We start from the raw sequence: 57,671 nt of genomic DNA, 5'->3' as shown, positions 1-57,671 counted from the left end.
CACCCGTCTCTACCTGCAGGTTCCCGCCGACGAGGACGCCGCGCGCTGGTCGGATGCGCGGATCTGGGACGAGCTGGGCGCGCGGCTGGCCGGTCTGGCGATCAACGAGGGCCCGTTCGTGGAGCGGCCGTCGGTCACCGGGATGCGCAGCATGGTCGCCGAACCCATGCGGCACGGCCGGCTGTTCCTCGCGGGCGACGCCGCCCACATCGTCCCGCCGACCGGCGCGAAGGGCATGAACCTCGCGGTCGCCGACGTCGCCGTCCTCGCCGACGCGCTCGAGGACCTGCTGCGCCGCGGGTCGACGACGGGTGTGGACGCCTACTCCGCGACCTGTCTGCGCCGGGTGTGGCGGGCGGAGCACTTCTCCTCCTTCATGACGACGATGCTGCACCGCTACGGCCCCGACACCGAGCACGGCGACGCGTTCGGCCGCGCCCTGCAGCTCTCGCAGCTGCGCTACACGGTGTCGTCGCGGGCCGCGGCCACCAGCCTCGCCGAGAACTACACCGGACTGCCGCACGGAGGTCCCGCATGAGCCGCCCCGCCCCCTTCTCCCTCCCGCCCGACGGGACGCATCCGCCGCTGGCGTACTCCGCGTACCGCAGCGCCGGGCTGCGCGCGCCGGCGCAGCCACCGGTCCTGCTGCCGCATCGGCTCACCGAGGTCACCGGCCCGCTGCTGGGTGCCGACCGCATCGGCCCGTCGGACCACGACCTCACCACCCAGCACGCCGGCGAGCCGATCGGGCAGCGCATCGTCGTCTCCGGGCGGGTTCTCGACTCCGACGGCCGCCCGGTGCCCGACACCCTCGTCGAGGTCTGGCAGGCCAACGCCGCGGGCCGCTACGCCCACGCCCGCGACAACTGGCCCGCCCCGCTCGACCCGAACTTCACCGGCGGCGGCCGGGTGCTCACCGACTCGACGGGCACCTGGTCGTTCACCACGATCCGCCCCGGCGCCTACCCGTGGGGCAACCACCACAACGCCTGGCGGCCCGCACACATCCACTTCTCGCTTTTCGGGACGTCGTTCGCCCAGCGCCTCGTCACGCAGATGTACTTCCCGGACGACCCGCTGTTCGGCCAGGACCCGATCTTCAACTCGGTGCCCGACGCCGACGCCCGGCAGCGGATGGTGTCGTCGTTCGACCTCGACGCGACCCGCGCCGAGTGGGCGCTCGCGTTCCGCTGGGACATCGTCCTGCGCGGCCGCGAGCAGACCCCGTTCGAGGAGCCCCACGATGACTGACCGGCCCGGCCTGACCCCGTCGCAGACCGTCGGCCCGTTCCTGTCGCTGGGCCTGCCCTGGCCCGACGGCCCCGACGTCGTGCCCGACGACACCCCCGGAGCGATCCACATCGGCGGCATCGTGTTCGACGGGGCCGGTGAGCCCGTGTTCGACGCGGTCGTCGAGACCTGGCAGGCCGACCCCGCTGGTCATTTCGACCATCCGGAGTCCTCGTCGCGCACGGGCTTCCGAGGGTTCGGCCGCTGCCCCACCGACGGAGACGGCCACTGGGAGATCCGCACGCTCAAACCCGGGCCCGTCGACGGGCAGGCGCCCCACGTCGACGTCAGCGTCTTCGCCCGTGGCCTCCTCGACCGCGTCGTCACGCGCATCTACTTCCCCGACGAGACCGCCGCCAACGCCGCCGACCCTGTCCTCGCCGCCGTCCCCGCCGCGCGGCGGGCGACCCTCGTCGCAGTCGACCACGGCCGCGGTGACCTGCGCTTCGACATCAGGTTGCAGGGCGACGGCGAGACGGTGTTCTTCACGGTCTGAGCCACCCGGACGGGTGTGATCCGACACCTCTCACAGGTGATCCACAGCTCGCACTGAGCGTGCCCCCGCCTGGGAATGGGAAAACTGTCATCGACGGTTGAACCGGGGGGAGGGCGACGATGGCGAACGGCGTGATCGAACAGGGCGGACGCGGACCGCGTCTGCACCTGCCGACGCCGCTGCCCGCCCTCACCCGCCGGATCGAGTGGCTGCGCCTGCAGCACCCGACGTTCGTCCAGCTCGCCCGGTTCGCGGTCGTCGGCGGCGCCGGGACGGGCCTCAACGCACTGATCTACCTCGCCATGCGGACGTGGATGTCGCCGGTCCCGGCCAACGTCGTCGCCCTGCTGCTGAGCACCGCACTCACGACGGAGCTCAACCGCCGCTTCACCTTCGACGGCGCCGATGCGCACCGCCTGCGGGCCTCGGTGCAGGACGTGGTCACCGTCGTCTTCTACGCGTTCTACTCCTCGGTGGTGCTCCTGCTGCTGGGGTGGCTGGCCCCGGGCGCCGGCGAGTGGGAGGAGGCCCTGACGGTCGCCGCCGCGAGCGTGCTCGGCGGCCTGCTGCGGTTCGTCGTGATGCGGTACTGGGTGTTCGCCCCCGTCTGTTCGGACGGGTCGGCGCACGCATGAGGTCGTCGGCGTCGGGAGCATGTCGAGGTACGTGATCGAGCGTGAGATCCCGGGTGCCGGGGACTGCTCCGCCGAGCAGCTGCAGGCCGTCGGCGCGAAGGGGCAACGAGGGCGACGTGGACGCGAGATCTACGCACGACCCCCTTTCCAGGGGCCGGGAAGGGTCGCGGAGAGACCCCGATCGCGGCGGGCGAGCAGGCCCGCGACCAGCGTCGCGAAGAGTGTCTGCAGTGTGTCGCCCAGCGGGAGCGCCAGCGCCGCGAGGGCGGGGTCGGCCTCGTAGGCGGACTTCATCGCCTCCGACGGGCAGGTGTGCGACCAGATCGCGCCCGCCGACATGACGACCGTCGCGGCCAGCGCGAGCGCGTCCTCCTCCAGCTCGGGCACGACCGCGCGCGCCACCTCGGCGAGCGCCATGACGTCGGCGAGTGCCTTCCTCTTGAAGTCGGCCGCGACCTCGGGCGACACGTTGTGCTCCAGGACCGAGGCCTGCGAGGCGAAGAGGTCGCACAGCACCGGCCGCTCCCGCAGTGAGGTCGCGAGCACCGCGGCGAGCCACTCGCCCCGGTCGGCGACGGTGGCGGGAGATTCCGCGCGGAGTGTGTCGAGCCATTCGGTGAACGCCGCGTGCAGCAGCTCCAGCAGGACCGCCTCGCGGGAGTCGAAGTAGCGCAACACGTTCGACTTCGCCAGGCCGACACGGCGGGCCAGCTCGTTGAGCGTCACGGCCGAGACCGGCATCTCGGTGAGCATCGCCGACGCCGCGTCGAGGATCGAGCGCCGGCGTTCCTCGCGCTGCTCGGCGCTGCGGGCCCGCTGGAACGTCATGCGTCACAGATTACAGACCGATGGTTCGTTGCGTGACGGACCGGCGGTCTGTTAGCGTCGGCCGCACTAAGAGACCGACGGTCTGAAAGAGGGTTCCTCATGTACGTCGTCCCCGACCAGAGCGGCCGGCGCATCGTCGTCACCGGCGCCAACAGCGGTACCGGTCGCGAGGCCATGGGAGCGGCGCCGGTGGAGCCCCGTGCGGTCCTACGCCCAGTCCAAGCTCGCCGACATGTTGATGTCCCAGCAGCTCGCCGACCTCGCCCGCCGCCGCGGCTGGGCACTGCGCAGCACCTGCGCGCACCCCGGCCACACCCGCACCAACCTGCAGGCTGCCGGCGCGAGCCTCGGCGACGGCAAGCCCTCCCGGCTCGCCACCGCTCCCGGGTTCGTGCCGTCGCAGGACGTCTCCATCGGTGCCGAGCCGCTGCTCTACGCCATCGCCGACCCTGCTGCGCACAACGGTGGCTACTGGGGACCCGGAGGCCTGTTCGGTCTCACCGGGGAGACCGGCCCCGCCAGGCTGCCCCGCCGCGGCTGCGACCTCGCCGTCGCCTCCCGGCTCTGGGACGAGGCGGAGCGCCTGACGAACGTGACCCTGCCCGTGGACGTGCCTGGTCCTCGAACAACGGTGCCGCTCACGGACCGGGCTCTGTGACGCGTCACCTGGATCTCGGGTGAGGGCCTCGCGACCCGGGCAGCGCGGTCGGCCGGTCCGGGAGGAGATGCCCGGCCAGACCGCAGGCCGCCGCCTCACCGAGGCTGACCAGCTCGTCCGGGTCGTCGCGCAGGGCCTGGACGAGGATGAGGGCGGCGAGGGAGCGGCTGTTGCGGCTGCGAACCAGCCGGGCCCGGTGCCCGTCGGCGGGCCCGACGAACGCCCGGGCCCCGGAGTCGTCGGCGCACCACCCGGCGCGGACGGTCCAGGGGCCGTTCGCGGGCGCGGGGCGGCGGGCGAGCACCACGTCGTCGTCGTCCGGGTCGGACCGGCAGTCCAGCCCGGCCCTGCGGACGATCTCGGCAACGAGCTCGAGCGCTCGCGTCGCGCGCAGATCCGTCGTCCCGGTTCCGGTCCGGGCGACACTCGTCGTCGTCACCTCACACCGCCCGGCCGGACGCGCTCCGGGCCCTGCGCAGGCCCCTCACGGTGGGCCGGTCTCGGACCGTCCCCGGCGCAGGCACGACGAGGACGGGGCAGCAGGCGTAGCGGACGCACCGACGGGGCGTGGGCGGCATGGCGCGGCGTCGAGGACGGCCGCCGCCGAGGACCAGCACGTCGGACTCCCGAAGGGTGAGGCCGGTCGACCGGCGCTCGGGTTGCCCTCGAGGACCAGGGGCCGCCAGTACCGGGGTGAGGTCCTCCACGGTTGCCCCGAGGTGCACCGCGTCGCGACCGCTGGTGAGGTCGACGGCGGAGCGCCGCGCGTGCAGACACCGCTGACACCGGCGACCACCCGTCTGTCCACGCCCGCCACCGTCACGGTCCTCTCGTCCTCGGAGCCCAGGCCGACATCGGCGGCAACCGTACGGCGGCCGGATACCGGCCCCTCGTCCCGAATGACTCCCACCTCGGCCTCGAGACCCACGATGCCCGGTCGCGGTGGCAGCGGCACCGGAGCCGCCCCGCCAACAACTCGTCGCCCACGTTGCCGGGCCCTGGCAATGTGTTCGGCCCGTCCCGAGGACGACTACGCGTCACTCCGGTGGTGCGGGGGCGGGCAGCTCGGACTGCGGCCAGCCCAGCAACCGGGCTCCCAGGACGGCGGCCTGCACCGTGAACCGCTGGGCGGGATCGGCCGGGTCGTAGCCGGTGAGCTCGGAGATCCGTTCGAGTCGGTAGGTGATCGCGCGCACGGACAGGTGCAGCCGGCGCGCCGTCTCGGTGACGACGCAGCCCGTGGCGAAGTACGCGTCCAGTGTGGCGAGCAGCGGAGCCGCGCCACCGCGTGCCCTGGCCAACGGGCTCACGACGGTGTGCACGAGGTCGGTGATTGCGGGCTGGTCGCGCAGCAGGACCCGGTAGATCAGCAGGTCCTCGGCCCGGACGACGGGGACGTCGAGCTGCAGCCGCATCGCCATTCCCAGCGCTTCGCGGGCCTCCTCGTAGGAGCGTGCGATGCCGTAGCTGCCGGGGTGCGGCCTGCCGACGGCGATCCGCCAGGGGCCGCCCCGCGGCGCCCGGCCCAGCTCGGCCCGCATCAGCTCGCCCAGCTCCCGCGGCGGGCCGGAGGCGTGCGCGGCGGCGACTGGGGCTGCCGGAGCGACGACGACGATGCTGCCGTCCTTGGTCGCGACCAGCACGTCGCGGTCGCCGATGCCCTGCACGACAGCGCGTTCGAGGCTGCTCAGGGCCATCTCGGTGTCCACGAGGCGGCCTGTCGGTGCGGCCAGGGCGACCTGGTGGGGCTGGGCCATGTCGAGCCCGAACGGCTCGGCCCGCTCGACCAGAGCCCCGACGTCGGCGTCCCCGCGAAGCAGGTCCTCGATGAGCTCACGGCGCAGGGTCTCCTCGCTGCGCATCATGTCGCGCCGCGCCGCGGTGTAGCCCTCCGCCAGGCTGGCGACGGCGCGGTCGACCGCGCGCATGACGGCCTCTGCTGCGGTCGCGGTGGTCGCGCTGTCGGGGAAGCGCACCACCCTGGGCAGTTCGCGCCACAACCGCCACGCCGCGGACAGGTACAGCTGCACGGCATGGCCCGCCGAGACACCGAGCTCGGCGGCCCGCCGCCCGTTGTGCCCGACGGCGTCGAGCTCGGCCCGCTCCGGGCGCCGCCCGCTCGTCGCGGCCTGGGCCAGCACGGAGAGGAACCCCCCGAGGAGCTCGACGGGCACGCCGCCGGCGTCGCGACCGGCTTCCTGGGCCACGCGCTGCAGCCACTCGTCGTCGGTGGGGCGGACGCGCCGGTCACGCGGGCCGGACCCCCGTCCGGATGGATTGGCCATCGGTCCTCACTCCTCGCCCCACGTGCCAGTGCGCCGGTCTGCGCCGGTCTGCCGGGACCCGGCAATGGTGGCGGGCCGGGGCCGCATCGCCATGGCGGGGTGGGCGAGTGGCGGACAGTGCCACGGCCGGCGCCGTCGGAGGACGACGCCGGCCGCAGCGGGCACGCGCGCACCCGTGCTGTGCCGTGGGTGGCGCGATGTGGTCAGCCGGGAAGCTGTCCGCCTCCGGACGACGTCTCCGGCTGGTACGGGACCGCGCGGAGCAGGGTGAGCTCCATCGGCTTCCCCTCGGGCAGCGAGTAGCCGACCGAGTCGCCCTGCTTCTTGCCGATCAGCGCGGCCCCGAGCGGGGAGTCGGGCGAGCAGGTCATCAGGCCGGCCCGGTAAGCACCCTCCTCGTTGTGGGCGAGCAGGAACGTCTCCACCTCCCGGTCGTCCTCGTAGCGGACGGTCAGCACCATCCCGGGCTCGGCGACACCGTCGTCGGGCGGGTTCTGGCCCACCACGGGGTTCTGCAGGAGCTCCTGCAGTTTGCGGATGCGGCTCTCGCGTTCCCGGCGTGCGGTCAGCTGCTCGTCGCTGTACTGATCGGTGCCCTCGCCCACGAACCCTTCTGCCGCCCGACCGCCCGAACCGTCGGCACGTTGCCGCAGCAGTTCCGTGAGCTCGGCCTTCAGCCGCTCGTAGGCGCTCTCGGCCAACCACACCTGGGTCTCGGTCATCGGTTTCCATTCCTCGAGAAGCGCGTCGGAAAAGGGTCCGTCGCGCGCCGACGCAGCAGCGTTGTCCGCGGGAGACGCGGACGAGCATGTCCTGGGGGTATGCCCCGGGTCGGCGATCGCGACCTGCGGACCCGGTGCCACGACCATTCCGTCCTTCTCGGCCGTCGGCGTCCGGGTAGCCCGCATCGCCGCGAACGTCGATGTGGCCACATGTACCACAATTGCGCGTGGGGGCCATGACATTGCCGATTCCCGGAAATGGACCGCACCCCTAGATTGCAGACCGCCGGCCTTTCCCGAAGCGCCAGTTGCCCGCTGTCACTGCATCCGCCCCACATTTCCGCGAGCATTCCGCGGGCGACCGCTGCGCGCTCCGCATCCCGGACCGGGGTCAGCCGACGTCGGAGAGATCACCCCAGAGATCGAGCAACGCCGCACGGCGCGAGCGTCGGTCGAGGCCGCGCAGGTCGGCGATGCCACGCTCGGTCACCACGATCTCGACGTCGTGCGAGGCCGTCGTGACCGGCCGGGACAGCCGCGACACCAGCGTCGGACGGTCGCGGTGCCGGCTGGCCAGCGCGATCACCGAGAGCCCGCCGACGCTGCGCGCACCGGCGGCGGCGAAGTCGGGGTGGCCGCCGATGAGCCCGGTGGTCCGGTCGCCGATTCCCTCGACGTTGATCTGGCCGTCGACGTCGATCTCCAGCGCCGCGTTGAGCGCGACGAGCGGCGGCAGGTCGGCGGAGGAGAGCCGCCCGACGTCGTGGGTGACCTCGACGGGATGCAGCAGCCGGCGGCCGTCGGCCCACTCGTGCAGGCGGCGGGTGCCGATGAGGTAGGCGCACACGGGATCGCCGAGGAGCAGGCCCGCGGCGTCGAGGTCGACGACGGGTTCGGGCAGCAGCCCGGAGTCGACCCGGACCGGGACGCGCAGCGCCGCCACCATCGCGGCCGCGAGACGCCCGGGCCCGACCTGCACGCGCGCCCCCTCCGGCACCAGCCCGGCGACGTGGGCGGCGATCGCGACGTCGTCGGCCGTCGGGGCGGGGGTGCGGATCTCGGCGGGGCCGGACGCCCGGTCCTGCGACTCCGCGACGACGGTGATCGCGGCGTCCGGGAGCGGGGGACCGGCGTCGGAGTGCGGGGCGGTGTGCGACACCAGCGCGGCGACGGGGACGCCCGCGTCGATCAGCCGCCGCGTCCAGCCGGCGTCACCGGCCATGCGGAATCCGTCGGGATCGCGCACGAGCGTCGCGACGACCAGGTCGGGCCGCAGCGGGCCCGCGAGCAGCGACGGCACCGCCGAGAGCCGCGACGGCGTGAAGCGGACGGTCCCGGCGTCGATCCCCGCCCGTAGGGCCGGCCCCCCGGCGATGCAGACGACGTCGGCGAACGCGGTGACGTCGAGATCCGGGGCGGGCGCGGGGTGCCAGCCCACGACGAGCCGGACGTCGCCCGCAGCGGCCGCGGCGCGCGACAGCTCGGCGTGCAACAGGTGCGGGGAGCTCGTGCCGTCGGCGAGCGCGATGCGCATCCCCGGACGGACGAGGTCGGTGAGGGCGACGTCGGCCACCACCCGATTCGATCACAGCGCAGGCGCGGATCGGGGCCTAGATTCGGAGACATGGCTGACACCGGCGCGTTCGTCCGCGCCCCGCTCGGAGTGCAGGAACGGATCACGGCGGACGGCTCGTCGCCGTGGCCGGTGGAGGCGGGCCGCTACCGGCTCGTCGCCGCGCGGGCGTGCCCCTGGGCGAACCGCACGGTGATCGTTCGGCGCCTCCTCGGGCTGGAGGACGCCTTCTCCATGGGGATCGCGGGCCCGCTGCACGACGAGCGCAGCTGGCGCTTCCACAACGACCCCGACGACAAGGACCCCGTGCTGGGCATCGAGTACCTGGGCGAGGCCTACCGCGCCGCCGATCCCGACTACTCCGCCGGCATCACCGTGCCCGCGATGGTGGAGGTCGCGAGCGGCAAGGTCGTCAGCAACGACTTCGCGAACATGACGCTCGACTTCTCCACCCAGTGGACGGCGCTGCACCGCGACGGCGCCCCCGACCTCTATCCGGAGCCGCTGCGCGCCGAGATCGACGAGGTCGACGAGGCCGTGTTCCACGACGTCAACAACGGCGTCTACAAATGCGGGTTCGCACGCAGCCAGGAGGCCTACGACGCGGCGTACACCGCCCTGTTCAGGCGGCTGGACCTGCTGGCCGACCGGCTCGCGGGGCAGCGCTACCTCGTCGGCGACACCATCACCGAGGCCGACGTCCGGCTGTGGGTCACGCTGGTGCGCTTCGACGCCGTCTACCACGGCCACTTCAAGTGCAACCGGCAGAAGCTCTCGGAGATGCCGGTGCTGTGGGCCTACGCCCGGGACCTGTTCCAGACGCCCGGCTTCGGCGACACGATCGACTTCGAGCAGATCAAGCAGCACTACTACGGCGTGCACCACACGGTGAACCCGTCGGGCGTCGTGCCCTTGGGGCCGGACGTGCGCAACTGGCTCGACCCCCACGACCGCGGCGAGCTCGGCGGCCGTCCGTTCGGCGACGGCACCCCGCCCGGCCCGGTCCGGGAGGGCGAGCGGGTGCCGCCGCTCTCGTAGCGGACACGCCCACGTCCGTGGCCCGGATCGCCGTCCGCCGACGCGCCTGGGACGATCGGTGACGATGTCCTCGCGCCGATCGCCCCGCAGCCTGCGCACCGTCGTCCCCGTGCTCGTCGGGCTGATCGCGGGCTCGGTGCTCGCCGGGGTCGGGGTGGCGGCCACGGGCGCCGGAGGCGGCCCGAGCCTGACGTCGCAGGTCGTGTCGACGACCCCGCAGCCGTCCACCGCCGCCGCGCCACCGGCCGAGGCACAGCCGGATGCCTCCTCGTGCGCGCCGACGGTCGCCGCGATGTCGACGCGCGACCGCCTCGCCCAGCGTGTGATGGTCGGGGTCGACGCGTCGAGCCCGGCCTCGGTCGTCGCAACCGTGAAGGCCTCCCACGTCGGCGGCATCTTCATCGGCGGCAACGCGAGCGCCCTGCTGCAGAACGACGCCCTCGCCGCCGTGCAGGAGGCGTCCCCGGTGTCGGTGGCCGTCGCGGTCGACGACGAGGGCGGCCGCGTCCAGCGCATCGACGCCCTCGACGGCTCGCTGCCCAGCGCCCGCACGATGGCGAGGACGAAGACGCCCGAGCAGGTCCGCGCCCTCGCGAAGACACGGGCCGAGCAGCTGAAGGCGCGCGGAGTGACGCTCGACTTCGCCCCTGACGCCGACGTCAGCGACCAGCCGGCGAACGCGGTGATCGGCGACCGCTCGTTCTCGAACGACCCCGCCGTCGTCGCCGAGTACGCGCAGGCGTTCGCCCAGGGCCTCGAGGACGGCGGTATCGGCGGCGTCCTCAAGCACTTCCCGGGGCACGGGCACTCGACGGGCGACTCGCACAAGGGCCGGGTCAGCGTCCCGCCGCTCGACCAGCTCCGCAAGGCCGACCTGCTCCCGTACGCCGACCTCGTCGGCCCCGGCAAGCCGTTGCACAGCACCCGGATCGGGGTGATGGTCGGTCACCTCGACGTCCCCGGCCTGGCCACCGACCTGCCCGCGACGCTGACCCCGGCCGTCTACCGGCTGCTGCGCGACGACTACGGGTTCGACGGCATGGTCGTCACCGACGACCTGGGCGCCATGAAGGCCATCTCCGCGCAGTTCACGGTGCCGCAGGCCACGGTGAAGGCGCTGGCGGCGGGCGCGGACATGGCGCTGTCGTCCAACGTCACCTCGCCCGGCCCGGTGATCGACGCGCTGGAGAAGGCCCTGGCCGACGGCACGATCAGCGCCGCCGACAACGACGCCGCCGTCGCCCGCATCCTGACGAACAAGGGCCTCTGCGGCTGACGCCCCCCGAGTTGCAGGAACGGCACTTTCCCGCAACCGGGCTGCGGGAAAGTGCCGTTCCTGCACTCGGCGGGGCAGGGCGCTACGAGCGCAACGCCTTCGCCATGCCGCGCTGGACGGCGTCGGCGAGGTAGGGGCGCAGCTGGGAGGGCGGGACGATCCGGTCGACCGAGCCGACCTGCTGGGCCCGCTCGATGCTGTGCTTCGCGTCGAACTCCTCGGCCACCTGCCCCAGCTTCACCGACCGGACCTGGCCCCGCAGCGTCGCGAGCTCCGCACGCAGCCGGGCGACCTCGGTCTGCACGCCGCTCTCGACGGCGTCGGCCAGCGTCGCCTCCAGTTCGGCGACGCCCGGGTCGGCGGCGGTGCGCCGGTTGACCTCCCCGGAGAAGACGACCGCGGCCGCGGGGGCGCCGCCGAGCACCGAAGCGTAGGAGCCCTCGATGGCGGCTACCTCCATGTTGTCGTTCAGCGTCTTGGAGAAGACGACGAACGCACCGCCGTGGTAGCGCGACACGACGCAGAACACGATGGGCCCGTCGAAGTTGACGACGGCCCGCCCGATCTCGGCGCCGTACTCCAGCTGCAGGCCGCGCAACGACTCGGGTGAGCCGTCGAAGCCCGACAGGTTGGCGAGCACCACGACGGGCCGGTTGCCGCTGGCGGCGTTGATGGCGCGGGCCATCTTCTTCGACGACCGCGGGAACAGGGTGCCCGCGGTCCACTGCGACGGGCCGTCGACGGGGGACAAGCCGCGCCGGGCGAGCGGCCGGGACTCGATGCCCAGCAGCGCGATCGGCTGGCCGCCGAGGTGGGCGTCGAGCGCGACGACCGACTCGGCGTCGTGCATGTCGACCCAGCGCTCCAGCGTGGGGTGGTCGGCGTCGGCGACCCCGTGCAGCAGCGAGCGGATGTCGAAGGGCTTCTTGCGTTCCCGGTTCGTCGCTGGTGAGAACACCTCGCCGAGGGTGGTGAAGTCGCAGCCGGCGCCGCTGTGCGGGGACCTGCTGATGTCGCGCTCCACCGGGTCGGCGGACGGGGCGGGCCGCGGGAACCGCTCGCCGGGTGCCTTGTAGGCGTGGGCGTAGTGGGCGAGCAGCACGTCGACGGCCCCGGACAGGTCGGGCGCCCAGTACTGCGCCTGCCCGTTGGGGCCCATGATCCGGTCGTAGCCGCCGATGCCGAAGTTGTCCTCGGCGGAGACGCCACCGGAGTAGTCGAGCGACTGCTTGCCGGTGAGCACCATCGCGGAGTCCGGTGTCATGACCAGGATGCCCTTGGTGTGCATGAGCATCGTGGCCTCGGCGTTCCAGTACGGCTGGGCGCCGACGTTGATGCCGGTGACGACGACGTTGATCTCCCCGCCGTCCTGGGTGAACTCGACGATCGCCCGCAGCGCGCGCGAGATCCAGTCCATGTTCTCGACGCCGGAGTCCATCGCGATCTTGGCGCCGGCCGAGACGGCGAACCACTCGACGGGGGCGTCGAGGCGCCGGGCCAGGTCGATCGCGGCGACGACGCGCGCGCACTCGGGTTCGGCGAGCGCGCCGAGGGCCTTGGTCGGGTCGCCGATGAGCACGACCCGGGTCATTCCCTCGGGGTAGCGGGCGGTCGCGGTGGTGACGACGCCGAGCACCAGGTTGGCGCTGTTGCCGCCGGGTGCGCGGTCGACGGGCACGGCGGCCGTGCCGGTGTCGTCGAGGTCGTACTCGACGAACCGGCCGGGGGTGCCGGCGGCGTCGGGGTTGCGGGTCACCAGCGGAACCAGCTCGTAGGGATACACCGCGCCGCGGCGCCGGGCCCGGATGACCTTCTGGGTGTAGGCGTCGAGCTCGCGCAGCGGCAGCGTCGGCGGCTCGGTGACGCGCAGCGTGAGGCCGGCGCCCGGCGGGCGCGACATCCGCAGCATGAGCTCGCGGGTGCCGCCGTCGGGCAGGCTCGTCCGGAACTGGACGAGGACCTGTTCGAGGCCGAGCCCGTCGGTGCGCGGCGCCAGCGACCGGACGACGGCGTCGAGCTCCTCGAACGGGACGTCGACGACCGGCCACACGTAGAGCAGCAGCCGGTTCCAGTCGAGCTTGGCCGCGCGGGGGTCCGACGAGCGGGCGGCGCGCATGCTGTCGAGGCAGGCGTCGAGGGTCCGCTCCAGCTCGGGGATGCCGGTGATGCGGCCGGCGTCGTCGCGGACCAGGGTGAGGGCGCGGACGTCGGCGAGCGCGATGAGGCGCTGGTCCTCGGGCATGGTGCGGCCCTGGGCGCGGAACAGGTGCACGTCGACGGCCGACGGGAGCCGGGTGAGCTCGAAGCCGGACAGCCGCCACAGCCCGAGCCGTTCGGCGACCATCGGGTGCAGGCCGCGGAGGGTGCGGTCCTCGACGGGCCGGCCCTCGGGGCCGCCGCGGAACGTGAACCACATGGTGGTGCCGTTGCCGTCGCCGTCCGCGCGCCGTACCGCGACGGCGACCCGGCCGACCGCGTGCGGGATGGTGCCGACCTTCTCGGCGATCCGGCTGGCGCGGGCGTCCGGGTCGACTCCCGCGGAGTCGTCGGAGGTGACGTAGAGGTCGATCAGGGCGGTCCGGCCGGGCGGCAGCGTCGCGACCATCTTGTTGAGGTCGGTGGAGACGGCCGCGGGCGCGTCGGAGCCCGGGTCGTCGGTGCCGGCGCGGCCGCTGGCGACGGTCGCGAGGATCGTGAAGTCGTGTCCGTCGGCGTCGTAGGCAGCGGTGAGCACGGGGCGTCCGCCGTGGTTGACGATCCGCACCGGGCCCGTCTGCCGGATCCGGTAGTAGCGGCGCGTCATCACCTCGAGCATCGCGCCGTGCTGGTCCTCGGTGAACACCTCGAGGATCGGCTCGCCCGCGGCGACGATGCGGTCGATCTCCGCGGCGCGCTCGGGTCCGTCGGCGGGCAGCGCCGCGAGCCGCTCCGCGACCTCGGCCTGCACCGCGTGGCGGGTCGCGGTGATGCGCGGGGCGTCGAACAGCCGGTGCCGGACCTGCCGCGCCACGTCACCGATCAGCGGGAACCGCAGCTGGGTGGCGGTGACGAGGTTGTCGAGCATCTGCCGGTAGGAGTCGCGGGCGTCGGCGGGCAGCGTGGCGTGCTGCAGCCGCCAGCGCAGCAGTTCCGCGAGCACCGAGGCCTGCGCCGCGGCGCGGCGGTGCGCCAGGAAGATTCGGTAGAGCGCCGGCCCGAGGTCGGACGAGGCCTCCAGGTCGGTGACGCCGTGGTGCGCGAGCGCGCGGCGCAGCCGGACCCGGAACGACTCGGGCAGGCCCTCGGCGTCGGCGTCGCGCGAGCGCAGGTAGGCGTAGAGGAACTCCTGCGGGTTGCGGGAGGCCTCGGCGTCGACGGTGGTGCCGTCGGGGGACGGCCCGTCGGCGACGCGGCGGTTGCGCGACAACGCCGACAGGTCGGCGAAGATCTGCAGGATGCCGGCCTCGGCGGCGAGGGCGCGCGGGTCGTCGTCGGGAAGCTCCTCGCGGGCGGCGGCGAGGCGCGCCAGCAGCGGGCGGGCCTCACGCTCGTCGACGTCGAAGCCCAGCACCAGCGAGCGCAGCGCGGCCAGGGCGTCGAGGGCACGGGTGGTGGCGTCGGCGGTGGCGATCGCGTCGCCGAACGCGGAGAGGTCGACGCGGTCGCTCGCCTCCCCGGCGCCGTCGCCGGACTCGTCGGGCTCCAGCCGGATCAGCTTGGTGCCGCCCTCGACCTGCGTGTTCGTGTCCACGAGGATCTCGGCGACGGTCCCGGACACGGGGGCGCGCAGCGCCGTCTCCAGCTTCATCGACTCGACGACGGCGAGCACGTCGCCCTCGGTCACGACGTCGCCCTCGGACACCGGGACGGCGACGACCATTGCGGGGGCGGGCGCGCGGACCATTCCGGCCTCGCCGCCGGAGATGCGGTGCACCGCACCGTCGACCTCGACGAGGTAGTCGGGTCCCTGTGCGACCGACAGCACCGAGTAGGTGCGCCCGGCCACGGTGAGCCGGCGCTCGAACCGGCCCGAGCGCTCGACGTCGACGTCGACGGCCTGCCGGTCGGTCATGCCGGGCGCGGCGGGCATGTCGAGCTCGACGCGGTAGCGCCGCGGCCGGGACCGGGCGACCCGCAGCCGGTAGGCCTCGCCGCCGGCGCGGACGTCGACCTGGTGCCAGGCCTCGTGCCCGACCTCCGGGCGGCCGCGCTCGGCCGAGAGGAACAACCGCTGCTGCTGCCGTTCGACGTGCGCGTCGTGCGCCTCGACCGCGGTGGCGAGCAGCGCGACGTCGAGGCGGCGCGGTGGGGTGTAGCCGTCGGCCATCATCGTGTCGAGCCACGTCGTGTCGAGCTCGCCGGTGATCACCTCGGGGCGCTCGAGCAGGTCGAGCAGGAACGCCTTGTTGGTGGTGCCGCCGTCGATCACCGCGGCGGTCTGGCGCAGCGCGCGGGAGAGCCGGGCGCGGGCCTCGCCGCGGTCGCGGCCCCAGGCGATGACCTTGGCGATCATGGAGTCGAACTGGGACGGGATGACGTCGCCGGTGGCGACACCGGTGTCGACGCGCACGCCCGGCCCGCTCGGCAGCGCCAGGTGCTCGATGCGCCCCGGCGCGGGGGCGAAACCGCGGTCGGGGTCCTCGGCGGTGAGCCGGGCCTCGATGGCGTGCCCGCGCGGCGGCGGCGCCGACGGGGCGACCTCGGCGAGCGTGCCGCCCGCGGCGACGTGCAGCTGCAGCTTCACGATGTCGACGCCGGTGGTGGCCTCGGTGACGCAGTGCTCGACCTGCAGGCGGGTGTTGACCTCGAGGAACGACAGCAGCCGCTCCTTGGGTTCGTAGAGGAACTCCACGGTGCCGGCGTTGACGTAGCCGGCGGCCCGCACCAGCTCGGCGGCGGAGGACCGCAGCAGCTCCTCCTGCTCGGCGTCCAGCGCCGTCGACGCGGACTCCTCCAGGACCTTCTGGTTGCGACGCTGCACCGAGCAGTCGCGCACCCCGAGCGTCCAGACGTCGCCGGTGGCGTCGGCGACGACCTGCACCTCGACGTGGCGCCCGCCGCGGATCGCGCGCTCCAGGAACACCGTCGCGTCACCGGCGGTCTTCGACGCCTCGGACGACGCGCGGGTGAACGCCTCGTCGAGCTCGTCGGGCGACGGGACGTACCGGATGCCCCGCCCGCCGCCACCCGCGGTGGCCTTGACCATCAGCGGGTAGCCGATCGTCTCGGCGTGCCGGCGGGCCTCGGCCACGTCGGCCACCGGGCCGCCGCTCCACGCCGCCATCGGGACGCCGACCCGCGCGGCCAGCAGCTTCGACTCGATCTTGTCGCCCAGGCGGTGCATGACGTCGGACGCCGGGCCCACGAACGTGATGCCCAGCCGCTCGCACATCGCGACGAAGTCGGACTTCTCGGAGACGAACCCCCATCCGGGCCACACGGCGTCGGCGCCGGTCACGCGCAGCGCCCGCTCCAGCTCGGCGTAGTCGAGATAGGGGCTCGGGCCCAGGTGGTCGGGGTCGTCGGGCCCGATCAGGACGGACTCGTCGGACTCCCGGACGAACATCGCGCGCGCGTCCACCGCCGTGTGCACGGCGATCGTCGTCAGCGGTGTGCGGCCCTCGGCATTCCACTCGCGCACCGCGTTGATCAGCCGCATCGCGGGTTCTCCGCGGTTCACGACGGCCAGGCGCGTGAAGGGTCTGGTCCCTGGGTTCATGCAGCGATCATCCTCGGGCTCGTCCTCGTGGTGGTCGTCGCGGTCGGCGCGACGGGCGACCCTCGATGGCGTCCGGACGTCGTCGTCGGACGTCGTCGTCGGTCGTCGTCGACCGTGATGCTGCTATGGATCGTCGTGCCGCGGCACCCCGGCCCACCTACCTCACGTCGCTACCGGCCGGTATCCCCGTTCGGGCACGCCCGCCGACCCAATCCGATGTGACGGGCCTCGCACAACCGGCCGTGTGGGGGACACCGGGGCCGCCTACGCTGCGCCGGTGGCCCGTGTCTCGTACGTGACCGCCGCCGACGCCCCGTCCGAGACGGCGTCCGTGCTGGCGAAGCTCCCCGACCTCAACGTGTTCGCCATGGTCGCCAACGCGCCGACCGTGCTGCGGCCGTGGCTGCGCCTGGGTGGCACGCTGCTCAACGACCTCGCGATCGACCCGCTGCTGCGTGAGCTGGTGATCATGCAGGTCGGCAGGCTCGCCGCCCGCTACGAGTGGGACCAGCACGTCGGGATCGCGCGGGCCGCGGGTGCGACGGAGGAGCAGATCGCGGCCCTCGACCGTGGTGACGACGACGCCGCGTGCTTCGACGACACGCAGCGCGCGACGCTCGGCGTGGTCGCCGACCTCGTCCGTGACGGCGACGTGCCCGACGACCGGTACGCGGCGCTGGCCGCACGGCTCGACGACCGCCGCGTCGTCGAGGTCATGGTGCTGGCGGGCCACTACCTCGGGCTGGCCCGGATGATGACGGCGCTGCGCATCGACCCCGACGACGCCGCCGCGCTCGGCGCGATCCGCGCGAGCACCTGAGCGCGGCGTCCGTCAGCTCGACGCCGCGACCGCACCGGCCGCGGCGGCACCGCCCGCGGCCGCGGCGGCCTGCGAGTCCCACATGCAGATCACCACGGCGACGACGAAGACCTGCAACGGTGCGTCGAGGCCGGGCAGCTCGGCGACGGCTCCGCCGCGCCACGCGCTGAGCCGGCGGATCTCGCCGACCGGCGTCCCGTCGGGCCCCAGCAGCTCCTGCTCGCTGCTCCACATCGACGTCCGCCGGAACCGCATCGCGCGGCCGCGGGCGTCGGTGATCGTCCAGTCCTTGCGCCCCACCCGGTCGGCGACGGCGAGCGGTCCGGAGACCGCGCCGTCGGAGGCGAGGACGCGGGTCAGCTCGTAGCGGCCGCCCATCGTGCGGGCCTTCACCTCGAACTTCTGGCCGTCGTGCAGCGTGAAGGTCCCACCGCCGCGCCAGGTGTGGCTGTCGAACGTCGCGACCTGCCGCCCGTCGACGCTCACCTCGTAGCCCGACTTCCAGAACCCGGTCTTCTCCGCGACGACTGTCATGTCGCTCACCCCCTGCCGGAGAACTCCACCAAAACGGTCACCTCCCCGCAACAGCAGACCGTCCGGTCGGTCGGGAGGGTGCGCACCGCAGGGCGGGCGTGCATCATCACGGCGTGGACTTCGCCGAGGACGACGATCACCGCGCCATCCGTGAGGGGGTGCGCACCGTCTGCCGTGACTTCGGGGACGAGTACTGGCGCGCCTGCGACGCCGAGCACCGCTTCCCGTGGGACTTCTACAAAGCCATGGCCGAGGGCGGCTGGATCGGCATCGCGATCCCCGAGGAGTACGGCGGCGGCGGCCGCGGCATCACCGAGGCCTCGATCGTGCTGGAGGAGGTGGCCGCCTCCGGCGCGGGCATGAACGGCGCCAGCTCGATGCACCTGTCCGTGTTCGGGATGAACCCCGTCGTCAAGTTCGGCAGCGAGGAGATGCGCTCCACGTACCTGCCGCGTGTCGCGTCCGGGGACCTGCATGTCGCGTTCGGCGTCACCGAGCCCGACTCGGGCACCGACACCGCCTCGATCACGACGCGGGCCCGCCTCGACGGCGACCACTACGTCGTGCGGGGCCAGAAGGTGTGGACGTCCAAGGCGGGCGACTGCGAGAAGGTCCTGCTGCTGGTGCGCACCACACCGATCCAGGAGTGCGCCAAGCGCACCGACGGCATGACGCTGCTGCTGGCCGACCTGCAGGTGCCCGAGGTCGACATCACGCCCATCGCCAAGCTGGGCCGCAACGCCGTCGCCTCCAACGAGACCCGCTACGACGACCTGCGCGTCCCCGTCGCCGACCGCGTCGGGGAGGAGGGCAAGGGCTTCCGCTACCTCCTCGACGGGCTCAACCCCGAACGCATCCTGATCGCCGCCGAGGCCCTCGGGATCGGCCGCGTCTCGGTGCGCCGCGCCGTGGAGTACGCCAACGGACGCCAGGTCTTCGGCCGTCCGATCGGCAAGAACCAGGGCATCGCGTTCCCGCTGGCCGAGGCGCACATGAAGCTGCGCGCCGCGGAGCTGGCGGTTCGTGAGGCGTCGTGGCGCTACGACTGCGGACTGCCGTGCGGCGAGCAGGCCAACACCGCCAAGTACCTGGCGTCGGAGGCCGGGCACTTCGCCGCCGACCGCGCGATGCAGACCCACGGCGGGTTCGGCTACGCCTCCGAGTACGACGTCGGCCGGTGGTGGACCGAGTCGCGGCTGATGAAGATCGCCCCGATCTCGCAGGAGATGGTGCTCAACTACATCTCCGAGCACGTGCTGGGGCTGCCGCGGTCCTACTGACCACTAGGGTCGGGCCACGTGGAGATCCTGAGCAGCCGCGCGATCCTGCGGCCCGCCGATCCCGACGCCGCGCTGCGCTTCTACCGCGACGTCCTCGGCCTCGCGATCTTCCGCGAGTTCCCCGGCGGCACGGTGTTCTTCCTCGGCACGGGGTTCCTCGAGGTGTCCGCGCACGCCGCCGGGCCCGGCGCCGAGGGCTTCACCGCCGGCGGCGAGGGCGCGGGGCTGCGGCTGTGGCTGCAGGTCCGCGACCTGGCCGGCACGCACGCCGAGCTCGTCGGCAAGGGGGTGCGGGTGCTGCGCGAACCGCGCCGCGAGCCCTGGGGCCTCGACGAGATGTGGGTCGCCGACCCCGACGGCACCCGGATCGTCGTCGTCGAGGTGCCGCCCGAGCACCCGATCCGCCGGGACGTCCGCGCCGCGCGGACCCTGTGAGCGACCCCGACCTGCGAGTTCAGCCGGTCGCAGGCGGGTCGATCCATGCCTGCAGGAGCGGGCCGAGGCGGTCGACCAGTGCCGACGGCGGCTCCGCAGCCGTGGCGGGCGACGCGAGCAGCAGCCGCACCACCCCCAGGCCGATCAGCTGGGCGCACACCATCTCCGCGCGCAGCCGGGCGTCCGGGCCGTCGAGACGGTCCGCGAGCCGCGCGACGAGCCGCCGGTCCAGCTCCTCGACGATGCGCTCCCCGCCGGGCCGCGGTCCCGTCAGTACCACCCGCAGCAGGGGGTCGGCCTCGGCGCGGTCGTGCAGGTCGAGCAGCGTTGCGACCAGGTGCCGCCCCAGCGTCTCGTTCGGGGCGTCGAGCAGCGCGCCGGTCTCGGCCTCCAGATCGGACGCCGCGGTGAGCAGGCCCTCCTTGCTACCGAAGTACTTCACCAGCAGGGCGGCACTGACCTGGGCCTCCGCTGCGATCCCGCGCAACGTCGCCCCGGCGTAGCCGTGCACGGAGAAGTGTCGGCGGGCCGCCCGCAGCAACGCGTCGCGGGTGTCGGCGGCGCAACGGCGCTCGGTGGGGGCGACGACTCCGGCGGCGGTCACGCGGCCTTCAGCCCCGCCGTGGCGAGCGCGTCGTCGTGCAGCGGCTCGTGCTCGACGTTCGAGGGGGACGGGGTGAGCGCGGCCATGACCGTCGCGACGAGCGCCGCGCCCGCCGCGGCGGCGAAGACGATCGTGTAGACCTGCGGCGGCACCACGGTCCCGCCCGCGTGCACCGCCATCGCCGAGGTGATCGCCGCGATGACCGCGGTGCACATCGAGGTCCCCAGCTGGCGCATCAGGGTGTTGAGGCTGTTCGCCGCCGCCGTCTCGCTCTGCGGCACCGCCTGGATGACCAGCAGCGGCAGGGCCGAGTAGGCCATCGCGCAGCCGATCGAGGAGATCGTCGTCGCCAGGATCAGCATGGCGAGCTCGCTGGGACGCAGCGCCGTCCCGAGGTTCCCGACGAGCAGCAGCACGCCGCCCAGGACGAGCGTCGTCCGCGGGCCGCGCCATGCGGAGAGCCGCGCGGAGACGGGGGAGAGCAGCGCCATCGCGCCACCCAGCGGGAGCATCGCGATGCCCGCGCCGACGAGCGAGAGCCCGAACCCGTAGCCGGAGCTGGGGGCGGCCTGCATGATCTGCGACGTCATCACGAAGGCCGCGAACATGGCGAAGCCGACGAGGACCGTCGTCAGGTTCGTGAGCAGGACCGCGGGACGCGCCGTGACGCGCAGGTCGACGAGCGGGCCGTCGGTCCGGAGCTGGTGCCGCCCCCAGAGCGGGAAGATCACCACGGCCGCCGCGACCAGGCCCAGGACGGTCGGGCTGTGCCAGCCCCACTCGGAGCCCTTGGAGATCGCGAGCAGCAGGCACACCAGGCCGACGGTGACTCCGGCCGCGCCGACGACGTCGAACCGGCCACCGGAGCGCACCGATGACTCGGGGACGACCCGGCGCACGCCGAACACCAGCGCGAACCCGATCACGCCGACGCCCAGGAACAGCCAGCGCCACGACACCAGCTGCGCGACGATGCCCGTCAGCGGCAGCCCGACCGCGGCGCCGATGCCCAGCGACGAGCTCATCAGCGCGATGCCGCCGCCGACCTTCCCCTCCGGCAGCTCGTCGCGCATGATGCTGATCCCCAGCGCGATCACGCCGAACGACGCGCCCTGCAGCACCCGCCCGACCAGCATCAACGTCGGGCCCGGGGCGGCGGCGCAGAGCACCGAGCCGATCGAGACCAGCGTCAGCGACAGCAGGAGCATCCGGCGCTTGCCGTACATGTCGCCGAGGCGGCCGAGCACCGGCGCGGACACCGCACCGGCCACCAGCGTCGAGGTGATGAACCACGAGACCGTCGACGGGGTCGTGTCGAGCAGGCGCGGGAACAGCGGCAGCAGCGGTACGGCGAGCGTCTGGACGAGCGAGACGGCGAGGCCGCTCAGACACAGCAGGGCGATCACGACACCGGGCCGTGACCGAGGGGAGGCGGCGATCGCCACGGATGCTCCATTTCGGGTGAACACGAGTTCACCTCTACGAGAGCACGGCCCTCGCATCCCGCACAAGCCGAACCGGCCGCATGCGAACAACCTCACGCCCGGCGCAGCCGGCCGCCCGTTCCGGGTCACGAGCGACGTGTGGGGGCGCAGACGTCCCGCAGGCGGTGATCACGACGCTGCGGCGGGTGCGTCCGGGCGTGGTTCGAGCCCCGCCCCGCCGCGGAGTTCGACCCCGGACTCGTCCCGGCCATGATCGAGGCAGTCCGACGTCGAGCTCGGGGTGGGGCCGGTGGTCGCGCCGATCAGGGTGCGGGCCGCCGAGGCGACCGCCAGCGCGCCGACCACGACCAGCAGGGCGACCATCGCGATCCCGCCGACGAAGGCCGCCCCGCCGGCCCGTTCGAGTGCCGCGGCCATCGCATCCCCGGCGGAGGTCAGGGAGCGGACGAGCGGGGGCGGTGCGGCGGCCGCGGTCAGCGGGAAGGTGGCGACGACGAGCGCGGCGGTCGTCGCGGCCTGGCGGAGCCGGTTCCGGGGCAGCACGATGAGCCCCCTTCTCGACGGTCGGTCGGGGTGAGTGGTGAGCCGGTGTGGTGGCGGAACGTTAACGCGGTAGGCCCGTGACCTGTGCAGACGTCACTCGATGGAGAGTCGCCCGATCTGATGGTCGACCTGGAGTCACGAACGGACCCGGATGTGCGCGGCGGGAGGGGGTGGGCGACGCTGGTCGGGTGATCGTCGACCCGTCGCCGGAGTTCCTGCAGTTCTGGACCGAACGCCACCTGTGTTTCCTGGTGACCCCGCGTCGTGACGGGACCCCGCACGTCGTGCCGGTGGGCGTGACGATCGACGTCGAGCAGGGGATCGCGCGCGTCATCTGCTCGGGGACGTCGCAGAAGGCGCGCAACGTCGAGGCCGGGGGCGTGGCGGGGGTGCGGGCGGTGGTGTCGCAGGTCGACGGCCGGCGCTGGTCGAGCCTGGAGGGCGTCGCGGTGCTGCGGTCCGACGCCGCGTCGGTCGCCGACGCCGAGACCCGCTACGCCGCGCGCTACCGGGTGCCGCGGGAGAACCCGCGGCGGGTGGTCGTCGAGATCACGATCGACCGACGTCTCGGCCTGAGCTGACCGCCGCGGCGGCGGCGCGAGGGGCGCGGTGAATGGTGTCGCGGCGTGCCCGACGCGATCTCGCCGCGGAGCATGCGGAACCCGAACGAACGGCCCTCTCGCGCAACCGAATGGCGCGACTGTGCCGTTCGTTCACCGGTCAGGATTCCGGCGCGTGCACCTCGCGGCGCAGGATCTTGCCGGTCGGGCCCTTCGGGAGGGCGTCGACGATCCAGACCTGCCGCGGGTACTTGTAGGCGGCGAGGCGTTCCTTGACGAAGTCGCGCAGCTCGTCGGGGTCGGCCTTCTCGCCGGCCTTGAGCGCGACGGCGGCGCCGATCTCCTCGCCCCACTCCGGGTGCGGGATGCCGACGACGGCGGCCTCGGCGACGGCGGGGTGCTCGTAGAGAGCCTCCTCGACCTCGCGCGGGTAGACGTTGTAGCCGCCGCGGATGATGAGGTCCTTCTTGCGGTCGACGATGAAGTAGTAGCCGTCGGCGTCCTTGGTGGCGATGTCGCCGCTGCGGAACCAGCCGTCAGGGATGGCCTCGGCGGTGGCGTCGGGGCGGCCCCAGTAGCCCTTCATGACGTTCTCGCCGCGGATGATGATCTCTCCGGGGGTGTCGACGCCGACGTCGGCACCGTCGTCGGCGACGACGCGCATCTCGCAGCCCGGGATCTCGAAGCCGATGGAGCCGGGCTTGCGGTCGCGGTGGGGCTGGTTGAAGGAGGCGACGGGGGAGGTCTCGGACAGCCCGTAGCCCTCCAGCACCATGCAGCCGAACTTCTCCTCGAAGGCGCGCATGATCTCCACCGGCATCGCGGAGCCGCCGGAGGCACAGGTGCGCAGCGTCGACATGTCGGCGCCGTCGGCGTCGGGGTGGTGCAGCATCGCCGCGTACATGGTGGGCACACCCTCGAACACCGTGACCTTGTCGCGCGCCACGACGGCGAGCGCCTTCGCCGGGTCGAACCGGGGGATCAGGGTCAACGTGGCGCCGACGCTGACGGCCGCGTTGAGCCCGCACGTGAGTCCGAAGACGTGGAACAGCGGCAGGCAGCCCATGATCACGTCGTCGGTGCCCAGCGACAGCACCGACGACGCGGTGGTGGCGGTGTTGGTGCGCAGGTTGGCGTGGGTGAGCTCGGCGCCCTTGGGCTGGCCGGTGGTGCCGGAGGTGTAGAGGATGACGGCGGTGTCGGAGTCGTCACGGTCGACGGCGTCGGGTGCGGGCGGCGCGTCACCGGTGTCGGGACCCATCGGGCCGACGAGCACCGCGGGGATGCCGACGGCCTCCGCCGCGGACGTCACCGCATCCCCGCCGGAGTCCCAGCCGAAGACGATCGACATGCCGGAGTCCCGCAGGTAGTACGCGACCTCGCGGGCCTTGAGCAGCGGGTTCATGGGCACGACGGTGGCGCCTGCGAGCAGGGCGCCGTGGAACAGGATCGGGAACGCGGGCAGGTTGGGCAGCACGATGCCGACCCGGTCGCCCGGCGAGATGCCCTGCGCGGTGAGCATCCCGGCGACGCGGGCGGCTGCGGCGTGCAGGTCGGCGTAGCTGAGCTCGACGTCGTCGAGGCGGATCGAGGTGCGGTCCGGATGGGCCGCGGCCGTGGCCACGAGGTTCTCGGCCAGGTTCGTCATCGTCGGCTCCCGTCGGTGTGGAGGCCCCCGGCGGGGGTGTTGCCGCCGAACCTACTGCCGGTAGCCCACCACGGCACGCGTTGACGAGCCGGACGAACCCGACCTAGCGTCGTGATCGAGCCGTTCCCCGGAGCTGCCCCCGATCGGTTCCCCCGAGTTGTTCCCCGTGCGACACAGGAGTCCACACACATGACCGCGCCCGCGTCGGTGCCGCCCGCCCTGCTCGAGTTCCAGACGACCCTGCGGGTGCCCGAGGGCGACGAGTCGCCGGTCGCCCTGTTCCGGTCGTTCGACGACTACATCAACGGCGGTGCGCCGGAGGTCGCGCGGGTGATCGAGGGGGTGCCCATCCGCGAGTCGGGCGGCTGGCGCCTCGGTGCGGACGTGCACGTCCCGTTCGGCGAGCCCCCGTTCCCGACGGTCGTGCACCTGCATGGTGGCGCGTGGGTGATGGGCGCCCCGTCGACGCACCGGCGCCTGTCGGCGGAGCTGGCGTCGCGGGGGCTGCTGGTGGTGTCGGTCGACTACCGGCGGGCGCCGAAGCACCGGTTCCCGGGCGCGGTCGACGACGTCTCGGCCGCGCTGGACTGGGTCCGCGCGCACGCTGCGGAGCTGGGCGGGGACCCGGAGCGGCTCGTCGTCTCGGGTGACTCGGCGGGGGCGAACCTGGCCGCGGTCGCCCTGGCCACCGGGGCAGGTGCCGACGTCCGTGCCGCCCTGCTGTTCTACGGCATCTACGACTACCACCGGGCGCTGCCGGTGCTGTCGGGGCTGCTGGGTGGGCAGGACGCGCGGTCGCAGCTGTACCTCCCGCCCGAGGAGTTCGACCTGCTGCGCGGCGACCCGCGGTGCGCCCCGGAGCGGCAGGTCCGCGACTTCCCACCGACGCTGCTGAGCGTCGGCGAGCTCGACCCGCTGCGGGGGGAGTCGGAGTCGATGGCGGCGCGGCTGGCCGTGGCGGGTGTGCCGCACGAGCTGCACGTCGCGAAGGGTGTGCCGCACGCGTTCCTGCAGCTGCCGTCGCTCCCGGCGCACGACGAGGGGTTCGACGTCGCTGCCGCGTTCCTGCGCACCCACGGCCTGCTCTGAGGGACCCGGACCGCCCCGGACGTGTCACCGGTGCGGCCCGGCTGCGCTGGTGACACATCGGGGTGCGGTACCCGAGCCCCAGCGTCCGCGGGAAGCAGCGGTTCCGGTCGCGGCTGGGTGCGGCGCTGGTCGTCGCCGGGATCGTCGTGGCGGTCCTGGCGCCGGTGCTCTGAGGGCGCCGCACGTCGACGTAGGGTCGGACCCGTGGGCGCGCCTGACGATCTCGACGGACCGACCGGGGGCCCGCTCGACGGGATCGTCGTCGCGGACTTCTCCCGGGTCCTCGCGGGCCCCTACGCGACGATGGTCCTGGGAGACCTGGGCGCGACCGTGGTCAAGGTCGAGGGGCCGCAGGGCGACGACACCCGCACCTGGCAGCCCCCGCTGCGCGACGGTGTCGCCACCTACTACCTGTCGACGAACCGCAACAAGCGCTCGGTCGTCCTGGACTTCGCCGACCCCGCCGACCTCGACGTGGCGCGGCGGCTGGCTGCGCGGGCCGACGTGGTGGTGGAGAACTTCAAACCGGGTGGCCTCGTCCGCTTCGGCCTCGACCACGAGACGGTGCGCGCGGCGAACCCGGACGTCGTGTACTGCTCGATCACCGGTTTCGGCGCGACCGGCGGGGCGCACCTGCCGGGCTACGACCTGCTGGTGCAGGCGACCTCGGGGTTCATGAGCGTGACCGGGGAGCCTGGCGGGACGCCGCTGCGGGCGGGTGCCGCGGTGTTCGACGTGATGACGGGCCTGCACGCGGGCGTCGCGATCCTGGCGGCGCTGCGCCACCGCGACGCCACCGGCGAGGGCCAGCACGTGGAGACGAACCTGCTGTCGGTGGCGATGTCGTGCCTGGTCAACCAGACGTCGGCGGTCGTCGCGGGTGGCGTGGTGCCGACCCGGATGGGCAACGAGCACCCCAGCGTCTACCCGTACGAGCCGATGCCGACCGGCGCCGGCGAGCTGATCGTGATCGCCGCCAACAACGGCCAGTTCCGCAAGCTGTGCGACGTCATCGGCCTGCCGGAGCTGCCGGACGACCCGCGGTTCGCGACGGCCGGCGCCCGCAGCGCGAACCGGGAGACGTTGCGGCCGTTGATGATCGGGAAGCTCGCGGCGCGTGGAGCGGCGGAGTGGTTCGACCTGATCACCGCGGCCGGGGTGCCGTGCGGCCCGATCAACGACGTGGCGCAGGGCGTCGCGCTGGCCGAGGACCTGGGGCTCGACCCGGTGGTGTGGCCGGGCGACCCGGCGACGGCGGTGCCGTCGATCCGCAATCCTGTCGGCTACTCGGCGACCCCGCCGACCTACCGACGCAGCCCGCCCGCCCTCGGCGCCGACTCGGCGGAGGTGCGGGCGTGGCTGGCGGATCCGTGACCGGGTGAACGACGGCGGCGGCCGTCCCCACGACCGCCGCCGTCGGAGTGCGGGTCAGTTGCCGCCGCGGCCGAAGGGGTTGCCGCCGAACGGGTTGAGCGGGTTCCCGGAGTCGCCGGATCCGCCCGAGCCGTTGCCGCCCGAGCGACCGGGGCCGCCGGGGTCGGAGCCGCCGGTGCTCGTGGTCGCGGCCTGGTCGACCTGGCTGCCGAGCGTGACGTCGACGGTCCTGGCAGAGTCGCCGGTGCCGATCGTCAGGGTCACCTTGTCGCCGGGGGCGTAGGCCCCGATGCGGGCGACGAGGTCGGAGAAGTCGCCGACGGTGGCGTTCCCGACCTTGGTCACGACGTCACCGGCCTTCAGCCCGGCGGCCGCGGCAGGCGAGCCGTCCTGCACGGCCGCGATGGTGGCACCGCCCTGGTCGGACGAGCTCGAGCCACCCGAGGTCGAGCCCTGCACACCGAGCACCGGCTTCGTCGCGTGCCCGGAGTCGATGATCTCCTGTGCGACCCGCTTGGCCTGGTCGACCGGGATCGCGAAGCCGAGGCCGACGCTGCCCGAGGAGCCCTGCGCGGTCGCGATGGCGGAGTTGATGCCGACGACCTGCCCGTCGAGGTTGACCAGCGGGCCACCGGAGTTGCCCTGGTTGATGGGGGCGTCGGTCTGCAGCCCGTTGTAGACGACGCCGGAGCCGTCCTCGCCCTGGACGGCGACGGTGCGGTTGAGCGCGCTCACGATGCCGGTGGTGACGGTGCCGGTGAGGCCCTGCGGCGACCCGATCGCGACGACCTGCTGGCCGACCTGCACGTCGCCGGTCCGGCCGAGCGTCGCGGGGGTGAGGCCGGAGACGCCGTCGAGCTTGATGACGGCGAGGTCGTAGCTCGGCGAGGTGCCGACCACCTTGGCGGTGTGCTGGGAGCCGTCGGCGAGGGTGACGGTGATCTGCCCGTTCGAGCCGGCGACGACGTGGTTGTTGGTGAGGACGTTGCCGTCGGCGGTGAGGACGACGCCGCTGCCCTCGGCGGTGCCCTGCGCGAGGGCCACCCGGATGTCGACGGTCGAGGGCATCGCTTTCGCGGCCGCCGCGGCGACGGTGCCGTTGGTGGCGGCGGCGTTGGACGCGCTGGCGGGGCTGCTGCTCAGGGTGACGCCGCTGCCGCCGTGGTCGAGCACCGCGTACGCGGCACCGAACCCGGCGCCGCCACCGACGAGGCCTGCGATGAGGGCGGCGGCGACGATGCCGACCATCGGACGCGACTTCTTGCGCTGGTCCTGGTGGGGTGCGAGGGCGGGTGCGGCCATCGTCGTGGTTCCGCCTGGGTGCTGGGCGTGGGCGCCGTGACCGGGCCCGCCCGCAGCGCCGGGCGCACCGGGGCCGGGGGTGCCGTAGTGGCCGCCCCACGCCGGGCGCTGCCAGGCACCGGTGTCGTGGCCGGGTCCGGTGGCGGGACCCGCGGTGGGGCCCTCGGTGGGGCGGGTGCCCCACGCGGCCGGGAACTGCGTGGTCGGCGGGTCGCCGGCGGGCCGGTCGGCGGTCCCCGATGTGTCGGTGGCGCCGGCGGCGGCCGGGGTGTCGGGCGTGGCCGGCTCGCCCGTGGGCGGCGCGGAGGTGTGCTCGGTCGGGGGTCGACCGGCCGGATCGGCGTCTCCGTCGGGACGGCCGTACCCCCGCTGCTCGTCGGTCATGGTGACGACTGTGGACGGCCAAGCTGAGACGTCCCTGTGCGGTCGCTGGGAAATGACGGGTGAATCCGTGCGGGTTCGGTGAGAACGCCCCATCTGTCAGGGATGGCTCGACACGAAGCGAGTGTCGGGTACGGCGCCGGAGAGGTCCCCGGCGGACTACTTTCCACTCCATGACCTCGCTCGACGCCGTCTGGGCGCTGGCCGCCACCGAGTCGTACCTCGCCGTCGTGTCGGTGACACGCGCCGACGGGACGGTCGCGTCCTCGCTGGTCAACGCCGGCCCGATCGCCCATCCGACGACGGGGGATCCCGTGGTCGGATACGTGACCTACGGCCGGGTGAAGCTCGCGAACCTCCGCGCCCGTCCGGCGTCGGCGCTGACGTTCCGGTCCGGCTGGCGCTACGCGACGATCGAGGGCGCCTGCCGGATCGTCGGCCCGGACGACCCCGCCGAGGGTGTCGACGACGAGCGGCTGCGGCTGCTGCTGCGCGAGGTTTTCGTCGGTGCGGGCGGGACCCACGACGACTGGGACGGCTATGACGCGACGATGCGCGCCGAGCGTCGCGCCGCCGTCCTGCTCACCCCCACCCGGGTGTACGGCAACGCGTGAGCGTGTCGCAGGCCACTGGCAGAGATCCACAGCACGGTCGGCCGGTATCGTGACGACCTGCGAAGGGGAGTAGCTCCCAACGTCGCGGTCGACATACTGATCACGCTGTAGTGGTCCGGCCGCACGGCCTGTTGGTCACAGGCGAGCGAGACCTTCGATCCGACAGAGTTATCGGATCGAAGAGTTCCTTTCCTCGGTCCGGTACGAGATCGAGGAGCTCTCGATGTACGACGTCCTGGTCGCGACCGCGATCAGCTTCGGTGTGATCTTCGTGGCCGAGCTGGGCGACAAGTCCCAGCTCATGGCCCTCACCTTCGCCACCCGCTTCAGGATGACGCCGGTCCTGATCGGCATCACGGTCGCCACGTCGGTCGTGCACCTCGTGTCGGTGGCCGTCGGCCACGGCCTCGGCGCGGCGATGCCGACCGGCTGGATCGCGCTCGTCGCCGCGATCGCCTTCCTCGGCTTCGGCGCGTGGACGCTGCGCGGCGACTCACTGAGCGCGGACGAGCAGAACAAGGCGTCCCGGGTGGGCCGGTCGGCCGTCATGGCCGTGACCGTCGCGTTCTTCCTCGCCGAGCTCGGCGACAAGACGATGCTGGCGACGATCACGCTCGCCACGCAGCACGGCTGGTTCGGGGTGTGGCTCGGCTCGACGCTGGGCATGGTCGTCGCCGACGCGCTGGCCATCGTCGTCGGCAGGCAGCTGGGCAAGCGGCTGCCCGAGCGGACGATCCGCTACGGCGCGGCCGGCCTGTTCGGCGTGTTCGGCGTGTGGCTCGCCGCCGACGCGGTCCAGGAGCTCACCGGTGAGCCGATCGGCGCGTTCTTCGACCACCACGCCGCGGGCTGGATCGCGCTGGTACTGGCCGTCGCCGGGATCGTCCTGGGGGTGCGCTACCGCCGTGCCGCGTCCGCGCGTCCGACGCTGGGGGCGTCGCGGCGCTTCGGGTCGGCGGCCTGGTGGGTGCGGGCGCTCTCGGCCGTCGCCGCGGTCCTCGGCCTCGCGGCGCCGCTGCTGGTGGCCGTCGACGTCATCCAGCCGCTCTCGCTGTTCAGCGACCCGGGCATCGCCGTCGCGGGCGCGGGTGTGTTCCTCGGCGGGTTCGCCCTGTGGCGGGCGGCGATGGCGTCACTCGTGGCGTGTGGCCGCCGGACCCAGGGTCGCCCCGGCTTCGCGGCGAAGGGCCTGCACGCCCGCATCCGCTACCCCGGTCTGACGGGCGTGGTGGTCGCGACGACGGGTCTGCTCCTGATGGTGCCCACCGTGATGGGCGTGCTGGCGATGGTGCTGATCGTCGTCGCGGTACAGATCCAGGCGCGGGCGGTGCGCGAGCCGCGGCTGGCGGCGCAGTTCGGCGCCGCGTACGCCGGATACGTGCTGCGGTCGGGGCGGTTCCTGCCGCGGCTGCGGCCCGCGGAGTCCCCGGGCCTGCGCGACCGCGTGCGGGTGGGCTGACAGCCCCGAACCCCGCCGAGTTCGGCACAGCCGACGTCGAACTCGGCGGAGCGCGGTGGCTCGTCAGCGGCCCGGCAGGGCCTGTCCGATCAGGAGTACCAGGTCGGCTCGGGCAGCTCGTCGCGCAGCAGGTGCGCCCCGACCTCGCGGCGCTTGTAGGCCACCGGGTCGTGCAGGGTGTGGGTGCGGACGTTGCGCCAGAAGCGGTCCAGGCCCAGCTCGGTGGTGGTCGACCGCGCTCCGGTGCCCTCCAGGATGCGGCTCGTCACCTCCAGCGCGACGTCGGTGGCCCGCGCCTTCACCGCCGCGACCCGCACCTCGTGCTCGCCACGCTGCTGCTCGGTGACGTTCCAGGCGTCGCGGTGGAGGGCCAGGCCCTCCTGCGCGACCTGGTCGGCCAGCGCCTCGACCGCCCACAGCTTCGACGCCAGGTCGCCGTAGAGGTCCAGCACGTAGGGCTCGTCGACGGCGCGGTCGTGCCCGCCGTGCAGCCACGACCGCGACTGCGTGCGGGTGTAGCCGGTGGCCGTCTCCAGCGCGCCGCGGGCGATGCCCAGGTAGAAGCTGACGAACACGAGCTGGATCGTCGGCACGTTCAGGGTGTTGTAGACCCGCGGCTGGAACGTCTTGCCGACGAACCCGGCCGCGGCCGCCCACGGCACGCCGACCTCGGAGATCGTGACGCCGCCGCTCTCGGTGAGCCGCTGGCCGATGTTGTCCCAGTCGTCGTGGAACGTGATGCCCGGCTGATCGCTGGGCACGATCGCGAAGACGTGGGTGTCGGTGCCCTCGAGGACGCCTTCGAGGACGGTGACGTCGGAGACCTTGCTGCCGGTGGAGAACGACTTGCGCCCGTTGAAGACGATGCGGTCGCCCTCGTCGCGGATGCGGACGTCGGAGTCCCGCGGGTTGACCGCGCCGCCGAAGAACCAGCGGTTGCGGGCGGCGTCGGCCTCGACGGCCTCGATCTGCTCGGGTGTGCCGACGAGCCGGGCGGCCCAGTTCCACAGGTAGTGGTAGCCGAGCAGCTGGCCGATGGAGCCGTCGGCGGCGGCGATCTCGCGGACGACCCGGTAGGCGGTCGGCCACTCCTGCCCGCCGCCGCCGTGGGCGGCCGGGCCGAGCAGCGTGACGAGGCCGGAGTCCTTGAGCAGGGCGATCTCGTCGTATGGCGTCTCGCCGGCGCGGTCGCGGGCGGCGGCGCCGACGGCGAGCACGTCGCGGACCTCGCGGGCGCGGGCGAGCCAGGCGTCGGGCGAGTCGGGGACGGGCCGGGTGGTCCAGTCGATCGTGGCGGGACGGTTGTCGAGCGTGGTCATGGCTGTTCCTTCGAGGATGTCGAACAGGGACGCGTGCCGGTGGCCCGCGCGGGAGCGGGGCGCTGGGGCGGCCGGGTCCGTGCCACCGGCGACCCGAGCAGGCGGGCTCGGCGCCGCGCGGGCACGCAGGCACGCGGAGTGGGTGGGGTGAGGGGAGTGCTCAGCGTCGACAGGACGTCGTCACGGCGCGGGCGAGGTCGATGTGCCGGCGCCGGGTGAGCAGCGCCGAGAGGGGCGAGGACATCTAGGACCCGGCGACGAGGGCGGGCTCGCGCGCGACGAGCTCCGCCTCCTTCTCCCGGATGATCGGCAGCACGTGGCGGCCGAAGTACTCGACCTCCTCGTGGAAGTGCAGGAAGCCCAGGAGCAGCAGGTTCGCGCCGCGGCGCTTGTACTCGACCGCACGGTCGGCGATCTGTTCCGGCGTGCCGATGAGCTGGGTGCGGAAGCCGTCGTTGTACTGGACGAGGTCCTCGAAGGAGGAGTCCGCCCACATCCCGCGCTTGTCGCCGGTCGACGCGCCGGCCTGCTGCACGGCGTTGCGGAAGCCCTCGACGGCCTCGACGTTCGCGCCCTCGATGATCTCGCGCAGCTGGTCGCGGGCCTCACGCTCGGTGTCGCGGGCGATGAGGAACCCGTTGAGCCCGAACCGGACCGCGCCGAGGCGCCCGGCGTCGGCGGCGTGTCCGGTGACCTCGGCGACCTGCTCGGTGAAGCCGTCGTAGTCCTTGCCGTTGGAGAAGTACCAGTCGGAGACGCGGCCGCCGTTGCGCCGGGCTGCCGTGGAGTTGCCGCCCTGGAAGATCTCCGGGTGCGGACGGCCGGGCACGTCGACGGGCTTGGGCTTGAGGTCGAAGTTGTGCAGCCGGTAGAAGTCGCCCGCGAAGTTCGCGTCGTCGGAGGTCCAGATCTCGCGCAGGACCTGGATGAACTCGGCGCTGCGGCGGTAGCGCTCGTCGTGTTCGAGCCAGGGCTCGCCGAGCGCGGTGAACTCGTCCTTGAACCAGCCGGACACCACGTTGACCGCGGCCCGCCCGCCGGAGAGGTGGTCGGCCGTCGCGACCCACTTGGCCAGCACGCCGGGCTGCCACAGGCCGGGGTGGACGGCGGCGATGACCTTGAGCCGCTCGGTGGCCAGCAGCAGGGCGAGGGAGAAGCTCGTCGACTCGTGCTGGTGGTCGGCGCCGTAACTGGCCATGTACCGGACCTGGCTCAGCGCGTAGTCGAAGCCGTTGTTCTCGGCGAGCCGGGCGAGTGTGCGGTTGTAGTCGAAACCCCAGTCGGTGCGCTGCTCGACGGTGCTGGTGACCAGCCCGCCGCTCACGTTGGGGACCCAGTAGGCGAACGACAGCGGGGTCGGGTCGAGGGGTGTGCCGGGCATGACTGTCTCCTGGTACAGGACGCGCGGGAACCACACGCGCGCAAGAGGAACGACGGTGTCGGGCAGGTCGGGTCAGCGACAGCCGCAGGAGACGACACGCTGGAGGTCCACATGACGCCGGCGCGTCAGGGAGGGCGTGGTCATGGCACCGACGACACCAGACGGCCGCTGCGGTGTCAACCGTCGTCCAGCCGTCGGGAAGTGCCACGGGTGTCCGGACGTTGTGACCGGCGAGCGGTGCGCGGCACCGCGGGGAGCCGGAGGATGATCATCGGATGACCACGACCGAGGACACGCTCGTCGCCGACTGGGACGCGTGGCACGCCGTCCGCGAGCGTCAGCTCGCGACCCCGCACGGCTGGCTCTCGCTGACCGGCCTGCACTGGCTGGACGAGACCGCGGCGTCGTACCAGGACCTGCCGGGGACGTGGCGGACCACGGGTGACGGCGGCGTCGAGCTCGTCGTGCCCGCGGATGTGGCGATGACCGTCGACGGCGCACCGGCCACGGGTAAGGTCCGTCTCGAACCGGTCGACGGGCAGCCCGGGATCCTGGTGGGGACGGGCGCGCGGCGCGTCGAGGTCGTCCGCCGCACCGACTCCTTCGGGCTGCGGGTGCGCGACCCGCAGGCGCCGACGCGCACCGGGTTCACCGGCGTCCCGCACTTCCCGGTCGAGCAGCGCTGGGTGCGCCCGGGCCGGTTCGAGGCCTACGCGCAGCCGCGCCCGCTGGTCGTCGGCGCGGTCGTCGAGGGGCTGACGCACCGCTTCGAGGCGCTCGGCGAGGTCGTCTTCGACGTCGACGGCGTGGAGCAGCGGCTCGTCGCGATGCCAGGGCAGACCGACGGGCTGGCGGTGCACTTCCGCGACGGCTCGTCGGGAGTGAGCACCTACGGCGGTGGCCGGAACCTGCAGATCGCCGCGCCGGCCGCCGACGGGTCGGTGATGGTCGACCTGAACCGGGCGGCGAACCTGCCGTGCGCGTTCACCGCCTTCGCGACGTGCCCGCTCCCGCCCTCCGGCAACGTGGTGACGGTCGCGGTCGAGGCAGGCGAGAAGACCCCGGGCACGTGAACGGACGTGAGTGGCGATGGTCGCAGCAGCGACCGTCGCCACTCACGGGTCACGGGTTGTAGAGGTCCGCGTGCTCGGCACGCAGCTTGTACTTGAGCACCTTGCCGCCGACGGTGTCGGGCAGCGTGTCGGCGAAGACGATCGCCTTCGGTGTCTCGAACCCGGCAAGGCGTTCGCGGCAGTGCGCGATGATCTCGTCGGCGTCGGGCGTGGAGCCCGCCCGCGGCACGACGACGGCGGTGACGGCCTCACCCCAGCGCGGGTGGCCGAGCCCGATCACCGCGGCCCGTTCGACGTCGGGATGGCCGTAGAGCACCGACTCGACGCGCATGCTGGACACGTTCTCCCCGCCGGACTTCACGATGTCCTTGTAGCGGTCGACCATGATCCGCAAGCCTGCCGGGTCGCTGTCGTCGATCTGGGCACTGTCGCCGGAGTGGAACCAGCCGCCGCGGAACGCCTCGCGCGTGGCCTCCTCGTTGCGGTAGTACCCGGCCATCACGACCGGCGACCGGTAGACGGCTTCGCCGGGCTCGCCACGCACCGGCAGCCCGGACTCGTCGACGACGTCGGAGGCGAGGATCGGGCTGGGCACGCCGACGTAGTTGACCGCGGGGGCGCTGCGCGCGTAGACGTCCGGCCACTTCGAGGGCCAGAAGCGGTGGCAGGCGATGGCCTCGGTCTGGCCGAAGATGCCGAGCGTGACGAAGCCGTCGGCGCAGCGCTCCTCCAGGTCCGCCACGACCTGCGGTTCGAGTGCGCCCCAGCCGTAGACGAGCGTCGTCAGGGTGGAGACGTCGAGCTCCGGGCGACGGCTCAGCTCGGCGGCGAGGTTCGCGGCGAACTGGGGGGAGCCGTTCCACAGCGCGGTGGCCCGCTCCTCGGCGATCGCGTCGGCCGTCGCGTCGGGAAGGGGCCTGCGCCCCAACACGATCGACCCCCCGGCGAGGAAGGCGCCGAACGGGAAGATCTGGTCGCCGATGTGGTAGATGATCGGCAGGAACACGACGAGCTTGAGGTCGCTCTCGTGGCGCAGCCCCCGCGACAGCGACACCGAGAAGTTCAGCGCCGCGAGGTGGGTCATCGTGTGGGAGAGCATGGCGCCCTTGGGCATCGACGTCGTGCCCGAGGTGAACAACAGCTGCCAGATGTCGTCGCCGTGGATCTCGACGTCCGGCTCGGTCTCGGGCTTGCCGTCGATGAACTCGGCGAACGTGGGGCTGCCTGCCACGGCGCCGCCGCCGACGGTGATCGTGGCGCCGACCGTCAGCCCGGTCGCACCGAACGCCGCCTCGACCTTGGGCCACACCTCGGCGTCGACGATCGTGAACCGGGGCTCCAGCACGCCGACGAGGTGGGCGACGACGTCGGGGGCGAGGCTCGGGTTGATGGGCGCGGCGACCATGCCCGCCTTCGCGATGCCGACCTTGGCCAGCAACGCCTCGACGGAGTTCTCGCAGACCATCAGGACACGGTCGCCGGGGACGAGCCCGGCGTCGGCGAGGGCGTGCGCGACCCGGCTCGCGACGGCGTCGGCCTGTCGGTGGGTGACCCGGGCGAACCGGTCGTCGCCGTAGGCGCCGGGCCGGCCGGAGATCGCCACCTCGTCGGGGTAGCTCCAGGTCAGGCGCTCGAAGACGTCGCCGACCGAGGTCCGTTCCCAGCGGTTGACGGCGCGCCTGCCACGCAGGGTCGTCACGTCGATGTGGGGCTGCTCGTTCACGTCCGGGCTCCTTCGCGCGGTGTGGAGAACCTCAGTCGGTCGTCTCAGTACTTAGTCATCAGCAGTTCACTCCGCTCGCGCGGAGCGGGGGTCACGCCGAGGCAGGCGTGGGCCATCTCGTCGAGCAGCGTGGCGAGCCTGGTCTCGGCCAGTCCGCTGCGGAAGAACAGGGTCGACTGGATCGCGCCGATCGCGGCGTGGACCGCGAGCCGTTGCTCGCCGTCCGCGAGGTCGCGGCGCAGCGGGGCGAGCACGTGCACCCAGTCCTCGAGGTAGTGCCGCTGGCGGTGCCGCAGCCGCCTGCGCTCGTCCTCGGGCAGGTTATGGACCTCGCGGTGGTAGACGGCGAGGACGCTGCGGTCCTGGATGGCCACCCGCACGTGGTCGCGGACCAGCGCGGACAGTGCCGTCGCGTCGTCGGGGGCGGCGCCGACGATCCGTGCGGCCCCGGACTGGAGCCGGTCCATCACCTGGTCGAGCAACGCGATGAGGATCGCGGCCTTGCTGTCGAAGTGACGGTAGATCCCGGAGCCGACGATGCCGGCCTCGGCGCCGATGTCGGCCATCCCGACGGTGTGGAAGCCCCGGCGCGCGACGAGCTGCGCCGCCGCGACGAGGATCCGCTCCCGGCGGTCGGGATCGCGCTGACTGCGCGGGCGTGGGGCGGCCATCTGGTCATCATGACAGCCGGTCGGTACGGTCGTCACCAGTGAACTGCTGATCACTTCCACTGAATCGGCAGCCGAACACGCCGGAGGTACCGCGTGGACTTCGCCGAGACCGTCGAACATCGCGACCTGCGGGCGGCCGTCGCGGCCGTCGCGGCCGACTTCGGTGGCACCTACTTCGCCGAACGCGCGCGGGCCGGGGAACCGACCACGGAGCTGTGGGACGCGCTCGGCAAGGCCGGGTTCGTCGGGGTCAACATCGGCGAGGAGTACGGCGGCGGGGGCGGCGGGCTGGTCGAACTGGCCCTGGTGTGCGAGGAGACCGCGGCGCAGGGCGCGCCGTTGCTGCTGCTCCTGGTCTCGTCGGCGATCTCCGCTGAGGTCATCGAGGAGTTCGGCTCCGACGAACTGAAGCAGCGCTGGCTGCCCGGGCTTGCCGACGGCTCGGGCAAGGTCGTCTTCGCCATCACCGAGCCCGACGCCGGGTCGAACACCCACAAGCTCTCGACCACCGCGGTGCGCCATGGCGACGAGTGGGTCCTCAACGGCACCAAGCACTACATCTCCGGGGTCGACGAGGCGGAGGCGATCGTCGTCGTCGCCCGCAGCGGCCGTGACGACGCCGGCAACGCCAGGCTCTCGCTGTTCGTCGTCGAGTCCGACGCGCCGGGCATCGTCCGCACACACCTGCCGGTCGACATCCAGGTCCCGGAGAAGCAGTTCGTCCTGCACTTCGACGACGTCCGCGTCCCGGCGGGCAACCTGATCGGCGAGGAGGGCACCGGGTTCCGCCAGGTCTTCCACGGCCTCAACCCGGAGCGGATCACCGGCGCCGCGGTGTGCGTCGGCGTCGCCCGCTACGCGCTGGCCCAGGCCGCCCGCTACGCGAACGACCGGAAGGTCTGGGACAGCCCGATCGGCGCGCACCAGGGCGTCTCGCACCCGCTGGCCAAGGCTGCCATCGAGACGGAGCTCGCCGCGCTGATGACCCGTAAGGCCGCCTGGTGCCACGACCGCGGGCTGCCGGCGGGCGAGGCGTCGAACATGGCGAAGTACGCCGCCGCCGAGGCCGCGCTCAACGCGCTCGACGCCGCGATCCAGACCCACGGCGGCAACGGTCTTGCGCGCGAGTACGGCCTCCTGCCCTACTGGGGAATGGCGAGGTTGCTCCGGATCGCCCCGGTCAACCGCGAGATGATCCTGAACTTCGTCGCCCAGCACACGCTCGGGCTGCCGAAGTCCTACTGACCCCCTCGACGAGGAGTGACGGTGTCGACCAACCTCATCCAGCGCGTCAACGTCGGCGACTCGCTGACCCGCTCGGCCGCCGCCCGGCCCGCGCAGCTCGCCGTCGTCGACGGCGACCGGCGCTGGACCTACGCCGAGCTCGATGCCTGGGTCAACCGCCTGACGCACGGGCTCGCGGCCAGGGGGTACACCCGCGGCGACGCGCTGGGCCTGGCCTCGGGCAACAGCGCGGAGTTCCTCGCCGTCTACTACGCGTGTGCCAGGCTCGGCGTCGTCTGCGTGCCGATCAACCTCGGCTGGAAGGCAGGCGAGGTCGCCTACGTGCTCGGCCACTCGGGTGCGCGCGGGCTCGTCGTGGAGTCGCAGCTGGTCGCGGGCGTGGCCGAGGCGATCGAGAAGGTGTCCGGCGTCGCCGACGTGATCGTCGCGCCCGGCCTGGGCGCCGCATGGGAGCCCGCCGTCCCCGACCGGAGCTGGACGACGCTGGCCGAGCTGGAGGCCGCCTCGTCCGACCCGGCGGAGTACCACGTCGAGGACCGCGACGGGCTGAGCTACCTCTACACGTCGGGGACGACATCGTTCCCGAAGGGCGTCGTCGGGTCGCAGCTCGCGATCTACATGGAGTCGATGTCGAGCGCGCTCGACTCCGGCTGGAACTCGTCCGACCGCTTCCTGTGCCTCATGCCGTTCTTCCACACCGCGCAGCTCAACGCCTTCTGCACGCCCGCGATCATGGTCGGCGCCACCATCCACGTGCAGCGTGGCTTCGACCCGGAGAACTTCCTCGCCGGCATCGAGCGCGAGTCGATCACCCAGGTCTTCGGGCTGCCGATGATGTACCGGGCGGCCCTGGAGCACGCGTCGTTCGCGTCCCGCGACGTGTCGAGCCTGCGCCGCGCCGTCTACGCCATGGCGCCCATGCCCGAGCCGCTGATCAAGGCGTGCCTCGACGGGTTCGGCTGCGAGTTCGCGCTGCTGTTCGGGCAGACCGAGATGAGCCCGGTGACGACGCTGTTCCGCCCCGAGCACCAGCTCACCCACGTCGGCGCCGTCGGAACCCCGATCACCGGCGTGCAGGTCGCGATCATGGCGCCCGACGGCGCGCTGCTGCCCGCCGGGGAGAAGGGCGAGATCGTCTACCGCGGCCCGTCGACGATGAACGGCTACCTGGACAACCAGGAGGCCACCGACGAGGCGTTCGCCCACGGCTGGTTCCACTCCGGGGACGTCGGCTGGTTCGGCGACGACGGTGTGCTCTGGTTCGCCGACCGCTACAAGGACGTCATCAAGACCGGTGGGGAGAACGTCGCGTCGCTGGAGGTGGAGCGGGCCGTCTACGCCGCCGACCCGCGGGTGGGCGAGGCCGTCGTCATCGGGCTGCCGCACGAGCGCTGGACCGAGGCGATCACCGCGGTCGTCGTCCCGAAGCCGGGGGAGACCATCGACCCCGACGAGCTGAGGACTGCCATGCGCGAGCACCTCGACGGGTACAAGATCCCCAAGGCGATCATCGTCGTCGACGAGCTGCCCAAGACCTCGACCGGCAAGATCCAGAAGAACGTCGTGCGCGACGGGCTGCAGGGCCACTACTCCTGAGCCCGTGGGTGGCGATGGTCGCCAAGGCGACCATCGCCACTCACGAGTCACCAGCCCATGAGGCGCACGATGTCCTGGCGCAGGCCGGGCACCGCGTAGCGGTTCCAGGCCATCCGCACGTCGGTGGTGCGGCCGTCGGCGTAGGTGCGGATGCCGGTCAGCAGGATGCAGATCAGCGCGAGCGCCCCGAGTACCGAGTAGCTGCGCACGACCTCGGGATCGACCGTGGTCGCGCGCAGCTTCTCGTAGGTGGCGAAGAACCAGTCCTTGTCGGCGACGGCACCCAGCAGCGACGACCCGGGCTCGATGAATTTGCCCGACAGGTAGTCGAGCGCGACATAGCCCAGGTCGTAGCGGGGATCGCCCAGGTAGGCCAGCTCCCAGTCGACGACGGCGGCGATCCGCCCGTCGTGCAGCATCGTGTTGCCGACCCGGTAGTCGCCGTGCACCAGCGCGGGCGGCACCGGATCGGGTTCGCGCTCGCGCAGCCAGGCGAAGGCGTCCTCGACGACGGGGTCGCGCACCAGCCGGTCCTGCTCGTAGGTGCGGGCCCAGACGTCGATCGCGTCGGCGTAGCTGCGCGGCGGGCCGAGGAAACCCAGTTCGGTGGCCGGGATCGCGTGGATGCCGGCGAGGGTTTCGACGAGGTCGCGCCCCACCTGCCCGCCCGCCGCCCAGTCGGCCTCGAGGGCCTCGCGGTCGCGGCGCAGCCACGTCACCGGCGCGGCCCCCGGCACCCAGTCCATGACGAACCACGACCCACCCAGCGGGGTGTCCGTCGCGTGCTCGATGCCGTACGGGGTCGGGACCGGGACACCGGCGGCGGCGACCGTCGCGTACAGGCGGTACTCGAGGTCGAGATCGGAGTCGAGCAGCGACGCGGGCGGCTTCACCCGGACGACGAACGCCTGCCCCCGTTCGGGATCGCCCGCCGACAGCAGCCAGGTGTGCCGTGACCAGCCCCCGGCGAGCTGGCGCAGCTCCCAGTTCCGGGACCGGTCCGCCTCGGCGAGGCGCCCGGCCCCGACCAGGACGTCGAGAACGGTGTCGGGTGCGGTCACGGGTTCTCGACGCGGCCCGCGAACTCGACGTTCGCCCACCCCGGGTGGCCGTCCACGGTCGTCGACAGCAGTGACCGGTCGTTCCAGGACCGCTGCAGGGTGCCGTCGGTGCGCCGGTCGAACAGCACCGGCAGCACCCGCACGACCGTGCCCTCCAGGTGGTGCACACCCGCCCCGGTGGTGATCTCCGCGGTCAGGCCGGTCGGGATCGGCTTGCCGGGGACGCCCGCGCGCGGGGTCGTCGTCACCGTCTCGGTGTAGCCGACGATCGCGCGCTCGTCACCGGCGGCGGGGGCGGTGAAGACCGCGCCGTCGCCGATCCAGCCGCCCAGGTCGGCACGCCACATCGCGACCTCCGGTCCGGTGTCGGACACCAGGTCGATCCAGCGCCAGTCGTCGGGAGCGAACCAGTTGCGCACGCCCCACGAGTGGTCCTTGCCCCCGCGGCCGTCGATCTCGATCGTCGTGCCGTCGATGGTGATCGTGCCGCTGACCAGGCCCACCTCGTCGACGTGCCCGGTGAACAGCTCCGACCAGCGCGAGTCCTCGCGGTACACGTACGGCGGGTGCGTCGGGGTGAACGTCAGGTCGTAGGAGACGTCGGCGGAGTCGGCCGCGCTCGTGGCGACGGGTCCCAGCGCCGCGTGGTCGCACTCGACGCCGGTGCCGCCGTCGTTGAGCCTGCCGTCGAACTGCAGCCGCCAGTCGCCGAACGCCTCGGTCGACGAGTACGTCATCCCCGCGACGTGGGTGTGGTTCTCCAGCTTCTCGAACGAGTCCCATTCCGACGCGACGAGGCTGTGCCGGTCCGGACCCCACAGCACGTTGACCGAGCCGGAGTGGCCCGTCGCGACGCGACGGCCGATCGAGGAGAAGCCGCCGATGCCGTGGCGGGTGTCGTAGAAGGAGAAGTAGTAGCTCTCCCGCCAGCGCCGGTCGTCGCCCGCAGGGTGCACGAGATCGTGCTGCGCGACGTCGGCGGGCAGGTCGGCGGGGGAGTAGGTGTCTGCGGTACGGGTCATCGGGATCCTCCGGTCGGGGGGACGGTGGCCGTCACCGGCCGGGACAGCAGATCGATCTCGGCGTCGACGAGGTCGCGCAGCAGGCCGCGGACGGCCGTGGCGAGGGTGTCGGAGCCGGTCGCGCGCGCGGCGGCGAGCAGGTCGCCGACGGGGGCGCCGAGCGCGGCGACGTCGCCGGCCGGGTCGGCGTCGATCGCGGCGACGACCGCCCGCGCGGCCTCGGCGACCGCGGTGCCGGTGACTGCGGTGCCGGTGACTGCGGTGCCGGTGACTGCGGTGCCGGCGACCCGGCCGGGAACGGGGCCTGCGCGGGCGACGGGGATCTTCGCGTCACCCCCCTGCCGTACATCGGCGCCGGAACGACCGTGGGGTTGCGCGCCGGGGGTGCGGGTCGAGCCGGCGCTGCCCGGAGTGGCGACGAGCAGGGCGCGCAGGTCGGCACGGAACCGGGCCGCGGCGGCGGGGCCACCGGCGAGCTCGGAGGCGAGGTGCCGGCCGATGCTGCTCGCCGACTTCAGCTGCCCGCGCTGGAACCCGTCGAGCGGGCGGGCCCAGTCGGCGCCTTCGCGCAGGACACCGGAGAGCACCGCGGTGAGCTGCGCGGGGGACATCGCGTTGAACACCGCTCGCCTCTCTGCGTGGGGGGTGTCGGCCGTTCCCGGCGGGGTCGCGCGACCGGTCCGTGGGCCCTCGTAGTGAACCATGATGTACCAGAAGTGCTGGTGTCAACGGGGACCCGGCGAGCCCGCCGCGAGGGGTGCTGCCGGCTGTGGGAGCCGCTACGGTCGGCGGCGGTGGATCGATCGCGCGCGAGCCCTAGGCAGAGCAGGGGTCCGTCGGTACAGTCCGCGGTTAGTGAATGGCTAGTTACTCCGGGAGTCGCCGTGGACAACTGTGGGAGCACCGCCGCGCAGAATGTGAGGTGTCGCCGATGCCGGTCCTGAGGTCGGCGGTCGACACCGCGTCGGAGACCTTCCAGGGCAACCGGAAGTTCCAGCTCGAGGTCATCGACCAGCTGAACGAGCAGCTCGAACTGGTCATCGCAGGCGGCGGCGAGCGTTACATGCAGCGCCACCGCGACCGCGGGAAGCTCCCCGTGCGCGAGCGCATCGCCCTGCTGCTCGACCCCGACAGCCCGTTCCTGGAGCTGGCTCCGCTGGCGGCGTGGGGCACCGGCTTCACCGTCGGCGCCTCTGTGCTCACCGGCATCGGCGTGATCGAGGGCGTCGAATGCATGGTCATCGGGCACGACCCGACCGTGCGCGGCGGCGCGATGAACCCGTACTCGCTCAAGAAGACGCTGCGCGCACTGGAGATCGCCCGGCTCAACCGGCTGCCGGTGATCAACCTCGTCGAGTCCGGCGGCGCGGACCTGCCCACGCAGGCCGACCTGTTCGTCCCGGCCGGACGAATCTTCCACGAGCTCACCGAGCTGTCGTCGATGGCGATCCCGACGGTCGCGCTGGTGTTCGGCAACTCGACGGCCGGCGGCGCCTACGTCCCCGGCATGTGCGACTACTCGGTGCTGGTCGACAACCGGGCCAAGGTGTTCCTCGGCGGTCCGCCGCTGGTGAAGATGGCCACGGGCGAGGATGCCGACGACGAGGCCCTCGGCGGCGCCGACATGCACAGCCGTGTGTCCGGCCTGTCGGACTACTTCGCCGTCGACGAGCAGGACGCGATCCGGCTGGGCCGCGAGATCGTGTCCCGGATCAACTGGCGCAAGCTCGGCCCCGCCCCGGCGCTGAACCCGGCCGAGCCACGGTACGACCCGGAGGAGATCCTCGGGATCGTCTCCTCTGACATCAAGGTCCCGTTCGACCCGCGCGAGATCCTCGCCCGCACCGTCGACGACTCGGACTTCGACGAGTACAAGCCGCTCTACGGGACGTCGCTCGTCACGGGCTGGGCGCAGATCCACGGCTATCCCGTCGGCGTGCTGGCCAACCACCGCGGCGTGCTGTTCAGCGAGGAGGCCAAGAAGGCCAGTGAGTTCATCCTGCTGGCCAACCAGACCGACACCCCGCTGGTCTTCCTGCAGAACACGACCGGCTACATGGTCGGAACCGACTACGAGCAGGGCGGGATCATCAAGGACGGCGCCAAGATGATCAACTCGGTCACCAACAGCGCCGTCCCGCACCTCACGATCAACATGAACTCGTCGTTCGGCGCGGGAAACTACGGCATGTCCGGGCGCGCCTACGACCCGCGGCTGATGTTCGCCTGGCCCGGCGCCAAGCTCGCCGTCATGGGCGCGGCGCAGCTCGCGGGCGTCATGTCGATCGTCGGCCGTGCCTCCGCGACGTCGCAGGGCAAGCCCTTCGACGAGGAGGCCGACGCGACGCGCACCGCGCAGATCGAGGCCCAGATCGAGGCCGAGTCGCACGCCTTCTACGTCACCGCCCGGCTCTACGACGACGGCATCGTCGACCCGCGCGACACCCGCACGGTGCTCGGCATGTCGCTGTCGGCCGTGCACTCCAACACGATCGCCGGCCGTCGTGGCTTCGGCGTCTTCCGGATGTGAGCGCGTCGATGTCAACGATCCAGAAGCTGCTCGTCGCCAACCGCGGGGAGATCGCCGCGCGGGTCATGCGCACCGCGCACCGCCTCGGCATCTCGACGGTCGCCGTCTTCTCCGACCCCGACGCCGACGCTCCCCACGTCCAGCTCGCCGACGAGGCGGTCCGGCTCCCCGGGGCCGCCCCGTCGGACACCTACCTGCGCGCCGACCTGGTCATCGCCGCCGCGCAGGCCACGGGTGCCGATGCCGTGCACCCCGGCTACGGGTTCCTCTCGGAGAACGCCCAGTTCGCCCGCGACTGCGCCGCGGCCGGGCTGACCTTCGTCGGGCCGACACCCGAGGCGATCGCGTCGATGGGCTCGAAGCTCGAGGCCAAGGCGCTCATGGAGTCCGCGGGCGTCCCGGTGCTGCCGGGCGCGACGGTCACCGACTCCACCGACCTGTCGGTCGAGGCCGACCGCATCGGGTTCCCGGTGCTGGTCAAGGCCGCGTTCGGTGGTGGCGGGCGCGGCATGCGCATTGTCCACGACGCCGCGTCGCTGACCGAGGCGGTCGACGGCGCGCGCCGGGAGGCGGCCTCGGCGTTCGGCGACGGAACGGTGTTCCTGGAGCGCTACGTCGTCGACCCCCGCCACGTCGAGGTTCAGATCCTCGGCGACACCCACGGGGACGTCGTGCACCTGTTCGAGCGCGAGTGCTCGATCCAGCGGCGCTACCAGAAGATCGTGGAGGAGTCGCCGTCCCCGGCGGTCGACGACGCGCTGCGCGCCGAGCTGGGTGCCGCCGCGGTCGCCGCGGGCAAGGCCATCGGCTACACCGGTGCGGGCACCGTCGAGTTCGTCCTCGACCAGAGCGGGAAGTTCTTCTTCCTGGAGGTCAACACACGGCTGCAGGTCGAGCACCCGGTCACCGAGCTGGTCACCGGCCTCGACCTGGTCGAGCAGCAGCTGCGCATCGCCGAGGGCGACCCGCTGCCCGCCGCGGTGACGGGGGCGTCGATCCACGGGCACGCCATCGAGGTGCGGCTCTACGCCGAGGACGTCGTCGCGGGCTTCCTGCCCGCGACCGGGACGCTGCACTCGTTCACGATCCCGGAGGGCGACGGCATCCGCGTCGACACCGGGTTCGTCGACGGCTCGGTCGTCTCCCCGCACTACGACCCCATGCTCGCCAAGGTGATCGCCCACGGCCCCACCCGGACCGATGCCGCCCGCGCGCTCGCCCGGGCCCTGGCGAACGCCCGCATCCACGGCGTCACGACGAACCGCGACCTGCTCGTCGGCATCCTGCGCGAGGAGGAGTTCCTGGCCGGCGGCACCGACACCGGCTACCTGACGCGCCACGACCCGGCCGCCCTCGCCGCCCCGGCGGGCGGCCCCGCCCGGCACGCCGCCGCGGCCGCCCTCGCCGCGCAGGCCGCCAACCGGGCCGGCGCCCGCGTCCTCGCGGCGGTCCCGTCGGGCTGGCGCAACGTCGGCGGCGAACCCCAGCGCGCCGCGTACACGGTGGGGGACACCGAGATCGAGGTCGCCTACCGCTACCGGCGAGGGGTGCTCGACGTCCACGTCGACGGCTCCGCGCTGGGCGGGGCGGTGACCGCGGTGGCGGGTCCCGACGCCGTCGTCCTCGAGATCGACGGCGTGCGCCGCCGCTACACCGTCACCCGTGCCGACGGGGTGTCCTACGTGGACGGCCCCGACGGCTCGGTCGCGCTGGCCGAGGTGCCCCGCTTCGCCGACCCCAACGCCGCCGCCGCGGCCGGCTCACTGCTGGCTCCGATGCCGGGCGGCGTGGTCCGGGTGCTCGCCGAGGCGGGCGCGACGGTGACCGCGGGGCAGCCGCTCGTGGTGCTGGAGGCCATGAAGATGGAGCACACCGTCGCCGCGCCCGTCGACGGTGTCGTCTCCGAGATCCATGTGGCGCAGGGCGACCAGGTCGACACGGGTCAGGTCCTCGCGGTCGTGGACGAGGTCGCGGAGGAGGCGGCGGCGGGATGACCGAGCGGGTCGGCCGACGACGTGAGGTCGTGAGCGGCGATCGTCGCCATGGCGACCATCGCCACCCACAGGGGGGTGCCCGATGACGGCCGGGCTCGTCGCCGCGGCGTCCGGGATCACCCTCGACGCGCTCTACCGGCGCTCGTTCCGGGTGTTCGCCGACCGAGTCGCCGTGACCACCGGAGATCCCGACGGTCCGGTGTGGACCTACCGTGAGCTGGGTGAACGGGCCGAACGCCTCGCCGCCGGGCTGTCGGCGAGCGGAGTCCGCCACGGCGACCGGGTCGCGGTGCTGTCGGAGACGCGGGCGGAGTTCGTCAAGATCTACGTGGCGCTCGCCCGGCTCGGCGTCACCGCGATCACGCTGAACATCCGCTGGCACGCCGAGGAGATCGCGCACGCCGTCGGCGTCGCGAAGCCGGTCGCGTTCGTGACGACGGCGCTCGGCGCGGACCGCGCCACCGCGGTCCGCGACCGGTGCCCGTCGGTCCGGCACTGGTACTGCGTGGACGGGACCGAGGGATTCGAGGCCTACTCGGCGCTGCCCACCGACGGCGACGTCCCGGACGACGCCCCGCAGCCCAGCGACGTGCACAACGTGCTCTACACGTCCGGCACCACCGGCCGGGCCAAGGGCGCCATGATCACCCAGGAAGCCGCCGCGATCCGCGCGCTGCGGCTCGCCCAGTGGTACACGCTCACTCCCGACGACGGGTTCGTCGGCTGGCTGCCGCTGTTCCACACCGGCGGCGACGAGTCGCTCAACGCCACCCTGCTCACCGGCGGCACCTTCTGCGCGCTCGCGACCGCGCACACCGAGACGATGTTCGCGGCCATCCAGCGCAACCGCCTGACGTGGACGCTGCTGCTGCCCGGCGTCATCACCGACGTCCTGCACCACGATCGCCGCGCCGACTACGACCTCTCGACACTCCGGTTCGTCATCGGGTACGCCAACATGATGCCGACGGTCGTCAAGGAGCTCACCGCGGCGCTCGACGTCGACTTCAACGACGCGTTCGGCCAGACCGAGACCAGCTACGTCCTGGCGCACGGCTGGAGCAGGCCCGGCGAGGACCCGCACCTGCGCAAGATGCCGACCCCGCTGATGGAGGTCCGCATCGTCGACGCGCAGCTGCGGGAGACGCCTGTCGGCGTCCCGGGGGAGTGCGTGGTGCGCGGGCCCAGCATGATGGCCGGCTACCTCGACGACCCCGAGGCCACCGCCGAGGTGTTCACCGGCGGCTGGCTGCACACCGGCGACGTCCTCGTCCGGCACGACGACGGCAGCCTCTCCTACGTCGACCGGGCCAAGTACCTGATCAAGACGGGTGGCGAGAACGTCTACCCCGCCGAGGTCGAACAGGCCGTCGCCGCCCATCCCGGGGTGCAGGAGGTGTGCGCCTACGGCGTGCCCGACCCGCGCTGGGGCGAGACGGTGAAGGTCGTCGTCGTCCGGGCGCCCGGGGGCACGGTGAGCGGCGAGGAGGTCGTGGCCTGGTGCCGTGAGCGGCTCGCCGCGTTCAAACGCCCGCACTTCGTGGAGTTCGTCGACGCTTCCGAGCTGCCGCGCAGCACCACCGGCAAGCTGCAACGCCATCTGCTCGCCGAGCGCGGCGCCGACGAGAAGGAGCGCGTATGACCTCGCACATCCGGGTGAAGGACGACGGCCGGGTCCGGATCGTGACGATCGACCGACCCGAGCGGCGCAACGCCCTGACCCCGCAGACGGTCGCCGAGATCGAGGCGAGCCTGCGCGAGGCGGCCGACGGCGCGGACATCGGCGCGGTCGTGCTCACCGGCTCCGGCGGGCACTTCTCCGCGGGCGGGGACGTCGACAACATCCTCGACATCGCCGGCGGTGACGACGACGCCGCGCTCCTGACGATGATGCGGGCCTACCACCGGCTCGTCGTCGAGATCTGGGAGTCGCGGCTGCCCGTGGTCGCGGCGGTGTCGGGCATCGCCTACGGCGGCGGGATCAACCTGGCCCTGGTGTGCGACCTCGTGATCATGTCCGCCGACGCCCGCATCTGCGAGGTGTTCGTCAAGCGGGGCATCGTCCCCGACGTCGCCGGGGCTTACCTGCTGCCGCGGATCGTCGGGATGCACCGGGCACGGGAGCTGATGCTGCTGGCCCCCGAGATCGGTGCCGAGCGGGCGCTGGAGCTGGGCATCGCGAACGTCGTCGAGCCCGACGCGGACGCCGCGCTCGCGACGGCGGTGGCGAAGGCCCACGAGCTGGCCGCGATGCCCGACTACACGGTCGCCCTGACGAAGAAGCTGGTGAACCGCAGCCTCGACGCCGACCTGCGGGGGTCCCTGGAGCTGGAGGCCGTCACCCAGGCCGCCGCGCTGCGGTCCAAGGCCGCGGTCGACGGGTTCGAGGCGTTCCGGCAGAGCAGAGGGAAGGATCGTCGATGAACATTGCGATGCTCTTGCGCCGCAGCGCGTCCGACCATGCGGAGCGGGTCGCGCTCGGCCGTGACGACACCCTGGTCACGTACGCGCAGTACGCCGACACCGGGGCCCGGTTCGCCGCGCACCTGTCGGCGCACGGGCTCGCACCGGGGGAGCGCGTCGGGTTCTTCCTGCCCAACACCCTCGACTACCTGCCCGGCCTGCTCGGTGTGTGGCAGGCCGGTGGCGTCGGCGTCCCGCTGAACGTGCTGTTCCCCGACGCCCCGCTGCGCCACGCCGTCCTCGACTCCGGCGCGACCGCGGTCGTCTGCCTGCCCGACGACGTCGAGCGGCTGCAACGCCTCCTCGGCGACGCGCCGGTGCGGCTGCTCACCACCGGCCCGGGCGGCGGCTTCACCGAGGCCGTCGCGGGCAACGAGCCCGCCACCGAGGTCGTCCCGCGCCACGACGACGACGATGCGCTGATCATGTACACCTCGGGCTCGACGGGCGTGCCCAAGGGGGTGCGCCAGACGCACCGCAACGTCACCGCGCAGGTCGACGCGGTGATCGACTGGTACGGCATCACCGGCGACGACCACGCGCTCAACTGCATGCCGCTGTTCCACGTCGGCGGCCTGCACCTGGTCAGCCTGCCGACGCTGCTGCGCGGCGGGCGCATCACGTTCATGGGCAAGTGGGACCCGCTGGTGTGGCTGGACCTGGCGACGACGCTGCGTCCCACCTACGGCGGCCTGATCTCGACGATGCTGATCGACGTCGGCAACCGCACCGCCGGCTCGCCGATCGTGCTCGACTCGTTCCGCATCTGCATGTTCGGCGGGTCCCGCACCCCGAACACCCCGATCGAGCGGCTCGCGGCCGGCACCGGCATCCAGGGTGTGGAGATCTACGGCCAGACCGAGCAGAACGGGCTGGCGATCAGCTACCGGCCCGACGAGGCGCGCCGAACCGGGTCGATGGGCCGGCCGTTGACACAGGTCGTCGAGACCCGGCTGGTGCCGCCCACCGGCGGGCCTGACGTCGAGCCCGGCTCCGACGGTGTCGGCGAGCTGTGGGTCCGCGGCGACGCCGTGACCCCCGGCTACTGGAACCGGCCCGATCTCGAACCGGGCGCCGGCTCGGAGAAGTGGTCCGACGACGGCTGGTTCCGCACCGGCGACCTCATGTCCGCCGACGCCGACGGCTACCTGTACTACGTCGACCGCATCGACGACATGATCGTCTCCGGCGGGGAGAACGTGTTCCCGCAGATGGTCGAGGAGCACCTCGCGGCGTGCCCCGACATCGCCGAGGTCGCCGTCATCGGCACGGCCCACGAACGCTGGGTCGAGCAGGTCACCGCGATCGTCGTGCCCGCCAAGGACGGCGTGACCGCGGAGTCGATCGCGGAGTGGGCCTCCACCCACCCCGACCTGCGAGGGATCTCCCGGCCACGGCGCATCGAGATCGTCGACGCCCTGCCCCGCACCGGCTCCGGCAAGCTGAACCGCCCCGAACTGCGCAAGGAGTACCCGTGACCGGACCTGTCCGCTACGAGGTCGAGGAGGGCATCGCCTGGCTGACGATCGACCGTCCCGAGGCCCGCAACGCGCTGTCGAAGGCAGTACGTGACGGCCTGTGGGACGGCATCCGCGCCTTCAACGACGACGACGCCGCGAAGGTCCTGATCCTCACCGCCACCGGCGAGCGGGCGTTCTGCGCGGGCGGTGACCTCAAGGAGATGGCCGAGACGTCCCTGCAGGTCCCGCCGCCGGACTTCCTGCCGCAGTTCGGTCGCAACATCGACGTCCCCAAGCCGACGATCGCCGCCGTCAACGGTGTCGCGTTCGCCGGCGGGTTCCTGCTGGCCCAGCAGTGCGACCTCGTCGTCGCCGCCGCGCACGCCACGTTCGCGGTGAGCGAGGTGAAGGTCGGCCGCGGGTCGCCGTGGGCGGCGCCGCTGTCATGGCTGGTGCCGCCGCGACTGGCGATGGAGATCCTGCTGACCGGCGACCCGATCGACGCCGGCCGGGCTCGCGAACTGGGCCTGGTCAACCACGTCGTCGATGCTGCGGACCTGCGCGACCACGCCCGCAACCTCGCCCGGCGCATCGCCGCCAACGCGCCTCTGTCGGTGCTCGCGAGCAAGCGCACCGCCTACCTCTCCGCGCACCTGCCGATGGAGCAGGCCTACGCGAAGGCCGAGGAGATCTGGGAGCCGGTGTACATGTCGGCCGACGCCCAGGAGGGCCCGGCCGCGTTCCGTGAGAAGCGCACCCCCGAATGGAAGGGACGGTAGCCGTGCCGGTTTCGATGGATGCTCTCGCCGACGACGTCGCCGCCGAGACGGACGTGCTCCGCGACATCCTGGTGGGCCTGTCGGAGGAAGACTGGCGTCGTGCCACCCCCGCCGCGGGCTGGACGATCGCCGACCAGGTCAGCCACCTCGCGCACTTCGACGCGACCGCCGTGAAGTCGGCCGTCGATCCCGACGGGTTCCGCGCCGACGTCGAGAACTCGCCGCCGATCGACCCCGACGCCGTCGCCCTGCAGTACCGCGACCTCACCGGCGAGGAGATGCTGCGCTGGTTCGACGGTGAGCGCGGGAGGCTGCTCGACACGTTCCGCGCGCTCGACCCCGGGACCCGGCTGCCCTGGTACGGGCCGGCGATGAGCGCCGCGTCGTCGCTGACGGCCCGGTTGATGGAGACCTGGGCACACGGCCAGGACGTCGCCGACACGGTCGGCGTCACCCGGGAGCCGACCGGGCGGCTGCGCAACGTGGCGCACATCGGCATCGGTGCCCGGACCTACAGCTACGCCGTCAACGGCGTCGGCATGCCCGACACCCCCATCCGCGTCGAGCTCGTCGCACCCGACGGCACGGCCTGGACGTGGGGACCCGAGCAGGCCGTGGACCGCGTCACCGGGCCGGCCCTGGACTTCTGCCTCGCCGTCACCCAGCGCCGCCACCGCGACGACACCGCACTCGAGATCACCGGACCGGTCGCGAACGAGTGGATGTCGTTCGCGCAGGCGTTCGCCGGCCCGGCGGGGCCCGGCAGGAAGGCAGGACAGTTCTCGTGAGCGATGCACGGCGGCCCGTGATCATCGGAAACTGTTCGGGGTTCTACGGCGACCGCATCGGTGCCGCCCGCGAGATCGTCGACGGTGGTCCGATCGACGTGATGTGCGGTGACTACCTCGCCGAGCTCACGATGCTGATCCTCGCGAAGGCCCAGGCGAAGGACCCGTCGACCGGGTACGCGAAGACCTTCCTCACGCAGGTCGAGCAGGTGCTCGGGACGTGCCTCGAACGCGGCGTCAAGATCGTGTCGAACGCCGGCGGGCTGAACCCCGCCGGACTCGCCGCGGCCATCCGCGCCGTCGGCGAGAAGCTCGGCCTCCAGGTCGCCGTCGCCCACGTCGAGGGGGACGACCTGCGTGGCGACCTCGGCGCGATCCTCCCTCCCGTCGCCGGGAAGCCGGTGTCGGCCAACGCCTACCTGGGTGGCTGGGGCATCGCGGCTGCGCTCGGCGCGGGTGCCGACGTCGTCGTCACCGGCCGGGTCACCGACGCCTCGCTGGTGGTCGGGCCCGCGGCGTGGTGGCACGGCTGGGGCCCGACGGACTGGGACGAGCTGGCCGGCGCCGTCGTCGCCGGGCACGTGATCGAGTGCGGCCCGCAGGCCACCGGAGGCAACTACGCGTTCTTCTCCGAGGTGAAGGACCGCCGCTACCCGGGCTTCCCGATCGCGGAGGTGGCCGCCGACGGCTCCACCGTGATCACCAAGCACCCGGACACCGGGGGCCTGGTGTCGACCGGGACCGTGACCGCCCAGCTGCTCTACGAGATCCAGGGCCCGGCCTATCTCGGGCCCGACGTCACGACCCATTTCGACTCGATCGTCCTCGAGCAGGAGGGCGAGCACCGCACCCGCATCTCCGGGGTCCGCGGCAGCGCGCCGCCCGACACCCTCAAGGTGGCCCTCAACGACAACGGCGGCTACCGCAACTCGATGACCATGGTGCTCACCGGCCTGGACATCGAGGAGAAGGCCGCCTTCGCCGAGGACATGTTGTTCGGCATCCTGGGCGGGCGCGACCGGTTCGCCGAGGCGGACGTCAGGCTGCTGCGCTTCGACCAGCCCGACGCGGGGGCGAACGAGCAGGCGACGGCGCACCTGCGCGTGACCGTCAAGGACCAGGACCCACGGCTGGTCGGCCGCGTGTTCTCCAACGCGACGATGGAGCTCGCGCTGGCCGGCTACCCCGGTTTCCACACCACGACCCCGCCCTCGGCCGAGTCGGCCTTCGGCATCTACCGGCCCGCCGCCGTGCCGCGCACCGCCGTCACCCAGACCGTGGTGCTGCCCGACGGGACGCGTCAGGTCGTCGCCGACCCGCCGACCGGGCCCGCGGACCTCCCGGCGACCGCCGGGACCACGACCGGCTCCGGCCCTGCTGCCACTGCGGCCGGCGCTGCCGCGCCCGCCGGGCCCACCCGCCGGGCGCCGCTCGGGGCGGTGTGCGCGGCCCGCTCCGGGGACAAGGGGGGCAACGCCAACATCGGGGTCTGGACCCGCGACGACGCCGGTTACGCGTGGATGGCCGCGACCCTCGACATCGAGACCGTCAGGGGCCTGCTGGGCCCGGAGGCGGCCGATCTGGAGATCGAACGGTTCGACCTGCCCAACCTCCGTGCCGTCAACTTCGTGGTGCACGGGCTCCTGGGCGAGGGCGTGGCCTCGACGACGCGGCCGGACCCGCAGGCGAAGGGCCTGGGCGAGTACCTGCGCAGCCGCCTGGTGGATGTGCCGGAGGAGCTGCTCCAGGGCTGAGCCACGGGTAGCCGGGAGCCGGACCGCACGCATCGACTCGAACATGCGTTCGATCGTAGCGCGCTCCTCCGACGGAAACGGGTGTCAGTCGCCCGCCGACCGGGTGAGCGGTCCGGCCACCCAGAGGTCCGTCTCGGCGCGCGAGCGCAGCCGCACCACCGGGAGGCCAGGGCGCCGGTGGCGCAGCAGCTCGACCCGCTCCGCGGTCGCGTAGCGGGTCCGCCACGCCCACCGCACGATGTGGTCGCGGTCGGTCAGTATCGCGCGCAGCGGCGGCTCGAGGTTGCCGTTCCAGAGGATCTCGCGCCGTGCCCGGCGGCGCAGGGTGCGCGCGGTGACCTGCCGCATCACCGTGGCGTGCGGCGGGTCCAGCCACACCATCAGGTCGCAACGCTGCGCCAGCAGGTCGCGCACCGCCGAGTACTGCCACTCGGTGGTCCACGCCTGCCGCGCGCTGAACTCCTCGACGTCCGCGACGAACGAGGGCCGGGGCGTCCAGCCGGGACCGTGGAACAGCGCGTCGATCTCGACGTGCTCCACTCCGAGCAGCCGCCCGATCCGGGCGGCGAGCGTCGTCTTCCCCGAGCCCGAGGTACCGGCGATCAGCACCCGCTGCGGCCGGCCGGGCAGGGGATCGTCGCAGCGCAGCAGCGCACCCACGTCCGGGCGCACGTCAGCGCCCGACGGCGCCCGTGTGCACCAGCAGGACCTCGGCCAGCTCGGGCACGACGGCGACCGGCAACGCGTGGCCCAGGCCGGGCACGGTGACGAGCGTGGCGCCCCCGATGGCGGCGGCCAGGTGCTCCCCGTGCGGCGGTGGGTTCACCGGGTCCTCGGGCGCCTCGACGACGAGCACCGGCACCGTGACCCGGGCCAGCTCCGCGCCGCGGTCCAGCCCGTCCTGGTCGGCCCTGGCGTGCGCGCTGGGGCTGTCGGGCCGCCCGGTGTGGCTGATGACCCGCGACTCGAGCTCACGGAACTCGTCGGCGTCGAAGGGGATCCCGGCGCCGTTGAGCAGCCGCCAGTGCTCGACGCGCCAGGCGAGCTCGCTCACGTCGTCACGCGGGTCGTCGAACTCCTGCCACATCCGCAGCAGCGCCGTGCCCGGGCCCGGCATGTCCGGGACCTCCCAGGCGCTCAGAGCGGCCGTGCAGAACACCGTCGCCGACAACAGCCGGTCGGGGTGGTCGAGCAGCAGCAGCTGCACCAGCGTCCCGCCCAGGGACATCCCGACGACGTGCGCCCGCTCGACGCCCCAGGCGTCCAGGACGGCGACGGCGTCGGCGGCCAGGTCGGTCACGGCATAGGGGGCGTCGTCGAACGCCCAGGTCGACCGGCCGGTGTCGCGGTGGTCGTACCGGATCACCGGGTGCCGGGTGGTGAGCCGGGCGAGCAGCTCCTCGGGCCAGACGATGCCGGAGGCGTTCGCACCCATCACGAGCAGGACCGGGTCGGCGTCGGCAGGCCCGTCGAGCCACTGCGACCACAGCAGCACGTCGGGCGCCACCTCGACGAAACGGTCCTCGACGAACGGGTCGGCTACGGCGTCCACGCGGCAAGCGTGCCAACGTCGGCCCGCGCGCCCGCACGCGGGGACCCCGACACGGGGCCCGACGTGCGAGCTGCCCGGCGCGGCGGACGGAGCCGCCGTGCCGGGCCGGGGCTCACTTGAGCGCGTCGAGCAGCGCCTGGCGCTGGCGGTCGCCGAGGCCGGCGGCGCGCCGGGAGACGTCGATGCCGGTCTTCTCCAGCAGTGCGGTGACCTTCGCGGGGCCGTAGCCGGGAAGGCTCTTGAGCAGGTCCGCGACCTTCGTCTTGCCGACGATGGCGTCGGACTTCGCGCGGTCGAGGACCGCGGGGATCGTCTCGTCGCCCCGGGCGATCGCGTCGCGCAGCTCCTTGCGGGCCGTCCGCGCGGCAGCGGCCTTCTTCAGCGCCTCCGCGCGCTGTTCGGGAGTCAGCGTGGGCAGTGCCATGTGTCGAACTCCTCTACTCGGTGAAGTGCCCGTCCTGGTCGAACGGACCCGTCTTCGCCGCACAGCGTGGCAGAAGCCGCGAACGACTCTTCGAGAACCCCCTGCTCAGCAGCGATATGTGGGCCTCCGGATGCGCTCAACGGGCCTCCGGAGACGCCGACGGGCCGGCTGCGGCGTTCGGGTCCGTCGGCGTGCGGTGGGCGGCGCGGTGCGCTCGTCGCGGAGTCCGCGGCACGGCCGGGCGTGATCACCGCTGCGACCGGTCGATCCGGGATTCGCGCAGGTCAGCGGTCTGCGATGGTCGTCGGCACCGTCGGCACCGGGCTGTCGCTCGCGGAGCAGGACGACGCCAGCGACACGGGCGCGTTGGGCGGCGCGGTCGTCGTCGGGGTCGCCGTGCCCTGCCCGGTGCGGCTGCGCGACGCCGTCGTGCTCGGCGTCGGCAACGCCCTGCCGTCCAGCGACGACTGCACGACCTGCTGCATGAAGCGCACGTCGGGGTCGCCGGGGTTGAACCGGCCGTCACGCTCGCTCGGGTCGGGCAGCGACGGGTCGAACGTCACGCTGTTCAGGTCGACGCCGTTGTCGGTGAGCAGCTCCACCAGTGGCGGCAGCAGGTCCTGCGGCATGTTCGTATGGATGTTCTGCGTCGCCACCCGGGCGACCGACTGGAAGTTCGACAGCAGCGACGCCGGGCTCTTCTGGTCGAGCACCGCCTGGATCAGGCAGCGCTGGCGGCCCATCCGGTCGTAGTCGCTGGAGTCACGACGCGAACGCGCGAACCACAGCGCCTGCTCGCCGTCGAGCTTCTGCACACCCGGCGGGATGTAGCCGTCGGGCTTGACGTGCGCGCCGTTGGGCAGCACGCCGCCGATCGGCAACGGGACGGGCCCGACGTCGAGGGTGACGCCGCCGAGGGCGTCGATCAGCGCCGAGAAGCCCTCCATGTCGACCTCGAGGAAGTAGTCCAGCGGGAGGCCGAGCATGTAGGTGACCGACTGCATCAGCAGGTTGATGCCGGGGTCGTCGGTGGGGCCCGGCGGCGCGACGCCCGGGGTCTGGTGTGCGTAGGCGTACACGGCGTTCAGCAGGTAGTTCCCCGACAGCGGTTCGCGCAGGTCGCGGAAGCCCGTCGGGAACTTCTCGGCCATCGGCGAGCCGGGCGGGAACTGGGCGCGCTGGATGTTGCGGGGCAGGCCGAACAGGATGGTCTCGGCCGTCCGGGTGTCGATGCTCGCGACCATCATCGTGTCGGTGCGCGTGCCGGTGCGGTCGGGCCCGGCGTCGCTGCCGATCATCAGGACGTTGATCCGCGGCTTGTTGAACGCCTCCGCCGCACTCGTCCCGCCGCCTTTGAACAGCTCGTTGAGCAGGTTGCGCTGCGAGTTGGCCAGGTTGGCCGCGAACCCGAAGGGGGCGGCCACGACCAGGCACAACGCGATGACGACGACCGTCCCCAGCGCCTTGCGTCCCGTCGCGAGACCGGGTGGGCGGGCGAGGACCCACGTGCGCACGATGACGACGATCCAGCCCAGCGCCGCGGCCAGCACGACGACGGCGACCGCGGCCAGGACGTGCGCCGACAGCGCCGTCACGATCAGCGCCGATCGGCCCAGGAAGGCGAGCAGGACCAGCGCGACGATCACGAGGACGTAGCCGACGAGGATCGGCAGCCCGGTGCGGCGCCGGCCGAGGATCAGGTGGCCCGAGCCGGGCGCGATCGTCGACGCCGCGGTGATGCCCAGCGCCGCCGCGAGGCTGCGCCGCCGGGGCGGCGGACCGCCGTTTCGAGGGCCGCCCGCCGACGCCGCACGGGTGGACGTCTCCGCGCCGACGACACGGGTCGGCCGGGCGGTCGCGGACTCGGACACCGGTTCCGTCGGCGGCGAGTCGGCGCGCGCTCCCGCGGGCGTGCGCCGGATCTCCTCGGTCGCCGCGGTCTGCTCGGTCGACCGGCCCGTGCGCGGGATGGCGACGGTGGGGCGCGCGTCGGTGGTCCCGGGCGGGCGTTGCGGCCCGGGCCGGCGGCCGCGTCGCTCGCCGGTGCCGACGGGGCGCAGCTCACCGGGCTCGTCGGCGCGGGGTGCGCCGTCGGGCGCCGGCCGGGGCGGGCGGGCGGGGCGGTCCGGGGGCCTGCGTTCACGGCCGGCCGCGGGCCTCGGCCTGTCGCCGGGGCGGGCTCCGTCGCCGGGTCCGGGACCGTCGGAAGGCCTGGGACCGTCGGAAGGCCTGGGACCGTCGGAAGGCCT

Annotated in this window: 49 protein-coding genes (1 of these 49 running past the window's edge); 26 read left to right on the top strand and 23 right to left on the bottom strand. The window is 73.0% G+C overall.

Annotation, left to right across the window (positions count from 1 at the left end; translation table 11 throughout):
* From TOK_RS05820 to TOK_RS05805, 4 genes are all read left to right on the top strand, one after another.
* Nucleotides 1-538 carry the final stretch of a 4-hydroxybenzoate 3-monooxygenase gene (locus TOK_RS05820; protein ID WP_098956756.1) on the top strand. Its footprint begins 644 nt before the window's first position, so the window shows 538 of its 1,182 coding nt (coding positions 645-1,182); its start codon lies beyond the left edge, outside the window; its stop codon occupies nt 536-538.
* Nucleotides 535-1,251 carry a protocatechuate 3,4-dioxygenase subunit beta gene (gene pcaH / locus TOK_RS05815; protein ID WP_098956755.1) on the top strand — a complete coding sequence of 239 codons (717 nt, stop codon included), beginning with the start codon at nt 535-537 and terminating at the stop codon, nt 1,249-1,251. Before TOK_RS05820 ends, pcaH begins: the two co-directional genes overlap by 4 nt.
* Nucleotides 1,244-1,786, top strand: coding sequence for a protocatechuate 3,4-dioxygenase subunit alpha (gene pcaG, locus TOK_RS05810; protein ID WP_098956754.1), 543 nt, complete (start codon nt 1,244-1,246; stop codon nt 1,784-1,786). The genes pcaH and pcaG overlap by 8 nt, the downstream gene beginning before the upstream one ends.
* A gap of 119 nt (nt 1,787-1,905) precedes the next feature.
* Entirely contained in the window at nt 1,906-2,421 is a 516-nt protein-coding gene (locus tag TOK_RS05805; RefSeq protein ID WP_098956753.1) for a GtrA family protein, read from the top strand.
* 129 nt (nt 2,422-2,550) lie between these two features.
* Here TOK_RS05805 and TOK_RS05800 read toward each other — a convergent pair whose 3' ends face one another.
* On the bottom strand, nt 2,551-3,249 hold the full coding sequence (locus TOK_RS05800; RefSeq protein ID WP_098956752.1) for a TetR/AcrR family transcriptional regulator: 699 nt from the start codon (nt 3,247-3,249) through the stop codon (nt 2,551-2,553).
* A 199-nt stretch (nt 3,250-3,448) separates the two neighbouring features.
* Between TOK_RS05800 and TOK_RS05795 the strand changes: the two genes are divergently transcribed.
* Entirely contained in the window at nt 3,449-3,907 is a 459-nt protein-coding gene (locus TOK_RS05795) for a hypothetical protein (protein ID WP_216361867.1), read from the top strand.
* A 4-nt stretch (nt 3,908-3,911) separates the two neighbouring features.
* Here TOK_RS05795 and TOK_RS05790 read toward each other — a convergent pair whose 3' ends face one another.
* The 4 genes from TOK_RS05790 to TOK_RS05775 all read right to left on the bottom strand — a co-directional run bounded on the left by TOK_RS05790 (nt 3,912) and on the right by TOK_RS05775 (nt 8,487).
* A complete protein-coding gene (locus tag TOK_RS05790) occupies nt 3,912-4,346 on the bottom strand; it encodes a hypothetical protein (protein ID WP_098956751.1) in 435 nt (144 codons plus the stop codon).
* 598 nt (nt 4,347-4,944) lie between these two features.
* Entirely contained in the window at nt 4,945-6,192 is a 1,248-nt protein-coding gene (locus TOK_RS05785) for a CdaR family transcriptional regulator (RefSeq protein ID WP_098956750.1), read from the bottom strand.
* 203 nt (nt 6,193-6,395) lie between these two features.
* Nucleotides 6,396-6,914 carry a GreA/GreB family elongation factor gene (locus TOK_RS05780; protein WP_098956749.1) on the bottom strand — a complete coding sequence of 173 codons (519 nt, stop codon included), beginning with the start codon at nt 6,912-6,914 and terminating at the stop codon, nt 6,396-6,398.
* A gap of 391 nt (nt 6,915-7,305) precedes the next feature.
* Complete coding sequence (locus tag TOK_RS05775) at nt 7,306-8,487, bottom strand: acetyl-CoA hydrolase/transferase C-terminal domain-containing protein (protein ID WP_253258201.1); 1,182 nt, start codon at nt 8,485-8,487, stop codon at nt 7,306-7,308.
* A 51-nt stretch (nt 8,488-8,538) separates the two neighbouring features.
* On the opposite strand from TOK_RS05775, the gene TOK_RS05770 reads away from it, so the two are divergent.
* Both TOK_RS05770 and TOK_RS05765 read left to right on the top strand, forming a co-directional pair.
* Nucleotides 8,539-9,525 carry a glutathione S-transferase family protein gene (locus TOK_RS05770; protein ID WP_098956748.1) on the top strand — a complete coding sequence of 329 codons (987 nt, stop codon included), beginning with the start codon at nt 8,539-8,541 and terminating at the stop codon, nt 9,523-9,525.
* Nucleotides 9,526-9,589: 64 nt separating this feature from the next.
* Nucleotides 9,590-10,801 (top strand): glycoside hydrolase family 3 N-terminal domain-containing protein, encoded by a 1,212-nt coding sequence (locus TOK_RS05765; RefSeq protein WP_098956772.1) that lies wholly within the window; start codon nt 9,590-9,592, stop codon nt 10,799-10,801.
* A gap of 82 nt (nt 10,802-10,883) precedes the next feature.
* Here TOK_RS05765 and TOK_RS05760 read toward each other — a convergent pair whose 3' ends face one another.
* Entirely contained in the window at nt 10,884-16,499 is a 5,616-nt protein-coding gene (locus TOK_RS05760; RefSeq protein ID WP_098956747.1) for a carboxyl transferase domain-containing protein, read from the bottom strand.
* A gap of 277 nt (nt 16,500-16,776) precedes the next feature.
* On the opposite strand from TOK_RS05760, the gene TOK_RS05755 reads away from it, so the two are divergent.
* The gene (locus tag TOK_RS05755; protein ID WP_141566271.1) at nt 16,777-17,319 is read left to right on the top strand and encodes a carboxymuconolactone decarboxylase family protein; all 543 of its coding nucleotides are present in this window, start codon (nt 16,777-16,779) and stop codon (nt 17,317-17,319) included.
* Between the two features lie 12 nt (nt 17,320-17,331).
* On the opposite strand, the gene TOK_RS05750 is transcribed toward TOK_RS05755, so the two are convergent.
* Nucleotides 17,332-17,853, bottom strand: coding sequence for a hypothetical protein (locus tag TOK_RS05750; RefSeq protein ID WP_098956771.1), 522 nt, complete (start codon nt 17,851-17,853; stop codon nt 17,332-17,334).
* Between the two features lie 113 nt (nt 17,854-17,966).
* On the opposite strand from TOK_RS05750, the gene TOK_RS05745 reads away from it, so the two are divergent.
* Nucleotides 17,967-19,133 carry an acyl-CoA dehydrogenase family protein gene (locus TOK_RS05745; protein ID WP_098956745.1) on the top strand — a complete coding sequence of 389 codons (1,167 nt, stop codon included), beginning with the start codon at nt 17,967-17,969 and terminating at the stop codon, nt 19,131-19,133.
* 18 nt (nt 19,134-19,151) lie between these two features.
* Nucleotides 19,152-19,568: a VOC family protein gene (locus tag TOK_RS05740; RefSeq protein WP_098956744.1), complete on the top strand. Its 417-nt coding sequence runs from the start codon at nt 19,152-19,154 to the stop codon at nt 19,566-19,568.
* A 19-nt stretch (nt 19,569-19,587) separates the two neighbouring features.
* On the opposite strand, the gene TOK_RS05735 is transcribed toward TOK_RS05740, so the two are convergent.
* The 3 genes from TOK_RS05735 to TOK_RS05725 form a co-directional block, all read right to left on the bottom strand.
* Nucleotides 19,588-20,172 (bottom strand): TetR family transcriptional regulator, encoded by a 585-nt coding sequence (locus tag TOK_RS05735; protein ID WP_098956743.1) that lies wholly within the window; start codon nt 20,170-20,172, stop codon nt 19,588-19,590.
* The gene (locus tag TOK_RS05730; RefSeq protein ID WP_253258200.1) at nt 20,169-21,617 is read right to left on the bottom strand and encodes an MFS transporter; all 1,449 of its coding nucleotides are present in this window, start codon (nt 21,615-21,617) and stop codon (nt 20,169-20,171) included. Before TOK_RS05730 ends, TOK_RS05735 begins: the two co-directional genes overlap by 4 nt.
* Nucleotides 21,618-21,785: 168 nt before the next feature.
* Nucleotides 21,786-22,160 carry a hypothetical protein gene (locus tag TOK_RS05725; protein WP_098956741.1) on the bottom strand — a complete coding sequence of 125 codons (375 nt, stop codon included), beginning with the start codon at nt 22,158-22,160 and terminating at the stop codon, nt 21,786-21,788.
* 188 nt (nt 22,161-22,348) lie between these two features.
* Here TOK_RS05725 and TOK_RS05720 point away from each other — a divergent pair, with 188 nt between their 5' ends.
* Nucleotides 22,349-22,741, top strand: a complete 393-nt coding sequence (locus TOK_RS05720; RefSeq protein ID WP_098956770.1) for a pyridoxamine 5'-phosphate oxidase family protein — start codon at nt 22,349-22,351, stop codon at nt 22,739-22,741.
* 139 nt (nt 22,742-22,880) lie between these two features.
* Here the strand turns inward: TOK_RS05720 and TOK_RS05715 are convergent, their stop codons facing one another.
* Nucleotides 22,881-24,368 (bottom strand): long-chain fatty acid--CoA ligase, encoded by a 1,488-nt coding sequence (locus TOK_RS05715; protein ID WP_098956740.1) that lies wholly within the window; start codon nt 24,366-24,368, stop codon nt 22,881-22,883.
* Between the two features lie 189 nt (nt 24,369-24,557).
* On the opposite strand from TOK_RS05715, the gene TOK_RS05710 reads away from it, so the two are divergent.
* Both TOK_RS05710 and TOK_RS05705 read left to right on the top strand, forming a co-directional pair.
* Nucleotides 24,558-25,457 (top strand): alpha/beta hydrolase, encoded by a 900-nt coding sequence (locus TOK_RS05710; RefSeq protein WP_098956739.1) that lies wholly within the window; start codon nt 24,558-24,560, stop codon nt 25,455-25,457.
* A gap of 204 nt (nt 25,458-25,661) precedes the next feature.
* Nucleotides 25,662-26,831: a CaiB/BaiF CoA-transferase family protein gene (locus TOK_RS05705; RefSeq protein ID WP_098956738.1), complete on the top strand. Its 1,170-nt coding sequence runs from the start codon at nt 25,662-25,664 to the stop codon at nt 26,829-26,831.
* Nucleotides 26,832-26,885: 54 nt separating this feature from the next.
* Here TOK_RS05705 and TOK_RS05700 read toward each other — a convergent pair whose 3' ends face one another.
* A complete protein-coding gene (locus tag TOK_RS05700; protein WP_253258199.1) occupies nt 26,886-28,517 on the bottom strand; it encodes a S1C family serine protease in 1,632 nt (543 codons plus the stop codon).
* Nucleotides 28,518-28,687: 170 nt separating this feature from the next.
* On the opposite strand from TOK_RS05700, the gene TOK_RS05695 reads away from it, so the two are divergent.
* Both TOK_RS05695 and TOK_RS05690 read left to right on the top strand, forming a co-directional pair.
* Nucleotides 28,688-29,128: a TIGR03618 family F420-dependent PPOX class oxidoreductase gene (locus tag TOK_RS05695; RefSeq protein ID WP_098956737.1), complete on the top strand. Its 441-nt coding sequence runs from the start codon at nt 28,688-28,690 to the stop codon at nt 29,126-29,128.
* Nucleotides 29,129-29,351: 223 nt separating this feature from the next.
* A complete protein-coding gene (locus TOK_RS05690) occupies nt 29,352-30,587 on the top strand; it encodes a TMEM165/GDT1 family protein (protein WP_098956736.1) in 1,236 nt (411 codons plus the stop codon).
* 89 nt (nt 30,588-30,676) lie between these two features.
* Here the strand turns inward: TOK_RS05690 and TOK_RS05685 are convergent, their stop codons facing one another.
* Together TOK_RS05685 and sfnG are read right to left on the bottom strand one after the other, a co-directional pair.
* Nucleotides 30,677-31,906: an acyl-CoA dehydrogenase family protein gene (locus tag TOK_RS05685; RefSeq protein ID WP_098956735.1), complete on the bottom strand. Its 1,230-nt coding sequence runs from the start codon at nt 31,904-31,906 to the stop codon at nt 30,677-30,679.
* Nucleotides 31,907-32,150: 244 nt separating this feature from the next.
* Entirely contained in the window at nt 32,151-33,287 is a 1,137-nt protein-coding gene (sfnG, locus tag TOK_RS05680) for a dimethylsulfone monooxygenase SfnG (RefSeq protein ID WP_098956768.1), read from the bottom strand.
* 275 nt (nt 33,288-33,562) lie between these two features.
* Between sfnG and TOK_RS05675 the strand changes: the two genes are divergently transcribed.
* Complete coding sequence (locus TOK_RS05675) at nt 33,563-34,360, top strand: DUF1684 domain-containing protein (RefSeq protein WP_098956734.1); 798 nt, start codon at nt 33,563-33,565, stop codon at nt 34,358-34,360.
* 49 nt (nt 34,361-34,409) lie between these two features.
* Here TOK_RS05675 and TOK_RS05670 read toward each other — a convergent pair whose 3' ends face one another.
* Both TOK_RS05670 and TOK_RS05665 read right to left on the bottom strand, forming a co-directional pair.
* Nucleotides 34,410-36,083 carry an AMP-binding protein gene (locus TOK_RS05670; RefSeq protein WP_098956733.1) on the bottom strand — a complete coding sequence of 558 codons (1,674 nt, stop codon included), beginning with the start codon at nt 36,081-36,083 and terminating at the stop codon, nt 34,410-34,412.
* Between the two features lie 44 nt (nt 36,084-36,127).
* Nucleotides 36,128-36,754, bottom strand: a complete 627-nt coding sequence (locus tag TOK_RS05665; RefSeq protein WP_098956732.1) for a TetR/AcrR family transcriptional regulator — start codon at nt 36,752-36,754, stop codon at nt 36,128-36,130.
* Nucleotides 36,755-36,847: 93 nt separating this feature from the next.
* Between TOK_RS05665 and TOK_RS05660 the strand changes: the two genes are divergently transcribed.
* Both TOK_RS05660 and TOK_RS05655 read left to right on the top strand, forming a co-directional pair.
* Nucleotides 36,848-37,999 (top strand): acyl-CoA dehydrogenase family protein, encoded by a 1,152-nt coding sequence (locus tag TOK_RS05660; RefSeq protein WP_098956731.1) that lies wholly within the window; start codon nt 36,848-36,850, stop codon nt 37,997-37,999.
* A 21-nt stretch (nt 38,000-38,020) separates the two neighbouring features.
* Complete coding sequence (locus tag TOK_RS05655; RefSeq protein ID WP_098956767.1) at nt 38,021-39,595, top strand: AMP-binding protein; 1,575 nt, start codon at nt 38,021-38,023, stop codon at nt 39,593-39,595.
* 47 nt (nt 39,596-39,642) lie between these two features.
* On the opposite strand, the gene TOK_RS05650 is transcribed toward TOK_RS05655, so the two are convergent.
* From TOK_RS05650 to TOK_RS05640, 3 genes are read right to left on the bottom strand one after another with little or no spacing between them, the layout of a single operon-like run.
* Complete coding sequence (locus TOK_RS05650) at nt 39,643-40,656, bottom strand: phosphotransferase family protein (RefSeq protein WP_098956730.1); 1,014 nt, start codon at nt 40,654-40,656, stop codon at nt 39,643-39,645.
* Nucleotides 40,653-41,678: a hypothetical protein gene (locus TOK_RS05645; RefSeq protein ID WP_098956729.1), complete on the bottom strand. Its 1,026-nt coding sequence runs from the start codon at nt 41,676-41,678 to the stop codon at nt 40,653-40,655. Before TOK_RS05645 ends, TOK_RS05650 begins: the two co-directional genes overlap by 4 nt.
* Entirely contained in the window at nt 41,675-42,301 is a 627-nt protein-coding gene (locus tag TOK_RS05640) for a hypothetical protein (RefSeq protein WP_098956728.1), read from the bottom strand. The genes TOK_RS05645 and TOK_RS05640 overlap by 4 nt, the downstream gene beginning before the upstream one ends.
* Before the next feature lie 308 nt (nt 42,302-42,609).
* Between TOK_RS05640 and TOK_RS05635 the strand changes: the two genes are divergently transcribed.
* The 8 genes from TOK_RS05635 (at nt 42,610) to TOK_RS05600 (ending at nt 53,446) form a co-directional block, all read left to right on the top strand.
* Complete coding sequence (locus tag TOK_RS05635; RefSeq protein ID WP_098956766.1) at nt 42,610-44,208, top strand: acyl-CoA carboxylase subunit beta; 1,599 nt, start codon at nt 42,610-42,612, stop codon at nt 44,206-44,208.
* Between the two features lie 8 nt (nt 44,209-44,216).
* Nucleotides 44,217-46,202: a biotin carboxylase N-terminal domain-containing protein gene (locus TOK_RS05630; protein ID WP_098956765.1), complete on the top strand. Its 1,986-nt coding sequence runs from the start codon at nt 44,217-44,219 to the stop codon at nt 46,200-46,202.
* A gap of 82 nt (nt 46,203-46,284) precedes the next feature.
* Nucleotides 46,285-47,844, top strand: a complete 1,560-nt coding sequence (locus tag TOK_RS05625) for a class I adenylate-forming enzyme family protein (protein ID WP_098956727.1) — start codon at nt 46,285-46,287, stop codon at nt 47,842-47,844.
* Nucleotides 47,841-48,626: an enoyl-CoA hydratase/isomerase family protein gene (locus TOK_RS05620; RefSeq protein ID WP_098956726.1), complete on the top strand. Its 786-nt coding sequence runs from the start codon at nt 47,841-47,843 to the stop codon at nt 48,624-48,626. Before TOK_RS05625 ends, TOK_RS05620 begins: the two co-directional genes overlap by 4 nt.
* Nucleotides 48,623-50,143 (top strand): class I adenylate-forming enzyme family protein, encoded by a 1,521-nt coding sequence (locus TOK_RS05615; RefSeq protein ID WP_098956725.1) that lies wholly within the window; start codon nt 48,623-48,625, stop codon nt 50,141-50,143. The genes TOK_RS05620 and TOK_RS05615 overlap by 4 nt, the downstream gene beginning before the upstream one ends.
* Complete coding sequence (locus TOK_RS05610; RefSeq protein WP_098956724.1) at nt 50,140-50,904, top strand: enoyl-CoA hydratase/isomerase family protein; 765 nt, start codon at nt 50,140-50,142, stop codon at nt 50,902-50,904. The genes TOK_RS05615 and TOK_RS05610 overlap by 4 nt, the downstream gene beginning before the upstream one ends.
* 2 nt (nt 50,905-50,906) lie before the next feature.
* A complete protein-coding gene (locus tag TOK_RS05605) occupies nt 50,907-51,692 on the top strand; it encodes a TIGR03084 family metal-binding protein (protein WP_098956723.1) in 786 nt (261 codons plus the stop codon).
* A complete protein-coding gene (locus TOK_RS05600; protein ID WP_098956722.1) occupies nt 51,689-53,446 on the top strand; it encodes an acyclic terpene utilization AtuA family protein in 1,758 nt (585 codons plus the stop codon). The genes TOK_RS05605 and TOK_RS05600 overlap by 4 nt, the downstream gene beginning before the upstream one ends.
* An 84-nt stretch (nt 53,447-53,530) precedes the next feature.
* On the opposite strand, the gene TOK_RS05595 is transcribed toward TOK_RS05600, so the two are convergent.
* From TOK_RS05595 to TOK_RS05580, 4 genes are all read right to left on the bottom strand, one after another.
* Nucleotides 53,531-54,118 (bottom strand): AAA family ATPase, encoded by a 588-nt coding sequence (locus TOK_RS05595; protein ID WP_253258198.1) that lies wholly within the window; start codon nt 54,116-54,118, stop codon nt 53,531-53,533.
* A 1-nt stretch (nt 54,119) separates the two neighbouring features.
* A complete protein-coding gene (locus TOK_RS05590; RefSeq protein WP_253258197.1) occupies nt 54,120-54,998 on the bottom strand; it encodes an alpha/beta fold hydrolase in 879 nt (292 codons plus the stop codon).
* Between the two features lie 112 nt (nt 54,999-55,110).
* Entirely contained in the window at nt 55,111-55,422 is a 312-nt protein-coding gene (mihF, locus tag TOK_RS05585) for an integration host factor, actinobacterial type (RefSeq protein ID WP_098956721.1), read from the bottom strand.
* A gap of 284 nt (nt 55,423-55,706) precedes the next feature.
* The coding region (locus TOK_RS05580) for an LCP family protein (RefSeq protein ID WP_216361866.1) at nt 55,707-57,671 on the bottom strand (1,965 nt) is incomplete at its 5' end.

This window comes from Pseudonocardia sp. N23 (assembly GCF_002583555.1).
Taxonomy (GTDB): Bacteria; Actinomycetota; Actinomycetes; order Mycobacteriales; family Pseudonocardiaceae; genus Pseudonocardia.
This window is presented reverse-complemented; position numbering and strand designations above follow the sequence as displayed.

Excerpts from the sequence above, each read along its gene's own strand:
- TOK_RS05750 (WP_098956771.1), bottom strand. The coding sequence starts at position 17,853 with ATGACAGTCGTCGCGGAGAAGACCGGGTTCTGGAAGTCGGGCTACGAG.
- TOK_RS05665 (WP_098956732.1), bottom strand. The coding sequence starts at position 36,754 with ATGGCCGCCCCACGCCCGCGCAGTCAGCGCGATCCCGACCGCCGGGAG.
- TOK_RS05800 (WP_098956752.1), bottom strand. The coding sequence starts at position 3,249 with ATGACGTTCCAGCGGGCCCGCAGCGCCGAGCAGCGCGAGGAACGCCGG.
- pcaH (WP_098956755.1), top strand. The coding sequence starts at position 535 with ATGAGCCGCCCCGCCCCCTTCTCCCTCCCGCCCGACGGGACGCATCCG.
- pcaG (WP_098956754.1), top strand. The coding sequence starts at position 1,244 with ATGACTGACCGGCCCGGCCTGACCCCGTCGCAGACCGTCGGCCCGTTC.
- TOK_RS05805 (WP_098956753.1), top strand. The coding sequence starts at position 1,906 with ATGGCGAACGGCGTGATCGAACAGGGCGGACGCGGACCGCGTCTGCAC.
- TOK_RS05760 (WP_098956747.1), bottom strand. The coding sequence starts at position 16,499 with ATGAACCCAGGGACCAGACCCTTCACGCGCCTGGCCGTCGTGAACCGC.
- TOK_RS05765 (WP_098956772.1), top strand. The coding sequence starts at position 9,590 with ATGTCCTCGCGCCGATCGCCCCGCAGCCTGCGCACCGTCGTCCCCGTG.
- TOK_RS05785 (WP_098956750.1), bottom strand. The coding sequence starts at position 6,192 with ATGGCCAATCCATCCGGACGGGGGTCCGGCCCGCGTGACCGGCGCGTC.
- TOK_RS05625 (WP_098956727.1), top strand. The coding sequence starts at position 46,285 with ATGACGGCCGGGCTCGTCGCCGCGGCGTCCGGGATCACCCTCGACGCG.
- sfnG (WP_098956768.1), bottom strand. The coding sequence starts at position 33,287 with ATGCCCGGCACACCCCTCGACCCGACCCCGCTGTCGTTCGCCTACTGG.
- TOK_RS05695 (WP_098956737.1), top strand. The coding sequence starts at position 28,688 with ATGACCTCGCTCGACGCCGTCTGGGCGCTGGCCGCCACCGAGTCGTAC.
- TOK_RS05770 (WP_098956748.1), top strand. The coding sequence starts at position 8,539 with ATGGCTGACACCGGCGCGTTCGTCCGCGCCCCGCTCGGAGTGCAGGAA.
- TOK_RS05645 (WP_098956729.1), bottom strand. The coding sequence starts at position 41,678 with ATGACCCGTACCGCAGACACCTACTCCCCCGCCGACCTGCCCGCCGAC.
- TOK_RS05690 (WP_098956736.1), top strand. The coding sequence starts at position 29,352 with ATGTACGACGTCCTGGTCGCGACCGCGATCAGCTTCGGTGTGATCTTC.
- TOK_RS05700 (WP_253258199.1), bottom strand. The coding sequence starts at position 28,517 with ATGACCGACGAGCAGCGGGGGTACGGCCGTCCCGACGGAGACGCCGAT.
- TOK_RS05780 (WP_098956749.1), bottom strand. The coding sequence starts at position 6,914 with ATGACCGAGACCCAGGTGTGGTTGGCCGAGAGCGCCTACGAGCGGCTG.
- TOK_RS05620 (WP_098956726.1), top strand. The coding sequence starts at position 47,841 with ATGACCTCGCACATCCGGGTGAAGGACGACGGCCGGGTCCGGATCGTG.
- TOK_RS05630 (WP_098956765.1), top strand. The coding sequence starts at position 44,217 with ATGTCAACGATCCAGAAGCTGCTCGTCGCCAACCGCGGGGAGATCGCC.
- TOK_RS05685 (WP_098956735.1), bottom strand. The coding sequence starts at position 31,906 with ATGACCACGCTCGACAACCGTCCCGCCACGATCGACTGGACCACCCGG.
- TOK_RS05615 (WP_098956725.1), top strand. The coding sequence starts at position 48,623 with ATGAACATTGCGATGCTCTTGCGCCGCAGCGCGTCCGACCATGCGGAG.
- TOK_RS05675 (WP_098956734.1), top strand. The coding sequence starts at position 33,563 with ATGACCACGACCGAGGACACGCTCGTCGCCGACTGGGACGCGTGGCAC.
- TOK_RS05710 (WP_098956739.1), top strand. The coding sequence starts at position 24,558 with ATGACCGCGCCCGCGTCGGTGCCGCCCGCCCTGCTCGAGTTCCAGACG.
- TOK_RS05635 (WP_098956766.1), top strand. The coding sequence starts at position 42,610 with ATGCCGGTCCTGAGGTCGGCGGTCGACACCGCGTCGGAGACCTTCCAG.
- mihF (WP_098956721.1), bottom strand. The coding sequence starts at position 55,422 with ATGGCACTGCCCACGCTGACTCCCGAACAGCGCGCGGAGGCGCTGAAG.
- TOK_RS05715 (WP_098956740.1), bottom strand. The coding sequence starts at position 24,368 with ATGACGAACCTGGCCGAGAACCTCGTGGCCACGGCCGCGGCCCATCCG.